Origin of the sequence: Pseudomonas sp. VA159-2 (assembly GCF_024126635.1) — a bacterium.
In the GTDB taxonomy this organism is placed as follows: domain Bacteria; phylum Pseudomonadota; class Gammaproteobacteria; order Pseudomonadales; family Pseudomonadaceae; genus Aquipseudomonas; species Aquipseudomonas muyukensis.
The window spans coordinates 1-55,533 of record NZ_JAMYBV010000031.1; the positions used below are offsets into that span (position 1 = coordinate 1).

Consider the following 55,533-nt stretch of genomic DNA (forward strand, 5'->3'; position numbering starts at 1 on the left):
TGGATAGAGTACTCGGCTACGAACCGAGCGGTCGGAGGTTCGAATCCTCCTGAGTCCGCCACTTTTGAAGTGGCTTTGCCTGCAAGGCTGCTTCAATCAACCAGTGGTAACCTGGTCTAAAACTACCCCACGGACTCATAGCTCAGCTGGATAGAGTACTCGGCTACGAACCGAGCGGTCGGAGGTTCGAATCCTCCTGAGTCCGCCACTTTTGAAGTGGCTTTGCTTGCAAGGCAGCTTCATCCGCCAGTGGTAATCTGGTCTAAAACTACCACCTACGGACTCATAGCTCAGCTGGATAGAGTACTCGGCTACGAACCGAGCGGTCGCAGGTTCGAATCCTGCTGAGTCCGCCATATATCAAGAAGCCCGCTCATTTGAGCGGGCTTTTTGTTTTTCTGGCGTACGGAATTGTCGCAGATGTGCATCTACGCTTTTTGTAGAGGTCTGGCGGTCTGTGGAGCAGCCGGCCTGGCCGGCGAACACCGGCGCAGCCGGTGCCCAACCATCGTGTCGCCTGGTTCGCCAGCAAGGCTGGCTCCTACAGGACGAGGTCGGCGCGAATTGTTCGGGGCACTGAATGCGATGTGCTTTTTCCGCCAGGCCCACCGTCGCACTGGTGGCTTCGAGCGTTGTCATAGCTTTATCGCGCAAACGATTGTTCTGGCCAAAAAATTTAAGCGATCCGACAGCTTACACAGTGTATGATTGCGCCCGTCAGCCCCGCCGGGGCTTGTGGAATCCCACCATGGACTTACCCAGTAGTTACTCCTTAACGCGCTTCATACCGCAAGATCTGACCGATTGATTCTCCCGGCGTGCTCCGCTGCTGGGAGTGGAGTTCGCCTATGACCGAAATCGAAGTAAAGAAAGCTCAGGAAAGCCTGCAGGATCGCCTGGCCCAGGTGATCGAACTGCTGCAGCGCCAGCGGGTCGTCGAGGACCTGACCCACCGTCAGGAAGGTCACCACCATGACCTGGTGGAAAACCTCGTCCATCGCCAGAACCTCGTCGAGTTGCAGCGCAAGCTCGATGACCTGCACCCGGCCGACATCGCCTACATCCTCGAAGCCCTGCCGCTGGAAGACCGCCTGACGGTCTGGCAGCTGGTCCGCTCGGACCGCGACGGCGATATTCTGCTTGAAGTTTCCGACGCCGTTCGCCAGTCCCTGATCGCCGACATGGACGATCACGAGCTGTTGGCCGCCGCCAAGGAAATGGACGCCGACGAACTCGCCGACCTGGCACCGGAGCTGCCGCGCGACGTTGTTCATGAGCTGATGGAAAGCCTCGATGCACAGCAGCGCGAGCGCGTGCGTTCGGCCCTGAGCTATGACGAGGAGCAGGTCGGCGCGCTGATGGACTTCGAGATGGTGACCATCCGTGAGGACGTCAGCCTCGAAGTGGTGTTGCGCTACCTGCGCCGGCTCAAGGAGCTGCCGGGGCATACCGACAAGCTGTTCGTGGTCGACTACGACGGCAAGCTCAAGGGTGTGCTGCCGATCAAGCGATTGCTGGTCAACGACCCGGACAAGAAAGTCGCGGAGGTCATGGCCAATGACCCGGTGACCTTTCACCCCGAGGAAGATGCCTACGATGCCGCCCAGGCGTTCGAGCGTTACGACCTGGTTTCCGCGCCGGTAGTGGACAAGAGCGACCGCCTCATCGGTCGTTTGACCATCGACGAGATGGTCGACCTGATCCGTGAGGAGAGCGAAAGCGAAGTGCTGAACATGGCGGGTCTGCGCGAAGAGGAAGACATCTTCGCCTCGGTCTGGCGTTCGTTGCGCAACCGTTGGGCGTGGCTGGCTATCAACCTGATCACTGCCTTCGTGGCGTCGCGGGTAATCGGCCTGTTCGAAGGTTCCATCGAAAAGCTTGTCGCCCTGGCCGCGCTGATGCCGATCGTGGCGGGTATCGGTGGCAACTCGGGTAACCAGACCATCACCATGATCGTCCGAGCCATGGCCCTGGACCAGGTATCGCCCGGTAATACCAGCCGTCTGATGCGCAAGGAGCTGGCGGTTTCGCTGCTCAATGGCCTGATCTGGGGTGGGGTGATAGGCGCGGTGGCGTTCTGGCTGTATGGCAGTTGGTCGCTGGGCCTGGTGATGACTGCCGCGATGACCCTCAACCTGTTGCTGGCCGCCTTGATGGGGGTGCTGATCCCGATGACCCTGACCCGCCTGGGTCGTGACCCGGCCATGGGTTCCAGCGTGATGATCACTGCGGTGACCGACAGCGGCGGCTTTTTCATCTTCCTGGGGCTGGCCACGGTGTTCCTGCTCTGAGGCTGTTGCCGCAGCCTTTGCAGCAGCAGTACAACGCAGTCTTGAAGACTGTGCGATCCCTGTAGGAGCGGCCTTGTGTCGCGAAAGGGCTGCGCGAGCAGCCCCGGCAGTTCTGCAAGCCCTGGTGCTGCGTAGCAGCCCATTGCGACCGGCCCGGCGCTCCGACAAGGCCGCTGCAGAAGCCAAGGCAGAAGGCAGCACCCACAAAAAAGCCAGCTTGCGCTGGCTTTTTCGTGTGCGGCGGTAAAGCGCGATCAGGACGCGTCGGCGGCCATTTCCACATCGTGAGCGATGAGGGCGACCAGGGCGTTCTGCTGGCGGTGAGACAGTTGGCGGAAGCGCTGCAGCAGCTCGCGTTCATGCAGGCTGAGCTCTGGGCTGTCCAGGCGCATGCTCAGCTCGTCGCCCAGCGCACCTTCCTGGATAAGGCTTTGTTCCAGGCGTGCGATGATCTCGGAGTTCATGCTGCGGTGATGGTTGCGCGCTACCTCGGCAATGCGCTCACGCATCCCGTCTGGCAGGCGAACGACGAACTTGTCAGCGGTGCGGCTCGAATAGATAGCCTGTTTCATTGGGCGCATATAAATTGACCGGTTGTTCTGGTTCAGGGGAAGCGGTTCTCAAATTGGCCGCACGGTGGAAGTACGACCGCGGCGACGACAAAATGTTCAACCGTGATGTGATTTTGGGTGTTCATCTTGCCTCGTGGTCGCCGTTTCCTTGGCGTCAATTCTGTGACAAATAGTGAGCCGGATAAAGGCTTTTTGCCAGTACCAATTATCAGAAATGAGCACTGGTTTGAAAAGTTTCACATACATCCGTGGTCGGCAGTGTCAGACGTTTGTCGTCAAAATCTGGTAATAAGCAACAAACGCCGAGGGAAAAGCTTACAATTTGCGGGTTTCCTTCACATTGAGCATAGTGGCTATGCAATATGACGCAAGCAACGGGATGATCTCAAGGGCACGGGTTATATTGCTCATAGGACCGTCTGGCGCGGGAAAAGATTCCCTGATCGATGCCGCCCGTGAGCCATTGCGCGCGCGTGGGGTAGAAGTGGCCCGCAGGGTCATCACCCGCTCGGCCGAGGCCAAGGGCGAAGACGCCCACGGCGTGAGCGAGGCGCAGTTTCAGGCCATGCACGACGCCGGGGCGTTTGCCCTGGATTGGCAGGCCAATGGCCTGCGCTATGGCATTCCCATCCAGGTCGACCGTTGGCTTGGCACCGGCAAGTCGGTGCTGATCAACGGTTCCCGCGGTCACCTGGCAGCCGCTCGGCGCCGTTATCCCGACCTGCTGGCGGTGGGCCTGGCGGTATCGCCCCAGGTCTTGCGCGAGCGTTTGCTCGCCCGGGGGCGGGAAAGCCTCGAGGATATCGAGCAGCGACTGGCCCGCAACGCCCGCCTGCAAGCTTATGATGCCGACGTCCATGTGCTGGACAATTCGGCTACATTGGCAGAAGCGTTGCGCGCCTTGCTCTGCTTGCTCGACGAGCAGGGGATAATCCGCTTGAGCCTTGCGCAAAAACCGACATGCAATTTGCCCGATTGAGGCATGACAAACGGCGGCATGCTGGTTAACATGCTTGCCGTCCCGCCGTACAGGCTCCGCTGGCGGCTCGCATGTCTCAGTAGCTCAATTGGATAGAGCATCCCCCTCCTAAGGGGAAGGTTGCAGGTTCAAATCCTGCCTGGGACGCCATCTTCAGATTTTCCCCGCCTGTTCATCGCACCGTCGATTGCTCAAAGGGTAGGGGAATAGCGTTTTTCGATGTCCTGCTCGGTCGTCTTGTTCGCCACCTCAGCCACGCTGCCTGGAGCCTGGGCGCGATACTGCTGCTGTGCAAGACGAGCCTGAATCTTCAGCTCGGTGTCTTCCTTGATGCGCAGGGCGATCTGCTTGTCGATCTTAAGCTTCTGCTCCGGCGGCAGGGCATCGTACTCTTGCGCTGTCAGGCCAAGTTCCTGGAGCAATTTCTCCTTGATCTTCTGCGCCGGTGACTTGGCCATGTAGTCGCGGAACTCCTGCAGGGCATCGGGGGCTTCCTGCTTGGCCGTGCGGGCCTGGCTTGTAGCGTCGGCGCGAGGGTTCTGCAGCTTGGCCATCAACTTGGCAAACGCCTCCTTGCCGTTGTCTCCTGCACCTTGTTGCGCTGTGCTGCCTTGGCTGTGCTGCTGTGCGTCGGCCTTGCCGGTCGCGGGGATGCCCTGGAAGGCTGGCTGTTCGCTGCTGCTGTAGTGCTGCTGCACGTTGTGCCAACCCAGGCCGGTTGCATTGATAAGCATGGTTTCCTCCATGGACTTGAAGCAAAGGACCGGACGAAAGTGGCAAAAGCTGTGCCAGTGCGCCATGCGCAATGAAATAGAGCGTTCGGGCTATTCCGGAGGCTGTGTGCACGGAATATGCTTGCCCGCGAGAGGAACAGGATTGCCGCCTGCGGCAATTATCATGAATGTCGGCAGCACCGTGACCGGGGCGCAGTTGCTGGATACCAAGGAGAGCGTCCATGAGTCAGGCAATCAAGCCGATTCCGGCGGAGTTTACCGAACAGCAACTGCACACCTTGTTCGAGCTGATCAGCGATGGCATCTGGGACTGGGATGCCAACAGCGGTTATGTCTACCGCAACCCCGGCTGGTACGCGATGCTGGGCTATGCCAGTCATTCCATGGCCAACTCGGTGCTGACCTGGGAGAGCGTGATCCACCCGCAGGACTATCCGCGGGTGATGGCGCATTTCGAGGCCTACATCAACCAGCGCAACGAGCGCTACCGCATCGAGTATCGATGCCGCTGCCAGGACGGCAGCTACCTGTGGATCGAGGACAGCGGTCATATCATTGCCCGCAACCCGGATGGCTCGGTGGCCCGCATGCTGGGCGCGCACCGCAATATCGATGCCGGCAAGCGCCTGGTGGCGGGCCTGGAACAGCGCAACCAGTCGCTGGAGACCCAGGTCGCCGAGCGCACCCGCGAGCTGTCGTGGGTCAACCAGCAATTGCAGCGGCAGTTGGACGAGAACCGTGAACTTGCCGAACGCGATGCGCTGACCCGCACCGCCAACCGCTATTGTCTGGAAAAGACCTTGCAGCAGGAATGCGAGCGCGCCGGCCGTTTTCGTGAGCCATTGGCCTTGATCGCCATGGACCTGGATGACTTCAAGCCGATCAACGACCGCCATGGCCATGCCCGGGGCGATGCTGCGTTGATCGAGGTGACCGAGCGCATCCGCACCTGCCTGCGGCCTCAGCACTTGTTGGCGCGCTGGGGCGGGGACGAGTTCGCGGTGGTGCTACCGGGTAGCGACCTTGGCGAGGCCCGTGCGCTGGCCGTGGCGATTCGCCAGGCGATGGGGCCGATGGCGGCGATCGGTGATTGCCAGCTGACCATGAGCTATGGCGTGGTGCAATGGCAGGAGGGTGACGACGCCGCGCGCTTGCTCGAACGGGCCGACCAGGCGTTGTACCGGGCCAAGGCCGATGGCAAGAATGCCGTGGCTGAGTGACACGATGAATGGCGCCGGCTTTGCCGGTGTTCGCCGGCAAGGCCGGCTCCTACACGTTTGCGGCGCACCCCGCCCCGTAGGCGCCAGCTTGCTGGCGAACCAGGCGAGGCGATGGACGATGTTAAAAAAAGACCCGCGGCGCCTGGGGCGCCGCGGGCCAAATTGCCGCTTCAAGTGACTCAGATATGCAGTGCGTGCCCCAGGGCCCGCAGTGCCGCTTCCTGTACCGCCTCGCCGAGGGTCGGGTGAGCATGGATGGTGCCGGCGATGTCCTCCAGGCGCGCACCCATCTCCAGTGACTGGGCGAAGGCGCTGGACAGCTCGGACACTGCCACCCCCACGGCTTGCCAGCCAAGGATCAGGTGGTTGTCGCGGCGCGCCACCACCCGCACGAAGCCGGTCTTCGATTCCAGGCTCATGGCCCGGCCGTTGGCGGCGAAGGGGAACTGCGCGACGATGCAGTCCAGGCCCTGCTGGCTGGCTTGCTCCGGGGTCTTGCCGACGACCACGACCTCTGGGTCGGTGAAGCACACCGCAGCGATGGCGCTGGGTTCGAAGCGCCGGGATTTGCCGGCGATGATCTCGGCGACCATCTCGCCCTGGGCCATGGCCCGGTGCGCCAGCATCGGCTCGCCGGCCACGTCGCCGATGGCCCAGACATTGCGCATGCTGGTCTGGCAGCGCTCGTCGATGGCGATGGCCGCGCCGTTCATCTTCAGGTCCAGGCTTTCCAGGCCGAAGCCTTTGGTGCGCGGACGGCGGCCCACGGCCACCAGCACCTGGTCAGCTTCCAGGCGCAGTTGGCCACCCTGGCCGTCGCTGGCCAGCAGGCAGCCGTCGGCATAGCCTTCGACCCTGTGGCCCAGGTACAGGGCGATGCCGAGTTTCTTGATCGAGTCGGCCACCGGCGCGGTGAGTTCCGCGTCGTAGGTCGGCAGGATGCGCTCGCGCGCTTCCACCACGCTGACCTTGGCTCCGAGCTTGCTGTAGGCGATGCCCAGCTCCAGGCCGATGTAGCCGCCGCCGACCACCACCAGGTGCTGGGGCAATGCCTTGGGCGCCAGGGCCTCGGTGGACGAGATGATCGGCCCGCCGATCGGCAGCATCGGCAGTTCGACGCTGCTGGAACCTGTGGCCAGCAGCAGGTGCTCGCACTGGATATGCTGGCCATCGACTTCGACGCGCTTGCCGTCGAGGATCTTCGCCCAGCCGTGGATCACCTTCACGCCATGCTTTTTCAGCAGCGCGGCGACGCCGCTGGTGAGGCGATCGACGATGCCGTCCTTCCACTCGACGCTGCGGCCGATGTCCAGGCGTGGCGACGATACGCTGATGCCCAGTGGCGATGGCTCGGTGTAACGGCTGGCCTGGTGGAACTGCTCGGCGACATGGATCAGCGCCTTGGAGGGGATGCAGCCGATGTTCAGGCAGGTGCCGCCCAGTGCCTGACCTTCGACCAGCACGGTGGGGATGCCCAGTTGCCCGGCGCGGATGGCGGCTACGTAGCCGCCGGGGCCGCCACCGATGATCAGCAGGGTGGTGTCGATGATCGGTTGCATGGTCACTCCACGAACAGGCAGGCAGGTTGTTCCAGCAGGCCGCGCACGGCCTGGATGAACAGGGCGGCGTCCATGCCATCGACCACGCGATGGTCGAACGAGCTGGACAGGTTCATCATCTTGCGCACGACGATCTGGCCGTCGATCACCATGGGCCGCTCGACCATGCGGTTGACACCGACGATCGCCACTTCCGGGGTGTTGACCACTGGCGTGCTGACGATGCCGCCCAGCGCGCCGAGGCTGGTCAGGGTGATGGTCGAGCCGGACAGTTCCTCGCGGCTCGCCTTGTTGTTGCGGGCGGCATGGGCCACCCGGGCGATCTCGCTGGCGTTGCTCCACAGGCTGCCGGCTTCGGCATGGCGCAACACCGGCACCATCAGGCCGTTGTCGCCCTGGGTGGCGATGCCCACGTGCACCGCGCCATGGCGGGTGATGACCTGGGCTTCGTCGTCGTAGGTGGCGTTGATCTGCGGGAAGTCGCGCAAGGCGACGACCATGGCGCGCACCAGGAACGGCAGCAGGGTCAGCTTGCCGCGGCTTTCACCGTGCTTGGCGTTGAGCTGCTGGCGCAGGGCCTCCAGGTTGGTCACGTCGATTTCCTCGACGTAGCTGAAGTGGGCGACGCGGCGCTTGGCGTCCTGCATGCGCTGGGCGATCTTGCGGCGCAGGCCGATCACCGGCACCTGCTCGCTGTCGGTGCGCTTGCCATAGCCGCTCGGGGCCTGGCCGACGCTGCTCTGCGGCTTGCTGATGAAGGCGTCGAGGTCTTCATGCAGAATGCGCCCGGCCGGGCCGCTGCCATGCACGTAGCGCAACTCGACACCGGCATCCAGCGCGCGCTTGCGCACGGCGGGGGAAGCCAGCGGCCTGTCGTGGGCCTCGCGCGGCACGATCGGCGCCGCCGTAGGCTGGGCGCCAGGCTGAGGTTGCGCCTCGAGGCGCGGCGCCGGCTGGCTGGCCACCTGCACCGGCGCGGGTGCCGGCTCCATAGCCTTGGCCTGCGGCGTGTCGACATGGTTGCCGCTGCCTTCGACCTCGATGCGGATCAGCTCGCTGCCGACCGCCATCACTTCACCTGGTTGGCCGCCCAGGGCCAGTACCTTGCCGGCAACCGGCGAGGGGATTTCCACGGTGGCCTTGTCGGTCATGACGTCGGCCACCACCTGGTCCTCGGCGATCAGGTCGCCGACCTTGACGAACCATTCCACCAACTCGACCTGCGCGATGCCTTCGCCAATGTCCGGCATCTTGATGACGTGCGTGCCCATTCAGACCTCCATGACCCGTTTCAATGCCGCGCCTACCCGTGAAGGGCCTGGGAAATACGCCCATTCCTGTGCGTGGGGGTAGGGGGTGTCCCAGCCGGTGACGCGCTCGATCGGCGCCTCGAGGTGATGGAAGCAGTGCTCCTGGACCAGCGACACCAGTTCGGCGCCGAAGCCGCAGGTGCGGGTGGCCTCGTGGACGATCACGCAGCGGCCGGTCTTTTTCACCGACGCGACGATGGTTTCCAGGTCCAGCGGCCAGAGGCTGCGCAAGTCGATGACCTCGGCGTCGACGCCGCTTTCCTCGGCCGCCACTTGCGAGACATACACCGTGGTGCCGTAGGTCAGCACGGTGACGTCGTTGCCCGGACGGGTGATCGCCGCCTTGTCCAGCGGCACGTTGTAGTAGCCGTCCGGCACCGCGCTGTGCGGGTGCTTGGACCACGGCGTCACCGGACGGTCGTGGTGGCCGTCGAACGGGCCGTTGTACAGGCGCTTTGGCTCGAGGAAGATCACCGGGTCATCGCACTCGATCGAGGCGATCAGCAGGCCCTTGGCGTCGTAGGGGTTGGACGGCATCACCGTGCGCAGGCCGCACACCTGGGTGAACATCGCCTCGGGGCTCTGGCTGTGGGTCTGGCCGCCATAGATGCCGCCGCCGCAGGGCATGCGCAGGGTCAGCGGCGAGATGAACTCGCCGGCCGAGCGGTAGCGCAGGCGGGCCATCTCCGAGACGATCTGGTCGGAGGCGGGGTAGAAGTAGTCGGCGAACTGGATCTCGACCACCGGCCGCAGGCCGTAGGCGCCCATGCCCACGGCGGTGCCGACGATGCCGCTCTCGGAGATCGGCGCGTCGAACACGCGCGACTTGCCGTACTTGGTCTGCAAGCCTTCGGTGCAGCGGAACACGCCGCCGAAGTAGCCAACGTCCTGGCCATAGACCACCACGTTGTCATCGCGCTCGAGCATGACATCCATGGCCGAGCGCAGGGCCTGGATCATGGTCATGGTGGTGGTGGACATGGCGTTTTCCAGATGGATGCTGTTGTTGTGATCGTTCATCTCAGACCCCCAGTTCCTGGCGCTGACGGCGCAGGTGATCGGGCATTTCCTTGTACACGTCCTCGAACATCGAGGCGGCGCTGGGGATATGGCCGTTGCTCAGGGTGCCGAACTGCTCGGCGTCCTTCTGCGCCTTGATCACCTCGGCCTCGAGCTCGGCGCTGACCGCCTGGTGCTCGTCCTCGGACCAGTGGCCGGCCTTGATCAGGTGCTGCTTGAGGCGAGCGATCGGGTCGCCCAGCGGGAAGTGGCTCCAGTCGTCGGCCGGGCGGTACTTGGACGGGTCGTCCGAAGTGGAGTGCGGGCCGGCGCGGTAGGTGACCCATTCGATCAGCGTCGGGCCCAGGCCACGGCGGGCGCGTTCGGCGGCCCAGCGCGAGGCGGCATAGACGGCGATGAAATCGTTGCCGTCGACCCGCAGCGAGGCGATGCCGCAGCCCACGCCACGGCCGGCGAAGGTGGTCGACTCGCCCCCAGCGATGGCCTGGAAGGTGGAGATCGCCCACTGGTTGTTGACCACGTTGAGGATCACCGGGGCGCGGTAGACGTGGGCGAAGGTCAGCGCGGTGTGGAAGTCGGACTCGGCGGTGGCGCCGTCGCCGATCCAGGCCGAGGCGATTTTCGTGTCGCCCTTGATCGCCGAGGCCATGGCCCAGCCGACCGCCTGGACGAACTGGGTGGCGAGGTTGCCGCTGATGGTGAAGAAGCCGGCTTCGCGCACCGAGTACATGATCGGCAACTGGCGGCCCTTGAGGGGGTCGCGGGTGTTGGACAGCAGCTGGCAGATCATGTCCACCAGCGACACGTCGCGGGCCATGAGGATGCTCTGCTGGCGGTAGGTGGGGAAGCACATGTCGCTGCGGTTCAGGGCCAGGGCCTGACCGCTGCCGATGGCTTCCTCGCCCAGGCTCTGCATGTAGAAGGACATTTTCTTCTGGCGCTGGGCGACTACCATGCGGCTGTCGAAGATACGTGTCTTGAGCATGGCGCGCATGCCCTGGCGCAGCACCTGCGGGTCGATGCCCTCGGCCCAGGGGCCAACGGCGTCACCGTGCTCGTTGAGCACACGCACGAGGCTGTAGGAGAGGTCCGCGGTATCGGCGGGCTCGACATCGATGGGCGGTTTACGCACAGAACCGGCGTCGTTCAGGCGCAGGTAGGAGAAATCGGTCTGGCAGCCTGGCCGGCCTGTAGGCTCGGGCACATGCAGACGCAGGGGGGCGTACTCGTTCATTGCTTTTTACGCTCGCTCGAATGTTGTTTTTGTGAGCTTTGAAGCGGCCGCCGCTGAGTACCGGCTTGTGACTGGCAAGTCAGCGTCTTTTACATCATAGGGGGATGGCCGGAGAATTTTTCTCTCAAGTTCGTTGCCTTTGCCCGGCGAGGAAGATAAACATTCCGCACAAACACAAAAACCAGGTGAATTTGTCTCATGCGTAAGTTGGATCGTACGGATATCGGCATTCTCAACAGCCTGCAGGAAAACGCCCGCATCACCAACGCGGAGCTGGCGCGCTCGGTCAACCTCTCGCCCACGCCGTGCTTCAATCGGGTCAAGGCCATGGAGGAGCTGGGGGTGATTCGTCAGCAGGTCACCTTGCTGTCGCCCGAGGCATTGGGGCTGGACGTCAATGTGTTCATCCATGTCAGCCTGGAGAAGCAGGTGGAGCAGTCGCTGCATCGCTTCGAGGAAGAGATCGCCGAGCGCCCGGAGGTGATGGAGTGCTACCTGATGACGGGCGACCCGGATTACCTGCTGCGGGTGTTGCTGCCAAGCATCCAGGCCTTGGAGCGGTTTCTCGACTACCTGACGCGCTTGCCGGGGGTGGCCAATATCCGCTCCAGCTTCGCGTTGAAGCAGGTGCGCTACAAGACCGCGTTGCCGTTGCCGGCCAATGGCATGACCTTGCGTGAACCTTGAGGCGCGCAGAAGGCGGCGATGGCGGCTCCGGCACGCTGGGTGCTTGATATTTTAAACACCCACGGCCTATGTTGTGTTCATCGCCACCCCGGCATGCCAACACAACAACAAGGACAGCGTCATGACGACCGCAGGCCCGCATCACCAGGCCCAGCAGCTGCAGGGCATCGATGAAATCGAATGCGTCACCCCCGACCTCAACGGCGTCGCCCGCGGCAAGGTGATGACTGCCGAGGGTTTCCTCGAAGGTCGGCGCTTGCAGATGGCGCGCGGGGTGTTGCTGCAATGCATCATGGGCGGCTATCCGCCGGCGAAGTTCTACGGCAGCGACGACGGCGACCTGGCGCTGGTGGCTGACCCGGCGCAGGTTCACCGCCTGCCCTGGAGCGACGAGCCCCGTGCCCTGGCCATTTGCGATGCGGTCGAGCTCGATGGCCGGCCGTCGGGGTTGTCCAGCCGCGGCCAGCTGAAGGCGGTGCTCGCCCGCTATGCCGAACGCGGCCTGGCGCCGGTGGTGGCCACCGAGCTGGAGTTCTTCGTCTTCGCGCCCAACACCGATCCGACCCAGTCGTTCCAGCCGCCGTTGGGCAAGGATGGGCGCCGGGAAATGGGCCATTCGGCGTTCAGCGTCAGTTCCAACAACGGCCTGCGCCCGTTCTTCAACGAGGTGTACCGCTGCATGGCGGCGCTGGGCCTGCCGCGCGATACCTTCATGCACGAGATGGGCGTCAGCCAGTTCGAGATCAACCTGCTGCACGGCGACCCGCTGCTGTTGGCCGACCAGACCTTCCTGTTCAAGCACTTGCTCAAGGAGGTCGCGCTCAAGCACGGCCTGACCGTGGTATGCATGGCCAAGCCCCTGGCACACACACCCGGCAGCTCGATGCATATTCACCAGAGCCTGGTCGACAGCAGCAGCGGGCGTAACCTGTTCAGCGACGAACACGGCGCCCCGACCGATACCTTTCACCATTTCATCGGCGGCTTGCAGGCTTGCCTGGCCGACTTCACCCTGTTGTTCGCGCCCAACGTCAACTCCTACCAGCGCCTGTGCCACCCGTACGCCTCGCCCAACAACGCCTGCTGGTCAGAGGACAACCGCGCCGCCGGCCTGCGTATCCCCGCCAGCGCGCCGGCGGCGCGACGGGTGGAGAACCGTTTGCCGGGCGCCGATGCCAACCCCTACCTGGCGATCGCCGCGAGCCTGGCTGCCGGCCTGCATGGCATCGAGCGGCAGATCGTGCCGGCCGCGGCCATCCAGGGCGAGTTCGAGGTACCCGAGCACCTGAGCCTGCCCTGCACCCTGCATGCGGCCCTGCAGCGCCTCAAGCACAGTGCCCTGGCCCGGGAACTGTTCGGCCATGAGTTCATCGAAGGCTACATCGCCACCAAGACCCTCGAGCTGGCCGACTTCTTCGACGAAATCACGCCGTGGGAGCGGCGCGTGCTGGCAGCGCAGGCCTGAGCGCGACACAACCTGTAGCGGGCGCGCCGTCAGCGGCGTATTTCGCGGTTTGGGGCCTGCGCGGTCGATGATTTGCTCTTATGCTAGCTCTGCACCCCACGCCACCTGACGAAGGAGCCCGACGGGACGTATGCGCACTATCTGGAAGCCGTTTCAGTCGCTGTATTTCGCTGCCTTGATGATGTTGATCGGCTCAGGCTTGCTCAGTACCTACCTGGCATTGCGCCTGGCCGCCGACCATGTCGACAGCCTGTGGGTGGGTGCGCTGATGGCTGCCAACTACTTTGGCCTGGCCCTGGGCGGCAAGATTGGCCACCGGTTGATTGGCAGGGTGGGGCATATCAGGGCTTACGCCACCTGCGCCGGTATCGTCGGCGCGGCGGTGCTTGGCCACGGCTTGACCAGTTGGCTGCCGGCCTGGGTCGGGCTGCGGATGATCGTTGGCCTGGGCATGATGTGCCAATACATGGTCATCGAGAGCTGGCTCAACGAACAGGCCGATGCCAAGCATCGCGGGGCGGTGTTCAGCGGCTACATGATCGCCTCCTACCTGGGCCTGGTGCTCGGTCAATTGATCCTGGTGGTGCACCCGCAGTTGGGGCCGGAACTGCTGATGCTGGTGGCCATGTGCTTTGCCTTGTGCCTGGTGCCGGTGGCCATGACCCGGCGCATCCACCCCGCGCCCTTGCGCCCGGCGCCGATGGAGCCGAAGTTCTTCATCAAGCGGGTGCCGCAGTCGTTGTCCACGGTGCTGGGTTCGGGCTTGATCGTCGGCTCCTTCTATGGCCTGGCGCCGCTGTATGCAGCCAACCAGGGGCTGTCCACCGAGCAGATCGGCTTGTTCATGGGCAGCTGCATCTTCGCCGGTTTGGTGGTGCAATGGCCGTTGGGTTGGCTCTCCGATCGCTATGATCGCGCGCTGCTGATCCGTAGCGTGGCGAGTGGCCTGGCGCTGGCGTCGGCGCCCTTGGCCATCCTGCCGAGCGTGCCGCTGGCGTTGCTGTTCGGCATCGGCTTTGTCATTTCGTTGTTGCAGTTCTGCCTGTATCCATTGGCGGTGGCGTTCTCCAACGACCATGTGGAGAGCGAGCGGCGGGTGTCGCTGACGGCCATGCTGTTGGTGACCTACGGCGTTGGTGCCTGCATCGGGCCATTGGCTGCCGGTGTGCTGATGAAGCTGTTCGGCGCGCAGATGCTGTATGCCTTCTTCCTGTTCTTTGCGCTGGTGCTGGTGTGGCGAATCCGGCCGAAGGCGGTGACCGGCTTGCACCAGGTCCAGGATGCCCCGCTCGGCCACGTGGCGATGCCGGCGGCAGGCTCGCCGTTGTCGGCGGCGCTCGACCCGCGGGTCGATGAACAGACCGTGCAGGAGGTGATGCAGGCGCCGGTGGCGGCGGAGGATACCGAAGAGGAAGACAAGGGTGTTTCAGGAGCGCCGGCTGGTGCCGAGGAGGTCAGGACTTGAATGCGCTCGCGAAGCCGCAGGCGCTTGCTGGCGAACCAGGCCACACGGTGGATGGCACCGGCTTTGCCGGTGTTCGCCGGCAAGGCCGGCTCCTACACGTTTGCGCAGCACCCCGTCCCGTACAAGCCAGCTTTGCTGGCGAACCGGTGCCGGCGACACCGGCTGCTACACCGATCGCGTCGATCACCTTGAGTGTCGAGCAAGCCCGTTGAGCGAAAACGCCACCCGAGGGTGGCGTTTTTCTTAGTAGTCGTCCTTGTCGAACCGCCGCGCTTCGCGCTGCAGCTGGTAGACGAAACTCTCGATCTTGCGCTGCGCCTGGCCGTTGAGGTTATGGAAGCGGACCCCGGCGAAGGTGGTGTTGATGCGCTCCTCGAAATGCAGGTGGCGCAGCTCGACCATGGTATCGGCCAGCCCCAGCGGGTTGCCGGCCTTGAAACGCTCGTAGACCTGGCCCAGTTGCAGGCGGTCTTCGACGTTGCCTTCGAAGCGCAGCTTGCAGCCGGTGGCGGAGATGTCCAGCAGCTTGCCGCGCAGGGCGCCGTTACCCTTGAGGTGGGTGCCGTCGAGGGTCACGTCGACCAGCTGCGACAGCTTCAGCGCGGCGCGGAAGGCATTGCGCCGCTGATGGTAGGTGACTTCCGTGGGCAGCGGGCCGCGGTAGCAGCGGTGGCCGTCGATCTCGCTGATGGTCAGCGGGATGTCGCTTTCCCAGGCAATGCGCACGCCGTCATGGAAGCCTTCGATGCGAAACGCTTCGCCGTTCTCGATGTACTTTTCGCCGTCACGCGGGATCATCTCGTCCAGCGCCAGTACCCCGGCCTCGCGGTCGACATGCACCACGTAGCTCTGGAAGCGCTGGCTGCGTTCATGGAAGCTGATGATCAGCGGGTCGTGGCTCTCCAGCAGCTGGCGCAGGTTGGCCGCAATCTCCAAAGGAGTGCTCAGCACCTTCGGTGGCTGGGGAGCATCGGATTCGTTGAACACGGGTTTTCAATCTCCAGGCAAAAACGACACACGCAATTAACGGCATTTTGCCAGTATGTTCCGTGCCTTGATACCACTAATCACACTTGGCTGATCGCCCGGGGCTTGGCCATCGGCGAGGTACCGCCACGGCTGTCGTAGAGCGACGGAGAATCGCCGCCCTGAAGGATTCTGACCTGGTTGGCCGTGACGTGCTGCTGCACCTGGATGATCTGGCCGTTGGTCGCGTTGACCTGCTGGCAGGCGTCCATCAATTGGCTCAGCTCGTCGAGCCGGGCGAGGATCGCCTGGCCATTGCTCGACTGGGCCGCGAGGGCTTGCGCGCCGGCGCGATCGGCACTCAGGCCGAGGCTGGCGAGCAGTTGGCTGCGGCGCCGACCCTGCTGCTCGAGCAAGATGATCAACGACTGCTTGCGGGCCAGGATCTGCTCCAGCACCACCATGTCGCGGCCGTGCAGGGCTATCGCTTCGTTTTGCAGAAGCTCGAGCAGTTCCTGCGTGGGCGCGATGTCGTTTTCGATCAGTTGCAGCAGAGTGATGTCGTGCATGGCTAACTCTTGGCGTGTTGCGTCCTTGAAGTCAGCGCGCCTGAAGGTCAGCGCTGGGCTTCGAAATCAAGCAGTTTGCTGGCGACCCGGTCGGCATCGACCTGGTAGCTGCCGTCGGCGATGGCCTGTTTCAACTCGGCCACGCGGGCGCTGTTGACGGTCGGCTGATCGCGCAGCTTGTCGCTGATCTTCTGCAATTGCTGGGCCTCAGGGCTCAGATGTACCGCTTCTCCGCTGGCGCGTTTGGGCGCCTCGCTGGCTTCGCCGGCTTTTTCGGCGGTGCCTGGCGCGGCATTGCCGCGAACGCCGCCGGTAATGGACGGAGAATTATTCAAGCGACTAAAGTCGATGACCATGATCAGAACCCCTGGGTATTAGGACGCATGCCTGGTTTTCGGCCAACCCGAAGAAAACTTTAGCCAGGAAAACCACACTGGCGCAAAGCGCGGCTTGCGCAACCCGATTTCTGACACAGTTTAGGGCCCTCGGTTCCTCACCGCCAGCTTTGCGTCATGGTCTTGCAGCCAGGATTACATGGCCACCTCGACCTGCCCGGGCCCTGTCACCCTGGCCTTGACCACCCGTTTGGAGTTGAGGTTGCGCACCCGGATCTGGGTTTGCAGGCCGCCCTTGTCCAGCGCTTCGCCGGGCATGCGCACGCTCAGGCTGCCGCTGCGGGCGACGATCACAACATGATCGCCCTTGCGCACCACCTCGGCCTGCTCCAGGTGTTGCTGGGTGAGCAACTGGTCGACCACCGTCGGGCGTAGCAATTTCAGGCCCACCGCCTGGTCCAGCTGGGTCAGGTAACCTTGGCCGAGGCTGCCGACATCGCGCTCGCGCAGGGCCACGTCGCCTTCACCGATGACGCTGTCGCGCTTGAGTGGCCGGGTCATGACCACCACGTCGCGCAGCAGGCGCACCTGGGCCGGCACGAATACTGTCCAGGGCGCCGCGCCGTCGCAGCGCACCCTGACCGTCACCCGCCCCAGTGGCGTGGAGCCTTCCAGCGAGGCGTCCAACTGCTGGCTGCACTGCGGCATGCGCAGGCGCGGGTCGAGTTTGTTCACCTGGATCTCGTAGCGACCCTGGGTCTGGGTGGTGGCCAGATAATCCTCCACGGTGAATTCAAGAAACCCTTGAGTGACACCGATAAGCTGTTCAGGCAAGGTAAAAGCGTCCGCCAGCGCCTGGGTGCCGGGTACCATCAGGCACAATGCGGCCAGGGAACCGGTCAGCAGGCGCGTCAGTCGTCGGAAAAATGTCGTTTTCGTGTACATGGCGCTCAAAAAAGCAAAGCCCGTGCCGACTTGGTACATAGGCAATCGTTGAAGGAGTCCGGCATGGCTGGAGTGATGGATTCGGTCAACCAGCGCACGCAGCTGGTGGGGCAGAATCGCCTGGAGCTGCTGTTGTTTCGCCTCAATGGCGACCAGCTCTACGGCATCAATGTGTTCAAGGTCCGCGAGGTGCTGCAGTGCCCGGATTTGACACTGCTGCCCAAGTCCCATCCGGTGGTGCGCGGTGTGGCCAACATTCGCGGGGCGACCATCCCGATCCTCGACCTGTCGATGGCCACCGGCTTGCCGGGCCTGCAGGAAGAGACGCGCAAGAGTTTCGTCATCATCACCGAGTACAACACCAAGACCCAGGGGTTCCTGGTGCACTCGGTGGAGCGCATCGTCAACATGAACTGGGAAGAGATCCATCCGCCACCCAAGGGTACCGGGCGCGATCACTACCTGACCGCGGTCACCCGGGTCGACAACCGCATGGTCGAGATCATCGACGTGGAGAAGGTGCTGGCCGAGGTGGCGCCGTCGTCCGAGTCGGTGTCCGAAGGGGTGATCGATGCCGAGGTGCAGGACAAGGCGGTGCTGTTGCGGGTGCTGACGGTCGATGACTCGTCGGTGGCGCGCAAGCAGGTCAGCCGCTGCCTGCAGACGGTGGGGGTCGAGGTCGTGGCGCTCAACGACGGTCGCCAGGCCCTGGACTACCTGCGCAAGCTGGTGGACGAAGGCAAGCGTCCGGAGGAGGAGTTCCTCATGATGATTTCCGATATTGAAATGCCGGAAATGGACGGCTATACCCTCACGGCGGAGATTCGCAGTGACCCGCGCATGCAAAAACTGCACATCTGCCTGCATACTTCGCTGTCTGGGGTATTCAACCAGGCCATGGTCAAGAAGGTCGGCGCCGACGATTTTCTGGCCAAGTTCAAGCCGGACGACCTTGCCCAGCGCGTGGTCGATCGGATCAAGGCGGCACATTGAAACGGCCGGGGCGTGCCCCGGCGCAAGCGACATATAAAAAGAGGCGGCAGCATTGTCTACGGGTAATTTGGATTTCGAACAGTTCCGGGTCTTCCTGGAGAAAGCCTGTGGCATCCTGCTGGGCGAGAATAAGCAGTACCTGGTCTCCAGCCGTCTCAACAAGCTGATGGAGCAGCAGGGCATCAAGTCGCTGGGCGAACTGGTGCAGCGCATCCAGACCCAGCCACGCGGTGGCCTGCGCGAGCAGGTGGTCGATGCCATGACCACCAACGAGACACTCTGGTTTCGCGACACCTACCCGTTCGAGGTGCTGAAGAACAAGGTGATACCGGAGTTCATCAAGGGCAACCCCGGCCAGCGTCTGCGTATCTGGTCAGCGGCCTGTTCGTCGGGGCAGGAGCCGTATTCCATCTCCATGGCCATCGACGAGTTCGAGCGCAGCAACCTGGGCCAGTTGAAGATGGGTGCGCAGATCGTCGCCACCGACCTCTCCGGCGCCATGCTCAACAACTGCAAGACCGGTGAGTACGACAGCCTGGCCATTGCCCGCGGCCTGTCCCAGGAGCGCTTGCAGCGCTACTTCGACACCAAGGGGCCTGGGCGTTGGGCGGTCAAGCCGCCGATTCGCAGCCGCGTCGAGTTCCGCTCGTACAACCTGCTCGACAGCTACGCGCCGCTGGGCAAGTTCGACATCGTGTTCTGTCGCAATGTACTGATCTACTTCTCGGCCCAGGTCAAGAAGGACATCCTCATGCGCATCCACGGCACGCTCAAGCCCGGCGGCTACCTGTTCCTGGGCGCGTCCGAGGCGCTCAATGGCCTGCCGGACCACTACCAGATGGTGCAGTGCAGTCCGGGGATCATCTACCAGGCCAAGTGAGGCGGGTGGCAAAGGGCAAAGGGAGCCGGTATCGCGAGATGCCGGCTTTTTTATGCCTGTCGATCTCACGTCTTCCACGCATGGGCACCCGCCTTGCTGGCGAGTCAGGTGCAGCATTGCGTCGGTGTGAATGCCGTCAATATTTTGTTTTGCCGCCTCGGTGGCTGCCTGATTGCCGCCTGGCGACTGCAAAGCGGAAGCACTTTGCCGCTTTTCTGGCAGCGACGGCCTGCGGTTTCAGGCCAAAGGCCCGGGTTGACAGGCTTTGTCTTGGTTGGCACAGCCCTTGCTTTAGCGTTAGCCAACGACACTCTGGTCAACCTTCGAAGGTTCCCCGACATGAGCATCAGCTTCGACAAGGCGCTTGGCATCCACGAAAAGGCATTGGGCTTCCGTGCCCAGCGTGCCGAGGTGCTGGCCAACAACATCGCCAACGCCGACACGCCGAACTACAAGGCGCGCGACATGGACTTCTCGTCGGTGCTCGCCGCCGAGTCCGACAAGCAGCAAAAAGGCCGTATCGCCCTGGATCGCACCAACAGCCGCCACATCGAGGCCGAGGGCCTGGCGATGATGGACGACACCTTGAAGTACCGCACGCCGATGCAGCCGTCGATCGACCAGAACACCGTGGACGCGCAGATCGAGCAATCGAACTACACGGAAAACGCCGTTGGCTTCCAGGCCAGCTTCACCCTGCTCAACAGTAAATTCAAAGGGCTGGTATCGGCCCTGCGTGGAGAGTGACCATGTCCCTTGCCAGTGTCTTCAATATCGCCGGTAGCGGCATGAGCGCGCAGAACACGCGCCTGAACACCGTCGCCTCGAACATCGCCAACGCCGAGACCGTCTCCTCGAGCATCGACCAGACCTACCGCGCCCGCCATCCGGTGTTCGCCACCACCTTCCAGCAGGCCCAGGCCGGCGCCGGCCAGTCGCTGTTCGAGGACCAGGGCGAGGCGGGGCAGGGCGTGCAGGTCAAGGGCATCATCGAGGACCAGAGCAACCTCGAGGCGCGTTACGAGCCGAACCATCCGGCGGCGAACAAGGACGGCTACGTCTACTACCCGAACGTCAACGTGGTCGAGGAGATGGCCGACATGATCTCCGCCAGCCGTGCGTTCCAGACCAACGCCGAGCTGATGAACACCGCCAAGAACATGATGCAGAAAGTGCTGACCCTGGGTCAGTAAGCAGGGAGCCGAAATGACTACCACCAATACCGATAACCAGGTCGGCAGCGGCTATCTGGAGTCACTGCAAAAGCCCACCAGCAAGAACAACGGCAGCACCGGCCAGGCCGGCAGCGCGCTGGGCAAGGACGCGTTCCTGCAGTTGCTGGTGACGCAGATGAAGAACCAGAACCCGCTCGATCCCCAGGACAACGGCGAGTTCGTCGCGCAGCTGGCGCAATTCAGCAGCCTCGAAGGCATCCAGTCGCTCAAGGAGTCGGTTGACGGCATCCTCACCGGCATCGGTTCGTCCCAGGCGCTGCAGGCGACCTCGCTGGTCGGCCGTTCGGTGATCGTGCAGACCGACAAGGCCGTGGTCGACACCACCAAGAGCTTCAACGGCCAGGTCGTGGTGCCGTCGAACATCAGCGAAGGCAAGGTCACCATCAAGGACAAGGACGGCAACGTGGTCAAGACCATCGAGCTGGGCGCGCAGAAAGCCGGTACCGCCGACTTCATCTGGGATGGTACCAACGACAAGGGCGAGAAGGTCGATCCGGGCAACTACACCTTCAGCGCCGAGACCAAGGTCGATGGCAAGGCCAAGACGCTGGCCACGCTGCTGCCGGCCAAGGTCAACAGTGTCAGCTTCCAGAATGGCAGCGAGATGATGCTCGACCTGGCCGGCATCGGCAAAGTCGGCATCTCCAAAGTCACCACCATCGGAATTTAACGCCGCAGAATCGGCACAAGGAGCGAGTACATGTCTTTCAATATCGGCCTTAGCGGTCTCTATGCGGCGAACAAATCCCTGAACGTTACCGGCAACAACATTGCCAACGTCGCCACCACCGGTTTCAAATCGTCGCGCGCCGAGTTCGGCGACCAGTATTCGCAATCGATCCGCGGCACTGCCGGCGGCAAGACCCAGGTGGGCAGCGGCGTGAAGACCATGGCGGTCTCGCAGATGTTCAACCCCGGCAACATCAATGGCACTGGCCAGGCGCTGGACATGGCCATCGACGGCAACGGCTTCTTCGCCCTGAACGACAATGGCTCGCGCATCTATACCCGTGCCGGCGCCTTCTACAGCGACAAGGAAGGCTACGTGGTCAACGCCAGCGGCGCCAACCTGCAGGGCTATCCGGTGGATGAAAACGGCAAGGTGATCCCGGGCGTGCTGACCGACCTGAAGATCGACACCTCGAACCTGGCGCCGAAGCCGACCGGGCGCATTTCCGAGACCGTCAACCTGAATTCCAGTGCCACTGCGCCGACGGTTTCGCCGTTCGACCCGACCAATGTCAACAGCTACAACTACACCTTCAACACCCCGGTGTACGACAGCCAGGGTAACGAGCACCAGATGAACCAGTACTTCGTCAAGGATGCCGGCACCAACTCCTGGACCATGTACACCACCATCGATGGTCGTAACCCGGCCGACCCGACCCTGCCTACGCCACTGAAAAACACTTTGCCCTTTACGTCGGCGGGTAAGCTGGATACGGCGGCCATGCCTGTTGGTGCTGTCACAGGTGGTCTGACCATCGCAGCCGACAAGACCTTCAAGCTCGATAACTGGGTGCCTGCCGAGAAGAATGCGGCCGGTGCCTGGGTTGGTAACGGTGCAGTCATGCGTCCTGGTGGTGTTGTCCTGGACATGCTGGCCACCACTCAGTTCAACGCCGCCTCGGCGACCACCGCCAAGGACCAGGATGGCTACGCCACCGGTGAGCTCGCCGGCCTGACCGTCGACCAGAGCGGCAACATGTTCGCCAACTTCACCAACGGCCAGAACAAGGTGATCGGCCAGGTAGTGATTGCCAACTTCGCCAACCTGCAAGGCCTGACCCCGGTCGGCGCCACGGCCTGGAAAGAGTCCTACGCCTCGGGCGTGCCGATCATCGGCGAGCCGGACACCGGCACCCTGGGCCGTATTGCCGGCAGCTCCCTGGAAGACTCCAACGTCGACCTGACCGGCGAGCTGGTCAACTTGATCAAGGCGCAGAGCAACTACCAGGCCAACGCCAAGACCATTTCCACCGAAAGCACCATCATGCAGACCATCATCCAGATGACCTGATGAGCGTGGCGTGATCGAGCCCCTGCTTGCAGGGGCTTTTTCACGTCTGGCAGAGGAGGTTGATGTCATGAACAAGTCGATGCTGGTGGCTGCCGGCGCCTTGTTGCTGGCGCTGTCGCTGCAGGCCGCGCCGGCGCCCTGGTACCAGTGGCAGAGCCTGGCGACCGGGCGCTACATGTGCTCGGCCAACGACCCAGGGGAGGGCTGGAAGCGCCATTCCGGCCCCTACACCAACGGCGCGTGTCGCGCCGACTGACGCGGCAGTTGCCGGCAGCGGCAACGATTCGCCGACAAACTGACGCTTGCGCTGGCGTGTGCCCCTGAAAGCCCCGTGTTAAAGGGCTTTGTCAGTTTGGTTCGATAATTGCTTCATCCTTGCCAACGACAGCGCGGCAAGGTTCGCGTAGAGGAGATGCTGTGGACAAGATGCTTTATGTGGCCATGACCGGCGCCAGCCAGAACGCGTTGGCGCAGAAGGCCCATGCCAACAACCTGGCGAACGTTTCCACCAACGGTTTCCAGCGTGACCTGGAGCAGGCGCGTTCGATGCCGGTGTTCGGCGACAGCTTTCCGGCGCGCGCCTTCGCCATGACCGAGCGTCCGGCCACCGACTTCAGCGAAGGCGCCCTGGTCGAGACCGGCCGTCCGCTGGACGTGGCCGTGGCCGGCAAGGGCTTCATCGCCGTGCAGGCGCCCGATGGCAGCGAAGCCTACGTGCGCACCGGCAGCCTGAACATCGATGCCCTGGGCGTGCTGCGCGCTGGCAACGGCATGCCGGTGATCGGCAATGGCGGCCCGATCGCCATTCCGCCGGAGCAGCAGGTCGAGGTGGGCGACGACGGCACCATCAGCATTCGCGCCATGGGCGAGGATCCGCGGGTGATGGCCGAGGTCGACCGCATCAAGCTGGTCAACCCGGACATCAAGGGCCTGACCAAGGGCCTGGACGGCATGATCCACACCGGCAATGGCCAGCCCGCCGACGCCGACGTCAATGTCCGCGTGGTCTCGGGCTTCCTGGAATCGAGCAACGTCAACGCGGTCGAGGAGATGACCTCGGTGCTGGCGTTGTCCCGTCAGTTCGAACTGCACGTCAAGATGATGAACGCGGCCAAGGAAGGCGATGAAGCCATGGCGCGCGTCTTGCAAATCGGCTAATCACATTTGAACGGGTGCCGAAAAACAGGCGCACGAGGAGAACACTAAATGCTTCCAGCTCTTTGGGTCGCGAAAACCGGCCTGTCCGCCCAGGACACCAACCTGGCGGTCATCTCCAACAACCTGGCGAACGTCTCGACCACCGGCTTCAAGCGCGATCGTGCCGAGTTCCAGGACCTTTTGTACCAGATCAAGCGTCAGCCCGGCGCCCAGTCGACCCAGGACAGCGAACTGCCTTCGGGCCTGCAGGTCGGTACCGGTGTGCGCATCGTCGGCACCCAGAAGAGCTTCATCGCCGGTAGCCTGCAGACCACCGAAAACCCGCTGGACATGGCGGTCAACGGCCGTGGCTTCTTCCAGATCCTGCAGCCGGACGGCACCGTGAGCTTCACCCGTGACGGTACCTTCCACCTGAACTCCGACGGCCAGATCGTCACCGCCAACGGCTTTGCCCTGGAGCCGGCCATCGTCGTGCCGCCTGATGCGCAGACCTTCACCGTCGGCAAGGACGGCACCGTGTCGATCACCACCGTGGGCAACCCGGCGGCGCAGATCATCGGCAACATCCAGACCGCCGACTTCATCAACCCGGCCGGCCTGCAGGCCATCGGCGGCAACCTGTTCCTGGAGACCGCCGCCAGCGGCGCGCCGCAGGTCGGTACCCCGGGCCTGAACGGCTTCGGCACCACCGAGCAGCAGACCCTGGAAGCCTCCAACGTCAGCACCGTCGAAGAGCTGGTGAACATGATCACCACCCAGCGTGCCTACGAGATGAACTCCAAGGTCATCTCCACCGCCGACAAGATGCTGTCGTTCGTCACCCAGCAGCTGTAAGCCCTGGCGGCCCGCCTGGCGCGGGCCGTTGACTCTGCGCTCGTTGTTGCAGCGCCTGTTTCACCGTGAGGTAAGTGTCATGATGCGTTCGTTGTCCGTATTCGCCCTGGGGGGGGTGGTGTTGTTGGCCGGTTGCGTCGCGCCGACGCCCAAGCCCAACGACCCGTACTATGCGCCGGTCCTGCCGCGCACCCCGCTGCCGGCAGCGGCCAACAATGGCTCGATCTACCAGGCCGGTTTCGAGCAGAGCCTGTACACCGATCGCAAGGCGTTCCGGGTCGGCGACATCATCACCATCACCCTCAACGAGCGCACCTCGGCGAGCAAGAACGCCGGCTCGCAGATCCAGAAGAACAGCAAGGCCAACCTTGGCCTGACCTCGCTGTTCGGTACCGTGCCCAACACCAACAACCCGCTGGGCAGCGGCGACCTGAGCCTGGAAGCCGGCTACAGCGGTGACCGCAGCACCAAGGGCGACAGCAAGGCCACCCAGGGCAACACCCTGACCGGCTCGATCACCGTCACCGTGGCCGAGGTGCTGCCCAACGGCATCATCGCCGTGCGCGGCGAGAAGTGGATGACCTTGAACACCGGTGAAGAGCTGGTGCGCATTGCCGGGCTGGTGCGCGCCGACGACATCGCCACCGACAACACCGTGCCGTCCACCCGCGTGGCCGATGCGCGCATCACCTATTCGGGCACCGGCTCGTTCGCCGATGCCAGCCAGCCGGGTTGGCTGGACCGTTTCTTCATCAGCCCGCTCTGGCCTTTCTGAGTACGGATGACCATGTTCAACGCTAGGCGGTTGATTGCCGCGACCCTGCTCCTGTCCTGCGCGTTCGGTGCCCATGCCGAGCGCCTGAAGGATATCGCCAGCATTTCCGGCGTGCGCGCCAACCAGTTGATTGGCTACGGCCTGGTCGTGGGGCTCAACGGCACGGGTGACCAGACCACCCAGACGCCGTTCACCCTGCAGACCTTCAACAACATGCTCTCGCAGTTCGGCATCAAGGTGCCGCCGGGGTCGGGCAACGTGCAGTTGAAGAACGTCGCCGCGGTGTCGGTGCATGCCGACCTGCCGCCGTTCGCCAAGCCTGGGCAGGTGGTCGACATCACCGTGTCGTCCATCGGCAACTCCAAGAGCCTGCGCGGCGGCAGCCTGCTGATGACGCCGCTCAAGGGTATCGACGGCAATGTCTACGCCATCGCCCAGGGCAACCTGGTGGTGGGCGGGTTCGACGCCGAGGGTCGCGACGGCTCGAAGATCACCGTCAACGTCCCGTCGGCCGGGCGGATTCCCGGCGGCGCGTCCGTCGAGCGCGCGGTGCCGAGCGGCTTCAACCAGGGCAACAGCCTGACCCTGAACCTCAATCGCCCGGACTTCACCACCGCCAAGCGCATCGTCGACAAGGTCAACGAGCTGCTCGGCCCGGGTGTCGCCCAGGCGGTCGATGGTGGTTCGGTACGGGTGACCGCACCGATGGATCCGAGCCAGCGTGTCGACTACCTGTCGATCCTGGAGAACCTCGAGATCGATCCGGGCCAGGCAGTGGCCAAAGTCATCATCAACTCGCGCACCGGTACCATCGTCATTGGCCAGAACGTCAAGGTGTCGCCGGCGGCGGTGACCCACGGCAGCCTGACCGTGACCATCACCGAAGACCCGATCGTCAGCCAGCCGGGGCCGTTTTCCAACGGCCAGACCGCGGTGGTGCCGCGCTCGCGGGTGAATGCCGAGCAGGAAGCCAAGCCGATGTTCAAGTTCGGCCCGGGCACCACGTTGGATGAGATCGTCCGTGCGGTGAACCAGGTCGGCGCGGCGCCCAGCGACCTGATGGCGATCCTCGAAGCCCTGAAGCAGGCCGGCGCGTTGCAAGCCGACCTGATCGTGATCTGAGGACGCCTGGGATGAATCCGAAGAGCTTGATTTCCAGCCCGGCCGACAGCGGCGCCTTCACCGACCTCAATCGCCTGAGTTCGCTCAAGCACGGCGATCGCGACAGCGAGGGCAACATCCGCAAGGTGGCCCAGGAGTTCGAGTCCTTGTTCGTCAGCGAGATGCTCAAAGCCTCGCGCAAGGCCAGCGATGTGCTGGCCGACGAAGAAAACCCGATGAACAGCGACACCACCAAGCAGTACCGCGACATGTACGACCAGCAGCTGGCGGTCAGCATGTCCCGCGAGGGTGGTGGTATCGGCCTGCAGGACGTGCTGGTGCGCCAGTTGAGCAAGAACAAGAGTGGTGCGGTCAACAACAGCCCGTTCCCGCGTATCGACGGCCCGGCGCCAGCCTTGTGGGGTGGTGGTCGTGTGGCCCAGCCGGCGCGGGGCGAACAGGTCGCGGCCGGGCGCAACGATGTGGCAGCGCTCAACTCGCGGCGCCTGGCGCTGCCGGGCAAGCTTACCGATCGCCTGCTGGCCGGTATCGTGCCGTCGGCGGCGGGCGCCACTGGCGATGCCGCCTTGCCCCAGCGCAACGGGCCGTCGCTGGCCGGTGTCGCCCGTGGCGACTGGCAGCCGGCGCAGACCTTCGCCGCGCCACGCGAGCGCGAGGGCATGCGTATTCTCGGCCGGGCCGTGGCCCAGCCGCCGCTGGCGCCGAACAAGGCCTTCAGCGACAGCGACGCGTTCGTTGCCACCATGCTGCCGATGGCCGAGCAAGCGGCCAAGCGCATTGGCATCGACCCCCGCTACCTGGTGGCCCAGGCCGCGCTGGAAACCGGTTGGGGCAAGTCGGTGATGCGCAACCCCGATGGCAGCAGCAGCCACAACCTGTTCGGCATCAAGGCCACCGGCAACTGGCAGGGGGGCGAGGCGAGGGCGATCACCAGCGAATTCCGCGGCGGCCAGTTCGTCAAGGAGACGGCGGCGTTCCGTTCCTACGACTCGTACCAGGACAGCTTCCACGACCTGGTCAGCCTGTTGCAGAACAACAGTCGCTATAAAGATGCCGTCGGCTCGGCCGATAAACCGGAACAGTTTGCAAGAGAGCTGCAGAAGGCTGGCTACGCCACCGACCCGGACTATGCCCGCAAGATCATCAGCATTGCCCGGCAACTGCAGCCGACCCAGGAATACGCCATGGCTGGCACTACCACGAATCTATAAGGATTGAACCATGTCTAACCTGATCTCGATCGGGCTGTCGGGCCTGAATGCCAGCCAGACCGCGTTGGCCATCACCGGTAACAACATCGCCAACGCGGCGGTTTCCGGTTATTCGCGGCAGCAAACCATCCAGACCACGGGGCCATCGCACAACATCGGCGCAGGCTTTGTCGGCACAGGCACCACGTTGTCGGATGTGCGTCGCATCTACAACGCCTACCTGGACAACCAGCTGCAGACCGCGACCTCGCTCAATACCGATGCGGCGGCATTCCAGGATCAGATCACGGGTATCGACAAACTGCTGGCCGAAAGCAGCACCGGCATCAGCTCGGTGCTGACCGCCTTTTTCTCGGCCTTGCAGACCGCTTCGGCCAAGCCTAGCGATATCGCCTCCCGGCAGTTGCTGTTGACCCAGGCGCAGACCCTGAGCAACCGGTTCAACTCCATCTCCAGCGAGATGAGCAAGCAGAACAGCAGCATCAACAGCCAGCTCGAGACCCTCTCCGGGCAGGTCAACAAGCTGACCTCGAGCATTGCCGACCTGAACAAGCAGATCACCCAGCTGTCGGCCTCCGGCGCTTCGCCGAACAACCTGCTGGATGCGCGCAGCGAAGCGGTGCGCCAGCTCAACGAGCTGGTTGGCGTCACCGTGCAGGAGCGCGACGGCAACTACGATGTGTACATGGGCAATGGCCAGTCGCTGGTCACCGGCAATCGCGCCAACACCCTGAGCGCCGTGCCAAGCGCCGCCGACAAGAGCCAGTACAGCCTGCAGATCAACTACCCGAACTTCTCCTCGGATGTCACCTCCGTGGCCAGTGGTGGGCAGATCGGCGGCCTGCTGCGCTATCGCAACGACGTGCTCAATCCGTCGATGAACGAGCTGGGGCGTGTCGCCCTGGTGGTGGCCGACAGCATCAACAGCCAGCTGGGGCAGGGCCTGGACGCCAATGGGCAGTTCGGCAGCGCGTTGTTCTCCAGCATCAACAGCGCCGCGGCGATCAGCCAGCGCAGCCTGGCCTCGTCGAACAACAGCGCCGGCTCCGGCAACCTGGACGTGACCATCGCCAACAGCGGTGCGCTGACCACCTACGACTACGAAGTCAAGTTCACTGGCCCCAACCAGTACAGCGTGCGTCGCTCCGACGGCACCGACATGGGCAGCTTCGACCTGACCACCACGCCACCGCCGGTGATCGACGGCTTCACCCTCGCTCTTAACGGCGGTGGCCTGGCGGCCGGCGACAGCTTCAAGGTCAGCCCGGCACGTTCGGCGGCAGGCTCGATCAATACCGTGCTCACCGACGCCAACAAGCTGGCCTTCGCCGGGCCGATCAACGGCGTGGTGGGCAGCGGCAATACCGGCAGCGGCACCATCACCCAGCCGAACCTGGGCGACAAGCTGGATATCTACGGCGGCGCCGATACCGCGCTGATCCAGGATTCGATCAAGCACTCGATGCCGGTGCGCATGGTGTTCCAGGCCGCCAGCGGCGGTACCCAGGGCTATACCCTGTACGACGCCAAGGGCAACTCCATCGGCACCGGCACCATCGTCCCGGGCCAGGACAACAAACTGACCATCAACGTGCCGATGCTTGATGCCACGGGGGCGCCGATCCTCGATGGCAGCGGCAATCCGCGTACCTTCAGCGTCGAGACCACCGTGGGCGGCAGCCCGGCCACCAACGACAGCTTCACCTTCGGTTTCAATGCCGACGGCAAGTCGGACAACCGTAACGCCCAGGCGCTGCTCGGGCTGCAGACCAAGTCCACGGTCGGCCTGAACTCCGGTACCGGTTCCAGCTTCACCTCGTCCTATGCCTCGCTGGTCGAGCGGGTCGGGGCCAAGGCCAACCAGGCCAAAATCGATACCGTCGCGACCAAGGCCGTGCTCGACTCGGCCAAGGAGAGCCGCAACGGGGTTTCCGGTGTCAACCTGGACGATGAGGCGGCCAACCTGATCAAGTTCCAGCACTACTACACCGCATCGTCGCAGATCATCAAGGCGGCGCAAGAAACCTTCAGCATCCTGATCAACGCTTTGTAAGGAGTAGCCATCGTGCGTATTTCCACCGCTCAGTTCTATGAGGCGAGCGCCAGTAGCTACACCAAGAACTTCGCCGACCTGATGAAGAGCAAGACCCAGATCGACAGCGGCGTGCGGATCCAGACCGCCGCCGACGATCCGGTCGGCGCCGCGCGCCTGCTGCTGCTGCAGCAGCAACAGGCGCTGCTCAAGCAGTACGACGGCAACATGACCACGGTGAACAACTCGCTGCTGCAGGAAGAGAGCGTGCTGGCCACCATCAACGACGCCATGCAGCGCGCCAGCGAGCTGGCCCTGCGTGCCGGTGGCGCCGGGGTGACCGATGCCGACCGCGTGTCCATCAGCAGCGAGCTGAAGGAAATCGAAGCCAACATCTTCGGCCTGCTCAATTCACGCGATGCCAACGGCGACTACATGTTCGGCGGTACCAAGACCTCGTCGCCGCCCTATGTGCGCAATGCCGATGGCACCTACAGCTACCAGGGCGACCAGACCCAGCTGAGCCTGCAGGTGTCCGACACCTTGAGCCTGGCCACCAACGACACAGGTTTCAGTATCTTCGATTCGGCCAAGAACAAGAGCCGTACCGAGTCCAGCCTGGTGGCGCCGCCGGTTGACGACGGCAAGGTCGCGCTCTCGCCGGGCCTGCTGACTTCCAACAACAGCTTCAACAGCGGCTTCACCGCGGGCCAGCCCTACAAGATCACCTTCACCAGTGCTACCCAGTACAAGGTGACCGATGCCCTGGGCAATGACATCACCGCCGAGACCCCGACCAACGGCACCTTCGACAGCAAGGCCGAGGGAGGCAACCGCATCGCCCTGCGCGGTGTCGAGTTCGAGGTCACGGTTTCGTTGGAGGAGGGCGAGGACGCCAATGCCATCGTGGCGGGTCGTGAGTTCAGCGTGCAGGCGCGCCCCGACTCGCTGACCACCGTGCGCGGTGCCGGCAACCCGTCCAGCGCCCAGGTCACCAGCAGCGCCGTGACCGACCAGGCGGCGTACCGCAGTACCTTCCCGAGCAACGGTGCGGTGATCAAGTTCACCGGTGCCAACACCTACGAGTTCTACGCCCAGCCCTTGACCGCCGACAGCAAGCCGGTGGCCAGCGGCACCTTCACCGCGCCAGCGTTGACGGTGGCCGGCGTGACCTACCAGGTGTCCGGTGCGCCGCAGGCCGGTGACCAGTTCGCCGTCAATGCCAACAACCACCAGAACCAGAGCGTGCTGGAGACCCTCAGCCAGCTGCGCGCGGCACTGGATGCGCCGCCCGGCACCGCGGGTGACAATATCGCGATCAAGAACGCCGTCGCCTCGGCAGTGGCCAACTTCGCCAGCGCCCGCGAACAGGTCGATATCACCCGAGGCTCGATCGGTGCCCGTGGCAACTCGCTGGATATCCAGCGCCAGGAAAACACCAGTCTGAGCACGGCCAACAAGATCACCCAGGACGCCATCGGCAATACCGACATGGCTGAAGCGTCGATCATGCTGACCTTGCAGCAGGCCATGCTCGAGGCCTCGCAACTGGCGTTCTCGCGGATCTCCCAGCTGAGCCTGTTCAACAAGCTCTGATTGCGCCTGCGCTAAAAAAGCCCCGGCCAGCTTCGTGCTGCTGGGGCTTTTTCGTGTCTGTGACGCGGCGGTGCCGGGCTTTTCGCGATAAATGAGTGTGACCAATGAGTCAAATCGCGCATCTTCCCTGTATCCTATGCGGCAGTAGCTGCAGCATTTTGTTACCGGTGTGCGAGCGACGGCCTGGTTTCGGTCTGTCTCGGGCTGCAGCGGTTTCGACCCGGTATTGGCGCCCTCAATTCATCGAGTGGTGGTCTTTGGCTGTTTTCATTGGGAAGCCAGAATGATTGGCATCAAAAGCATTGCGAGTTATGTGCCTACCGCTGGCCTGGACAACTATGTCCAGGGTGCGAAGTTCGGCAAGGACGAAGCGTTCATGTTCGGCAAGATCGGCGCCTCCTTCCTGCCGCGCAAGGCCGCTGAGCAGGAAACCTCCGACCTGTGCGTCGAAGCCGCGCGGGCACTGTTCGCCAACAATCCCGAGCTCGATCCGCAGGCGATCGACGTGCTGATCGTGGTCACCCAGAACGGTGACGAAGAAGGGCTGCCGCACACCGCGGCGATCGTTCAGGACAAGCTGGGCCTGTCCACCCGGGTGGCGGCGTTCGACGTGTCGCTGGGGTGCTCCGGCTATGTCTACGGTTTGTACGCCATCAAGGGCTTCATGCAGGCGGCGGGGCTGAAGAACGGCCTGCTGATCACCGCCGACCCGTATTCGAAGATCGTCGACCCCGAAGACCGCAACACCACCATGCTGTTCGGTGATGCCGCCACCGCCACCTGGATGGGCGAAAACGCCGTCTGGCAGCTGGGCGAGGCGCGCTTCGGTACCGATGGCTCGGGTGCCGAGCACTTGAAAGTCAGCGATGGCACCTTCTTCATGAACGGTCGCCAGGTGTTCAACTTCGCCCTGGTCAAGGTGCCGGCGCACCTGCATGAGTTGCTCGAGGCCAGTGGCCTGCAGTCGGCGGACATCGACGCGTTCTGCATCCACCAGGGCAGTGCCGCCATCGTCGATGCCGTGGCGCGTCGCTTCGAGGAACAGCACCCGGAGAAGTTCGTCAAGGACATGCTCGAGACCGGCAACACCGTGTCCTCCAGCGTGCCGCTGCTGCTGCAGAAACACATGCTCGACAGCAGTTGGAAGCGCGTGGCCATCAGTGGCTTTGGCGTGGGCTTGTCGTGGGGTTCGGCGATCCTGTATCGGGATTGACCTGTGGCCTGATCAAAAAAACGCCTGGCGCATCCCGCCAGGCGTTTTTTTATGCGTTCGCCTAGTGCGCGAACGTGTAGGCGCCAGCCTTGCTGGCGAACCAGGCGGTGCGGTGTCTGGCACCGGCTGTGCCGGTGTTCGCCGGCAAGCCGGCTCCTACGGCGATTTTGCCAGAAGCCCCTTCCAGCCATGCGCAGGTCGCTTGCCCCAAGCCCGCTGGTCGCCCCGATCTTCCTTAACCCCCTGATTTTGTAGGGGTGGCGGGGTGATGGCATTTTTTTTTTGAAAATGCCCTCAAGCAACCCACGCAGACGACGATAACCATTACGAAGGTTCTCTAGGCCATACCCGGCGGATGCCAGGGCCGGAAGCCGCAGTACCCATCCAACGAGGATTTCGTCATGGCTTTAACTGTAAACACCAACATTGCTTCGGTTACTACTCAGGTTAACCTGAACAAGGCCAGCACCGCACAGACCACTTCGATGCAGCGCCTGTCTTCCGGCCTGCGCATCAACAGCGCCAAAGACGACGCTGCCGGCCTGCAGATCGCCAACCGCCTGACCAGCCAGATCAACGGCCTGGGCCAGGCAGTCAAGAACGCCAACGACGGTATCTCGATCGCCCAGACCGCCGAAGGCGCGATGCAGGCTTCGACCGACATCCTGCAGAAGATGCGTACCCTGGCTCTGTCCTCGGCCACTGGCTCCCTGAGCCCCGACGACCGTAAGTCGAACAACGACGAATACCAGGCTCTGACCGCCGAGCTGAACCGTATTTCCGCTACCACCACCTTCGGTGGCCAGAAGCTGCTGGACGGTTCGTACGGCACCAAGGCCATCCAGGTCGGCGCCAACGCCAACGAAACCATCAACCTGACTCTGGATAACGTTTCGGCTAAGAGCATTGGTTCGCAGCAGCTCAAAACTGGCAATATCGCTATCACTAAAGATGGTCTCGCTGCAGGTGAGTTGGCTGTAACCGGTAATGGTCAAACCAAAACTGTAAACTACGGCCTCGGTGCTTCGGCTAAGGATGTTGCGGCTCAACTGAATGGCGCTATTGGCGGGTTGACCGCTACTGCCAGTACTGAAGTGAAGTTGGATGCGAGTGGTGCGACTGCTGCCGCTCCAGCTAACTTTGATTTGACCGTTGGCGGCTCTACCGTTAGCTTCGTCGGTGTCACTGATAACGCCAGCCTGGCGGATCAGTTGAAGTCGAACGCTGCGAAGTTGGGAATTAGCGTCAACTATGACGAGTCGACCAAGAATCTCGAAATCAAGTCTGATACTGGCGAAAACATCACCTTCGCACCAAAAGCCGGTGCGCCCGGTGTACAAATTGCAGCAAAAAATGGCAGTGGCACTTACGCTACTCTCGCACCTCTGAATGCTGCTGGTGGTGATAACTCGGTTGTGACTGGCCAGATTTCGCTGGACTCGGCCAAAGGCTACTCGATTGCAGATGGTGCTGGTGCAAATGGAGCTGGCAGCACTGTTGCCCTGTTTGGTGGTGCTGCTACTTCGGTTTCCTCGAAAAAAACCAACGTTTCCGATACTGATGTTACAAGCGCGACCAATGCACAGAACGCTGTTGCGGTAATTGACAAGGCCATCGGTTCGATCGACAGCGTCCGTTCGGGCCTGGGTGCTACCCAGAACCGTCTGACCACCACCGTCGACAACCTGCAGAACATCCAGAAGAACTCCACCGCTGCTCGCTCCACCGTGCAGGACGTGGACTTCGCTTCGGAAACTGCAGAGCTGACCAAGCAGCAGACCCTGCAGCAGGCTTCGACTGCGATCCTGTCGCAGGCTAACCAGCTGCCTTCCTCGGTCCTGAAACTGCTTCAGTAATTCAGGCGCCTGAGTAAGAGGTGGGAGGGCGCGTTTACGTGCCCTTTCGCCTTTTTGACATGAGGAGTTCGAAGCATGGACATGAGTGTCAAGCTGAGCCAGGTGTATCCTGCGGTGCCGCCCCAGCCGGTGACTGCTGTAAAGGAGCCACTGGCGCCTGCCAAAGTGCAGGAGGCAGCGGCCGCGGCCGACAAGCCGCATACCCGCGAGGACCTGGAGAAGGCGGTTGGCGAAATTCGTGATTTCGTTCAGTCGAGCCAGCGCAAGCTGGATTTTTCCATTGATGATTCCACCGGCCGGGTCGTGGTCAAGGTGATCGCCACCGAATCGGGTGACGTGATCCGCCAACTCCCGTCGGAAACCGCGCTGAAGCTGGCACAAAGCCTCAGCGAAGCTGGCAGCCTGCTGTTCGACGGCAAGGCATAGGCTGGCATGATTTTTGTTGCTGTCGATCTTTTGAGGGATTTTTCCGCCAAGGATCCGGCAGCCACCGTACAAGGAGAGCAATGATGGCAGGTTCAACAATCAGCGGTATCGGTTCGGGCATCGATACCCAGGCGATTGTGAAGTCCCTGGTGGACGCGCAAAAGGCGCCGAAGCAGGCACAGATCAATACCCAGACACTGAAGGCAACCACCACATTGTCCTCGATCGGCAAGATCCAGGCCGCCCTGGATGCCTTCCGTGGCGCGTTGACCAGCATGACCAACGACAACAGCTTCGGTGGTCTGGCGCTGAAGTCTTCGGACGAGAAGGTTGCCACCATCACCGCGGGTGCGGGCGCGGCCAATGGCTCGTTCAGCCTGCAGGTAGAGCAGCTGGCCTCGGCGTCCAAGGTGTCCACCAAGGTTTACGCCGGTGGCGCGAACAGCGTGGTCAATCCCGGGACCACCGCCACCAAGCTGACGATCACCCAGAATGGCAAGGATCACGACGTCAGCATCCCGCCGGGTGCCACGTTGCAACAGGTGCGCGAGGCGATCAACAGCCAGTTCGGGACTGCCGGCCTGAGTGCCAACGTGTTGACCGATGCCTCGGGTTCGCGCCTGGTGATTACTTCCAACAAGATGGGGGTGGGTTCCGATATCACCCTGTCTGGGAACTCCGGTCTTGATACTGGCTACACCGTGGTGGATGAACCCAAGAATGCCAAGTACATGCTCGATGGCATCTCCATGGAGTCCAAGAGCAACGATATCAGCGATGCGGTGAGCGGGCTGAATATCAAGCTGGTCGGCGTTTCTGCCCAGGACAAGGACACCAAAGCGTTCCTCAAAACTACGCTGTCGCTGACCACCAGCAGCACCGCGTTGAAGTCCGGCCTGAAAGGGTTCATCGACAGCTATAACGCCTTGATGAGGGTCATCAATGCGGAAACCCGCGTGACCAAGAACGCCGATGGCACCATGACGCCGGCAGCGCTGACCGGTGATGCCTCGATGCGCGCCTTGATGTCCTCGATCCGCGAAGAAATGAACGCGCTGTCCGGCAATGGCACCATGAAGTCGCTGGCCGCGTTCGGCGTTACCTCGTCCCAGGACGGTGGCCTGCTGAGCCTGGACGACAAGAAGTGGGATAAGGCCGCGGCCACCAACGCCGCCGACCTGACCAGCATCTTCAATGGCAAGGATGGCATGCTCGCGCGTCTGCAGAAGGTCACCGAGCCTTATGCCAAGGCCAGCACCGGTACCCTCGCTGAGCGTTCTAAAACGCTGTCCGAGAGCCTGACCAAGCTCAAGACCGAGCAGGACACCCTCGATACACGTATGGAAGCCCTGCGGGTCAGCTTGCAGGACAAGTACAACAACATGGATAGCCTGGTCTCGCAGTTGCGCCAGCAGCAGCAGAACGTTCTGGGTACGCTGAATGCGCTGAACAACGCCAAGAACGACAAATAATCCGTGAACGTCGCATGAAGTCCGGGCATGATGCCCGGCTTCATGTCATCGGCTGGTAAAGTTTTTCGCCGCCGGCCCGATACAGGGACTATCGAACCTACCGTTTTTGCCCGTCACGAGGTCGCAAGATGAATCCCATGAGAGCCCTTCGTCAGTACCAGAAGGTCAATTCCCATGCCCAGATTTCCGAAGCAACGCCCCATCGCCTGGTGCAGATGCTGATGGAGGGTGGGCTTGATCGCATGGCCCAGGCCAAAGGTGCGCTGGCCCGTGGCGACATTGCTGAAAAAGGCCTGATGCTGGGCAAGGCGATCGACATCATCATCGGTTTGAACGATGGCCTCGATGCGCAGAAAAGCCATGATCCGGCCTACATCGAGCAGCTGTCGAGCCTGTACGCCTACATGACCAATCGCCTGATGCAGGCTAACATCGACAACGACCCGGCGATCATCGACGAGGTCGCGCAACTGCTGATCACCGTCAAGAGCGGCTGGGATGCGATTGCCGATGCACAGCCGGTCGGCTGAGGAGGCAGGATGAGCAGCGAGCTGCAACGTTTCGAAGCAACCCAGGACGCCTTGCGCGATGCCTTGGCCGCGCGTGACTGGGAAGCCATCCGCACGCTCGACGAGAACTGCCGCACCTGCATCGATGACATGCTCAGTGCGCCGAGCCTCGACGAAGCGCTGGTCAAGGAACGGCTGGAAGGCTTGCTGGAGGTCTATCGCGACCTGCTCGACGCCACGATCGGTGAACGCCAGGCGATCGCCGATGAGATGACCCAGATCAAGCAAGCAAAGAATGCTTCGAAGGTTTACCATTTATTCAGTTAAGATGCAGCGAACTGAGTAAGAGGCGCCATAAATTTGACTGTTACAGTCTTTTTGACTTTACTAGTGGCTGTTTTCGAAATTCAGACGTCCGAACACTGACCATTCAGTCGGAATGATGTCGTGCACGCCTTCGGGCGCCGATATGACTAGGGAAGTTGCTATTGCATGTGGCGTGAAACCAAGATTCTCCTGATCGATGACGACAGCGAACGCCGCCGCGATCTGGCGGTGGTCCTGAATTTTCTCGGCGAAGAAAACCTTTCTTGCTCCAGCCAGGACTGGCAGCAGGTGGTCGAAGGTTTGTCTTCCAGCCGTGAAGTGCTGTGTGTCCTGATCGGGACCGTAAATGCGCCAGCCAGCGTGCTGGGGCTCCTTAAGACAGTGGCGGGGTGGGATGAGTTCCTTCCGGTGCTGCTTTTGGGTGAAATTTCTTCTGCGGAGTTCCCCGAGGACCTGCGCCGTCGCGTGCTCTCCAACCTGGAGATGCCGCCCAGCTATAGCCAGCTGCTCGATTCGCTGCACCGTGCCCAGGTCTATCGCGAGATGTACGACCAGGCCCGCGAGCGCGGTCGCCAGCGCGAGCCTAATCTGTTCCGCAGCCTGGTCGGCACCAGCCGTGCCATCCAGCATGTGCGGCAGATGATGCAGCAGGTGGCCGACACCGACGCCAGCGTGTTGATTCTCGGCGAGTCCGGTACCGGCAAGGAGGTGGTGGCGCGCAACCTGCACTACCACTCCAAGCGTCGCGAAGCGCCGTTCGTGCCGGTCAACTGCGGGGCGATCCCGGCGGAGCTGCTCGAGAGCGAGCTGTTCGGTCACGAGAAGGGCGCCTTCACCGGGGCGATCACCAGCCGCGCCGGGCGTTTCGAGCTGGCCAACGGCGGTACCCTGTTCCTCGACGAGATCGGCGACATGCCGCTGCCGATGCAGGTCAAGCTGCTGCGGGTGTTGCAGGAGCGTACTTTCGAGCGCGTGGGCAGCAACAAGACCCAGAGCATCGACGTGCGCATCATCGCCGCGACGCACAAGAACCTCGAGACCATGATCGAGGACGGCACCTTCCGCGAAGATTTGTATTACCGGCTGAACGTGTTCCCCATCGAGATGGCGCCGCTGCGCGAGCGCGTGGAAGACATCCCGCTGCTGATGAACGAGCTGATCTCGCGCATGGAGCACGAGAAGCGTGGGTCGATCCGCTTCAACTCTGCCTCGATCATGTCGCTGTGCCGTCACGGCTGGCCGGGCAATGTGCGCGAGCTGGCCAACCTGGTGGAGCGCATGGCGATCATGCATCCCTACGGGGTTATCGGGGTTGCCGAGCTGCCGAAGAAGTTTCGTTATGTCGACGACGAGGACGAGCAGCTGGTCGACAGCCTGCGTTCCGACCTCGAGGAGCGCGTGGCGATCAACGGGCATGCGCCGAACTTCGCCAACCATGCGATGCTGCCGCCCGAAGGGCTGGACCTCAAGGACTACCTTGGCAGCCTGGAGCAGGGCTTGATCCAGCAGGCGCTGGATGATGCCAACGGCATCGTTGCGCGCGCCGCCGAGCGCTTGCGCATCCGTCGCACCACGCTGGTGGAGAAGATGCGCAAGTACGGCATGAGCCGCCAGGGTGGCGAGGAGCAGGCCGACGAGTGATGGGCTGCCGACTGCGCAGGTTTGCGCGTACCTGGTAGGAGCGGCCTTGTGTCGCGAAAAGCTCGCGCAGCGGCCCCGGCGGCATCGGCTCGGCGCTGTAATCAGGGGTCACTGCGCGGCCCCTGGGTTACTCGCACAGAAACCAGGCCGGCTCAAGCCCATGCCCCTTGAGCCTGATCAACAACCCGCCCGACAACTTTGCTTTATCCCCATCTCCGGCACGGCTATTGCTACATCGCAGGCAACATACCGTTTTTATGACGGTCAGCCATGCGAGAGAGCACGATGCCCCAGGCCGCCCACCGTTCCCCAGCCCCCGATCCGCGCGGGCATACCCCGCTCGAGCAGGAAAGCCGGCAGGGGCTTGAGCAGGCGTTCGCCCTGTTCGATCAGGTTTCCAGCCAGCTGAGCCAGTCCTACAACCTGCTCGAGGCCCGGGTCAGTGAGCTCAAGGGCGAGCTGGCGGTGGTCAGCGGCCAGCGCATGGCCGAGCTGGATGAGAAGGAGCGCCTGGCCAATCGCCTGCAGAACCTGCTCGACCTGCTGCCTGGCGGGGTGATCGTGATCGATGGCGATGGCTATGTGCGCGAGGCCAACCCGGCGGCCTGCGAGTTGCTCGGCGAGCCGTTGCTCGGCGTGCTCTGGCGGCAGGTGATCGCCCGCAGCTTCGCGCCGCGCGAGGACGATGGCCACGAGGTTTCCCTGCGCGACGGGCGCCGCCTGTCGATCGCCACGCGCTCGCTGGATGCCGAGCCCGGCCAGTTGGTGCTGCTCAACGACCTGACCGAAACCCGTCGCCTGCAAGACCAGCTGGCGCGCCATCAGCGCCTGTCGTCGCTGGGGCGCATGGTGGCTTCGCTGGCCCACCAGATCCGCACGCCGCTGTCGGCCGCGATGCTCTACGCCAGCCACCTGGCTGACCCGGCGCAGGAGCTGCCGGGGGAAACCCGCCAGCGCTTCGCCGGCAACCTCAAGGAGCGCCTGCACGAGCTCGAGCACCAGGTGCGCGACATGCTGGTGTTCGCCCGCGGCGAGCTGCCGCTCAATGACCGGATCAGCCCCAAGGCATTGTTCCAGGCCTTGCAGCAGGCGGCGCAAGCCCATGTCCAGGGGCATGCGGTGCGTTGGCAGTGCGATACCCACCTGGGTGAGCTGCTGTGCAATCGCGATACCTTGGTCGGCGCCATGCTCAACCTCATCGAGAATGCCTTGCAGGCCAGCGCCGAGCCGGCGCGGCTGAAGGTGCACCTGATGCGCCGCGAGAGCGCCTTGCACCTGTGTGTCAGCGATGCCGGCAGCGGTATCGATGCGCAGTTGCTGGAGCGTCTGGGCGAGCCCTTCCTGACCACCAAGGCCACCGGCACCGGCTTGGGCCTGGCGGTGGTCCAGGCCGTGGTCCGCGCCCATCGCGGCGAGTTGCGCCTGCGTTCGAAGCTTGGCCGCGGTACCTGTGTGACGGTGGTGCTGCCGTTGTTCGAGGCGCGTGAGGAGAGGGGGTGATGAGTATCAAGGTACTGCTGGTCGAGGATGATCGCGTGTTGCGTCAGGCCCTGGCCGATACCCTGGAGATCGGCGGGTTCGCCCACCGTGCCGTCGGCAGCGCCGAAGAGGCCTTGCGGGTGGTGGGTGAAGAGGCCTTCGCCCTGGTGGTCAGCGATGTCAACATGCCGGGCATGGACGGCCATCAGTTGCTGGCGCAATTGCGCCGCCAGCAGCCGCAGTTGCCGGTGTTGCTGATGACTGCCCATGCCGCGGTGGAGCGGGCGGTCGATGCCATGCGCCAAGGCGCCGCCGATTACCTGGTCAAGCCATTCGAGCCCAAGGCCCTGCTCAGCCTGGTGGCGCGGCATGCCGTGGGCGCTGCCGAAGAGGAGGGGCCGGTGGCCTGCGAGCCGGCCAGTCGGCAATTGCTGGAGCTGGCCGTGCGCGTTGCGCGCAGCGATTCCACGGTGCTGATTTCCGGTGAGTCGGGCACGGGCAAGGAAGTGCTCGCCCGCTATATCCACCAGCAGTCGCCGCGCGCGGGCCAGGCCTTCGTCGCGATCAATTGCGCGGCGATCCCCGACAACATGCTCGAGGCCACACTGTTCGGCCACGAGAAGGGCGCGTTCACCGGCGCCATCGCTGCCCAGGCGGGCAAGTTCGAGCAGGCCGATGGCGGCACCTTGCTGCTGGACGAGATTTCCGAAATGCCGCTGGGCTTGCAGGCCAAGCTGCTGCGTGTGTTGCAGGAGCGCGAGGTCGAGCGGGTTGGTGGGCGCAAGCCGATCGTGCTGGATATCCGGGTGCTGGCCACCACCAACCGCGACCTGGCCGCAGAGGTCGCGGCTGGGCGTTTCCGTGAAGACCTCTACTATCGCCTGTCGGTGTTCCCCATGGCCTGGCGGGCATTGCGCGAGCGGCCTGCCGATATCCTGCCGTTGGCCGAGCGCCTGCTGGCCCGGCATGTGGCGAAGATGCGCCATGCCCGGGTAACGCTGTCTGCCGATGCGCGTGCCTGCCTGCAAGCCTACGCCTGGCCGGGCAACGTGCGTGAACTGGACAACGCCCTGCAGCGGGCGTTGATCCTGCAGCAGGGCGGCGTCATAGAGGCGGCGGATTTCTGTCTGGCTGGCGCCATTCCATTGTCGTCGCCGAAAGTGGCTACTATTTCGCCATTATGTGTCGATATGGCTGCCGGGTCGGGGGCTGAGGTGGGCGGCTTGGGGGACGACATGCGTCGTCACGAGTTCCAGATGATCATCGACACCCTGCGCGCCGAACGCGGGCGCCGCAAGGAAGCTGCCGAGCGCCTGGGGATCAGCCCGCGCACGCTGCGTTACAAGCTGGCGCAGATGCGTGACGCTGGCTTCGATGTCGAGGCCAGCCTGTTCGGCTGAAGCACTGTTTTGAATAGTCCCAGGGCTGGCTGGCACTCCTCTTGCTAGTTCCAGCTCATTCGCTGCATGAGTGTCAAAAAAATGCGGCCGCCGGAGAGAGAAGTCCATGACCCAAGGTGTTGAATTCAATCGTCTGATGTTGGACATGCGTGCCATGCAGGCCGATGCCATGTCCCTGCCCAAGGCCGCTGTCGCGCCCGAGCTGGCGCCAGGGCAGAGCAGCTTTGCCGACATGCTCGGCCAGGCCATTGGCAAGGTGCATGAGACGCAGCAGGCGTCCACCCAGCTGGCCAACGCCTTCGAGATCGGCAAGAGCGGGGTCGACCTGACCGACGTGATGATCGCCTCGCAGAAAGCCTCCGTGTCGTTCCAGGCCCTGACTCAGGTGCGCAACAAGCTGGTACAGGCGTACCAGGACATCATGCAGATGCCGGTATAAGGGCGAGAGTGAGTCATGGCCGAAGCAGTCGTCGATAACGCCCCCGCCAAGAGTGGCCCGCCAGCAGCCAAGCCGCCGCTGTTCGGCATGTCGTTCCTGGAAAACATCTCGCAGATGCCTATGCTGCGTCAGGTTGGCCTGCTGGTCGGCCTGGCCGCGAGCGTGGCCATCGGCTTTGCCGTGGTGCTCTGGTCGCAGCAGCCCGATTACCGGCCGCTGTACGGCAGCCTGGCAGGCATGGACACCAAGCAGGTGATCGATACCCTGGCCTCGGCCGACATTCCCTACCGCGTGGAGCCCAACTCCGGCGCGCTGCTGGTCAAGGCCGACGACCTCTCCCGTGCGCGCCTGAAACTCGCCGCTGCCGGCGTGGCCCCCAGCGACGGCAACGTCGGCTTCGAGCTGCTCGACAAGGACCAGGGGCTGGGTACCAGCCAGTTCATGGAAGCCACCCGCTACCGCCGTGGCCTGGAAGGCGAGCTGGCACGTACCGTTTCGAGCTTGAACAATGTCAAGGCCGCCCGTGTGCACCTGGCGATTCCGAAAAGCTCGGTGTTCGTCCGTGACGAACGCAAGCCGAGCGCCTCGGTGCTGGTCGAGCTGTACCCGGGCCGCGCCCTGGAGGCCGGCCAGGTGATGGCCATCGTCAATCTGGTGGCGACCAGCGTGCCGGAATTGGACAAGTCCCAGGTGACCGTGGTCGACCAGAAGGGCAATCTGCTCTCCGACCAGCTGCAAGACACCGCCCTGACCATGGCCGGCAAGCAGTTCGACTACAGCCGACGCATGGAAGGCCTGCTGACCCAGCGCGTGCACAACATCCTGCAGCCGGTACTGGGCAACGACCGCTACAAGGCCGAGGTGTCGGCCGACGTCGACTTCAGCGCCGTCGAGTCCACCTCCGAGCAGTTCAACCCGGATCAACCGGCCCTGCGCAGCGAGCAGTCGGTCAACGAGCAGCGCGCCAGCAGCCAGGGCCCGCAGGGTGTGCCGGGCGCGTTGAGCAACCAGCCGCCGGCCGGCGCCTCCGCGCCCGAGAATGCCAAGGCCGCCGCGACCCCGGCCGGTGCCATCCAGCCTGGTCAGCCGCTGGTGGACGCCAACGGCCAGCAGATCATGGACCCGGCCACCGGCCAGCCAATGCTGGCGCCGTACCCGAGCGACAAGCGCCAGCAAAGCACCAAGAACTTCGAGCTGGACCGCTCCATCAGCCACACTCGCCAGCAGCAGGGTCGTCTGACCCGCCTGTCGGTGGCGGTGGTGGTGGACGACCAGGTCAAGCTGGACGCCACCAGCGGCGAAGCCACCCGCACCCCGTGGGGTGCCGAGGACCTGGCGCGCTTCACCCGCCTGGTGCAGGACGCGGTGGGCTTCGATGCCAGTCGCGGCGACAGCGTCACCGTGATCAACGTGCCCTTCGCCGCCGACCGTGGCGACGAGCTGGGCGACATTCCGTTCTACTCGCAGCCGTGGTTCTGGGACATCGTCAAGCAAGTGCTGGGCGTGCTGTTCATCCTGGTGCTGGTGTTCGGCGTGCTGCGTCCGGTGCTCAACAACATCACAGGTGGCGGCAAGCAGGCGGCCACGGACAGCGACATGGAACTGGGCGGCATGATCGGTCTGGATGGCGAACTGGCCAACGACCGCGTCAGCCTGGGTGGCCCGACAAGCATTCTGTTGCCAAGCCCCAGCGAGGGTTACGAGGCACAGCTCAACGCAATCAAGGGCCTGGTGGCCGAAGACCCGGGTCGCGTGGCCCAGGTCGTGAAAGAGTGGATCAACGCCGATGAGTGACAATCGAGCCATTACCGCCAAGCTGAGCCGCGTCGACAAGGCGGCCATTCTCCTGCTCTCGCTCGGCGAGACCGATGCCGCGCAGGTGCTGCGCCACATGGGGCCCAAGGAAGTGCAGCGGGTCGGTGTGGCCATGGCGCAGATGGGCAACGTGCATCGCGAGCAGGTCGAGCAGGTGATGAGCGAGTTCGTCGAGATCGTCGGCGACCAGACCAGCCTGGGCGTCGGCTCCGACGGCTACATCCGCAAGATGCTCAACCAGGCGTTGGGCGAGGACAAGGCCAACGGCCTGATCGACCGCATCCTGCTCGGTGGCAACACCAGCGGCCTGGACAGCCTCAAGTGGATGGAGCCGCGCGCGGTGGCCGACGTCATCCGCTACGAGCACCCGCAAATCCAGGCCATTGTGGTCGCCTACCTCGACCCCGACCAGGCCGGTGAGGTGCTGAGCAACTTCGACCACAAGGTGCGCCTGGACATCGTCTTGCGCGTGTCGTCGCTCAATACCGTGCAGCCGGCGGCGCTCAAGGAACTGAACCAGATCCTCGAAAAGCAGTTCTCGGGCAACTCCAACGCCGCGCGTACCACCCTGGGTGGCATCAAGCGCGCCGCCGACATCATGAACTTCCTCGACAGCTCGGTGGAAGGTGCGCTGATGGACGCGATCCGCGAGATCGACAGCGACCTGTCGGAGCAGATCGAAGACCTGATGTTCGTCTTCAACAACCTGGCCGATGTCGACGACCGCGGTATCCAGGCGCTGCTGCGCGAAGTGTCCTCGGACGTGCTGGTGGTGTCGCTCAAGGGCGCCGACGAACGGGTCAAGGACAAGATCTTCAAGAACATGTCCAAGCGTGCCTCCGAACTGCTGCGCGACGACCTGGAGGCCAAGGGGCCGGTGCGGGTCAGCGACGTGGAAACGGCGCAGAAGGAAATCCTCACCATCGCCCGCCGTATGGCCGAGGCCGGCGAGATCGTGCTTGGCGGCAAGGGCGCCGAGGAAATGATCTGATCTGCAGGGCGATACGGTCCCTTGTAGGAGCGGCCTTGTGTCGCGAAAGGGCAGCAAGGCTGTCCCGACAATTTTGCGGTGACATCGAGATCGTGGGGCTGCTGTGCAGCCCTTTCGCGACACAAGGCCGCTCCTACAGGGGCGCGTTGCTTGCAGATGGCTTTTGAGTACCTGAAAACATGTCCACCACCGAACACCCCAGCGACCTGATCCGCGCCCGCGACCTCGAGGGCGTCGACGTGTGGGCGTTGCCCAGCTTCGACCCGCAGCCGGAGCCTGAGCCAGAACCCGAGCCGGAAGTCATCGAGGAAGAAGTCGAAGAGGTGCCGCTGGAGGAAGTCCAGCCACTGACCCTCGAGGAGCTCGAGGCCATCCGCCAGGAGGCCTACAACGAAGGCTTCGCCACCGGTGAGCGGGAGGGCTTCCACAGCACCCAGCTGAAGGTGCGCCAGGAGGCGGAAGTGGCCCTGGCGGCCAAGCTGGCCAGCCTCGAGCAGGTCATGGGCCACTTGCTCGAGCCGATCGCCGAGCAAGACACCCAGATCGAAAAGGCGCTGGTGCAACTGGTGGCGGGCATGACCCGCCAGGTCATCGGCCGCGAGCTGCGTGGCGACTCCAGCCAGATCACCCATGTCCTGCGTGAAGCGCTGAAACTGTTGCCGATGGGTGCCGACAATATCCGCATCCACCTCAACCCTCAGGACTTCGAGCTGGCCAAGGCCCTGCGCGAGCGTCACGAGGAAAACTGGAAGCTGCTCGAGGACGAGGCGCTGCTGCCAGGGGGTTGTCGCATCGAAACCGCCCATAGCCGCATCGACGCGACCATGGAAACGCGGATCGACAAGGCCATCGCGCAATTGTTCGACCAATCCCATGACCAGGCGCTGCACCCGGCGGCGCCGGACATTTCGGTCGAGCTGGATGCCGACCAGGATCAAACCGATGCGCCTTGATCGCACCAGTTTCGGCAAGCGCCTGGAAGGTTACGCCGACGCGGTGAAGCTGCCCGAGCAGCCGATCGTCGAAGGTCGCCTGCTGCGCATGGTCGGCCTTACCCTCGAGGCCGAGGGCTTGCGCGCGGCGGTGGGCAGCCGCTGCCTGGTGATCAACGACGACAGCTACCACCCGGTGCAGGTCGAGGCCGAGGTGATGGGCTTTGCCGGCAGCAAGGTGTTCCTCATGCCGGTCGGCAGTATCGTCGGCCTGGCGCCGGGTGCGCGAGTGGTGCCGCTGGACGACAGCGGACGCCTGCCCATGGGCATGAGCATGCTTGGCCGGGTGCTCGATGGCGCCGGGCGTGCGCTGGACGGCAAGGGCGGCATGAAGGCCGAGGACTGGGTGCCGATGGACGGGCCGATCATCAACCCGCTCAACCGCGACCCGATCAGCCAGCCGCTGGACGTGGGCATTCGCAGCATCAACGGCCTGCTCACCGTTGGCCGTGGCCAGCGCCTGGGCCTGTTCGCCGGTACCGGTGTCGGTAAGTCGGTGCTGCTGGGCATGATGACCCGCTTTACCGAGGCCGAGATCATCGTGGTTGGGCTGATCGGTGAGCGGGGTCGCGAGGTCAAGGAGTTCATCGAGCACATCCTTGGCGAGGAGGGGCTCAAGCGTTCGGTGGTGGTGGCTTCGCCCGCCGACGACGCGCCGCTGATGCGCTTGCGCGCGGCCATGTATTGCACGCGTATCGCCGAGTATTTCCGCGACAAGGGCAAGAATGTCCTGTTGCTGATGGATTCGCTGACACGTTTCGCCCAGGCCCAGCGCGAGATCGCCCTGGCCATCGGCGAGCCGCCGGCCACCCGTGGTTACCCGCCTTCGGTGTTCGCCAAGCTGCCCAAGCTGGTGGAGCGTGCCGGCAACGGCGAGCCCGGCGGTGGTTCGATCACGGCCTTCTATACGGTGCTGTCCGAAGGCGACGACCAGCAGGACCCGATCGCCGACTCGGCGCGGGGTGTGCTCGATGGTCACTTCGTGCTGTCTCGGCGCCTGGCCGAGGAGGGGCATTACCCCGCCATCGACATCGAGGCCTCGATCAGCCGGGTCATGCCCCAGGTGGTCGATCCGGACCATCTGCGCCAGGCGCAGAAGTTCAAGCAGTTGTGGTCGCGCCTGTCGCAGAGCCGTGACCTGATCAGCGTCGGTGCCTATGTGGCCGGTGGCGATCCGGAAACCGACCTGGCCATCGCCCTGCAGCCCAAGCTGGTGGACTTCCTGCGCCAGCGCCTGGACGAAAACGTCGGCATGGCGCAGAGCCGTGCAGAGCTGGCCGCGGTGTTCGCGCCGCCGGCGGGTTGATAGGCCATGGCCCAGCCCAGCCGAGCCGCGCGCCTGGCGCCGGTGGTGGAGATGGCCGAGGAGGCTGAGCGCAAGGCTGCCCAGCGCCTGGGGCACTTCCAGAAGCTGCTCGGTGACGCCCAGGCCAAGCTGGCCGAGCTTGAGAGTTTTCGCGAGGCCTACCAGCAGCAGTGGATCAACCGTGGCTCGCAAGGGGTCGACGGTAACTGGCTGGTCAACTACCAGCGCTTCCTCGGACAGCTGGAAACAGCGATGACCCAGCAGCGTCAAAGCATGGCCTGGCATCAGACCAACCTCAATAACGCGCGCAATACCTGGCAGCAGACCTATGCCCGGGTCGAAGGGCTGCGCAAGCTGGTGCAGCGGTACATGGACGAAGCGCGCCGGGCCGAGGACAAGCGCGAACAGAAATTGCTCGATGAGCTGTCCCAGCGCCTGCCCCGGCAAAATCCCCACTGAGCCGGCCGCGCGTTGCGCTGGATGGCACCGGCTGTGCCGGTGTTCGCGGCTAAAGCCGCTCCTGCAGGGGCTGTATGGCTTTCAGGCTTGGCCGGTACAGGCCGGCCAAGGCGATTGCGCCCACAGGGCAAGCTTGCAGCCCCGGGTGCGCACTGCTAAACCTTCAGGAGTCGCATTCGCCATCATCGAAGGAATCGCTGGCATGGCAGTCGAAGCTGATTTTTCACAGGAAGGGAAAAAGCTGACGATCAAGGTCAAGGGTCGTTTCGATTTCGGCAAGCATCAGGAGTTTCGCGAGGCCTACGAGCGCCAGCGGCCCAAGCCGGACTCGGTGGTGGTCGACCTGAAGGAGGCCACTTACCTCGACAGCTCGGCGCTGGGCATGTTGCTGCTGTTGCGCGACCATGTCGGCGGCGATGAGGCAGATATTCGCGTGGTCCACGCCAGCCCGGATGTGCGCAAGATCCTGGCTATTTCCAACTTCGAAAAGCTGTTCGACATCAGTTGAGTGTGGTCATGCCGACCGCGCAGGCGTTGACCGTGCTGGTGGCCGAAGACGGCGCCGCCGATCGCCTGTTGCTGGCGCAGATCGTCCGGCGCCAGGGCCACGAGGTGCTCACCGCGGAAAACGGCGAGCAGGCGGTTGCGCTGTTTGCCCGGCACCGTCCGCAACTGGTGTTGCTGGATGCCCTGATGCCGGTGATGGACGGTTTTGAGGCGGCGCGGCAGATCAAGGCGCTGGCCGGCGAGGCGCTGGTGCCGATTATCTTTCTCACCTCGCTCAACGAGGAGCAGGCGCTGGTGCGTTGTCTCGAGGCCGGGGGCGACGATTTCATGGCCAAGCCCTACAGTGCGGTGATCCTCGGCGCCAAGATCCGCGCCATGGACCGCTTGCGCCGGCTGCAGGCCACGGTGCTCGAGCAGCGCGACCAGATTACCCGGCACCACCATCATCTGCTCAACGAGCAGCGGGTGGCCAAGGCGGTGTTCGACAAGGTTGCCCATGCCGGTTGCCTGAATGCCTCGAACATCCGCTACCTGCAATCGCCCTATGCGCTGTTCAATGGCGACCTGCTGCTGGCTGCGTTCACGCCGTCTGGCGACATGCATGTGCTGCTCGGCGACTTCACCGGCCACGGCCTGCCCGCCGCGGTGGGCGCCATGCCGCTGGCCGAGGTGTTCTATGGCATGACCGCCAAGGGCTACGGCCTGGTCGAGACATTGCGCGAGATGAACGCCAAGCTCAAGCGCATCCTGCCCGTGGACATGTTCTGTTGCGCGCTGTTGCTCAACCTGAGCTTCCAGCGCGCCACGGTCGAGGTATGGAATGGCGGGATGCCCGATGGCTACCGCTTGTCCGCTGCGGGCGAGGTGCTGGCGGTGTTGCCATCGCGGCATCTGCCGCTGGGTATCCTGAGTGCCGAGCAGTTCGACGACAGCACCGAGGTCATGCCGCTGGCGGCTGGCGAGCGGCTGTTCCTGTTGTCCGATGGCGTGGTCGATAGCGCTGATGCCCAAGAGCGCCTGTTCGGCGTGCAGCGCTTGCGTGAGGTGTTGGCGAGCAATCGCCAGCCGGCCTGCCTGTTCGACGAGGTCATGCAGGCGCTGGCGCGTTTCGGCGGGCAGACGCGCGATGACATCAGCCTGTGCGACATCCGCATGCTCGGGCCTGGGCAGGTGGCTGCACCGGCGGTGGTCTACTCCGACAGCGGGCGCTCCAGCCCGCTGGACTGGTCGCTGCGTTTCGAGTTGCGCGGGGAAAGCCTGCGGCGTTTCAACCCCGTGCCTTACCTGGTGCAACTGCTGCAGGAGATCCATGGCCTGCGGCCCAGCAGCGGTCGCCTGCACAGTGTGCTCAGCGAGTTGTACTCCAATGCCCTGGAGCACGGTGTGCTTGGGCTGAATTCACGGCTCAAGCAAGACGCCCAGGGGTTCGCGGAGTACTATCGTCAGCGTGCCGAGCGCTTGGCGGGGCAGGTCGGGGGCTTTGTCTGCATTGGCCTGCGGGTGGAACCGCAAGGAGCTGGCGGGCGTCTGATGATTGAAGTTCGCGACAGTGGCGAGGGCTTCGATGTCGCACAGGTGCTGGCCGATGGCCCGGCCGCGCAGGGCTTCAGTGGTCGTGGGCTGAGCCTGGTGCGAAGCCTGGGGTTGCGTGCCCGCTGGCTGGAGGGTGGGCGGGTGGCGCAGGTGGATTTCGAATGGTGAGCGACATGGGTTGGGAAGGTGCCGGCCCTGGCGCAATCAGGCTTGATCAGGGAGTGAGCAAGTGGACATGCATATTGATCACAAGGTGCTGAATGACCTGCGAGAGGTCATGGAAGATGGCTACCTGCAGTTGCTGGAAACCTTTTTGGAGGATTCCGAGCGGCGCCTGAGCCAGCTGCATGAGGCCAAGGATGCTGGCGAGCTCGGGATGGCGGCGCACAGCTTCAAAGGCAGCAGCAGCAACATGGGCGCCATGGGATTGGCGTCTCTGTGCCAGCAGCTCGAGGAGCGTGTGCGGCAACAGCCACTGTATGGCATCGAAGACCTGATCAATCGCATCGATCAGGAATACCTCGAAGTCCAGCGGTTCTACCGAGGTGAGCGGCAACGAATTTCCGCGCCGTAGCGCAAACTTGGCGCGAGTCTTGCTTTTCCTGCCCCAGATATGATTTTTCAGTTTCTGGCGCGGAGACCTTTCAATGCCTGTCGCACCCAATCCATTGTTGCAAGCCGGCCTGTTGAGCAAGGCTCCGCGTTCGCCTGTCGGCACGGCGGACAAGCCGCAGCAGGCGGCGCCCGAGCAGGGGGGCGGCTTCGACAAGGTCATGGCCAATCAGGGGCGTGACAGTGTGCCGGCGCGTGACGACAAGGTGGCGCCTGGCAAGGGTCGTGACGCGGCGGAGCCTGCCGCCGGCGGCAAGGCGGGCGGCAGCAGTGCGCCGACGGTTGCCGATGACGGCAAGCGCTTGCCATCGACTATCAGGCCGCTGCCCGCCAGCGACAGCGATGACAGCAGCGACAGCGAAGCGACCGCGCCGCTCGACGCCAGCCTGGTGGCCGGGCAGGTAACCGATGCCCAGCCGGGCGCGCAGTTGCTCCAGGCCCAGGCCGAGGCGGTGGCGCCGGTATTGCAGGCGGCGGTGCAGCCGCCATTGCAGCCGGCGCCTGCGCCGGTACCGGCGACGCTCGGCGCGGTGGACGAGGCGACCAAGGCCGCATTCGACCCTGAAGCCGACCCGTTGGCCGACATGCCGACCCTGCGCCTGGCGCTCGAGCAGGACGCCCAGGCCAAGGGCACGACTTCGGCCCATGCGGTAAGCCCACGCAGTGACACCAGTCAGCAACCCGCCGACCCCGCCAGCGTTGCCGTCAATACCTTGGCGAATCTTGCCGGCAAGGGCGAGCCAGAGGCGGGGCATGCCGAGCACGGCGACAAGGCTTTCGCCGGCCTGCTCGACGACGGTCTCAAGGATATCAAGGGCGCCAGCAGCGATACGCGGGTCGATGACTTCGCCAATCGCCTGGCCAACCTGACCCAGGCGGTGACCGCGAAGGTCGCCAATGCCGTGCCTGCGACCCCGAGCCCGCTGCAGCAGCCGTTGGCGATGAACCAGGGGGCCTGGACCGAGGGTCTGGTCAACCGGGTGATGTACCTGTCTAGCCAGAACCTCAAGTCGGCGGATATCCAGCTTGAGCCTGCTGAATTGGGGCGCCTGGACATTCGCGTCAATGTCGCGGCGGACCAGTCGACACAGATTCACTTCGTCAGCGGTCATGCCGGTGTGCGTGATGCGCTCGACAGCCAGGTGCATCGCCTGCGCGAGTTGTTCACCCAGCAGGGTCTGGCCCAGCCGGATGTCAGCGTCGCCGACCAGTCTCGCGGCCAGCAGCAACAGCAGGCGCAGCAGGGTGGTTCGAGCAGCCTGTCGGGCGTCGCCGCACGCCGTGCCGAGGCGGGCGCCGAGGGCGGCGAGCAGGCCGATGCCGCGCGCCCGGTGGAGCAGCAGATGGTGGTGGGTGACAGCGCGGTCGACTACTACGCCTGAGCCGGCGTCCAGGCGGGATGCAGCATTGTAGGAGCCGGCTTGCCGTCCATCGCGGCGCTTGCTTCGCCAGCAAGGCTGGCTCCTACAGGGTTCAGGTGGGTCGCGGCATCGTAGGAGCCGGCTTGCCGGCGAACACCGGCACAGCCGGTGCCATCCATCGCGATGGGCTGGCGAACACAATCTGCGCAACTGACAAATCTGGCATAACACTTGCTCAAGCCACGTCATCCTTCTTTGAAACCGCGATGGACGACGGATTATTGGCATGGCGAAGAGCGACGCAGTGAAAGACCCCGCCACTAAAGGCAAACTCAAGCTGATCCTGCTGCTGGTGCTGGCCCTGCTCCTGGCGGTCGGCCTGTCCGTGGGCGCAACCTGGTTCTTCATGCACAAGAGCGAGTCGGCGCCCGCGGCGGATGCGGCCCAGAGCAACGTCAAGGCAGCGGCGATCTACGAGCCCCTGGCGCCGGCTTTCGTGGTCAACTTCAACCAGAATGGCCGTCAGCGCTACATGCAGGTGAGCATCACCATGCAGGGGCGCAGCCAGGCTGACCTTGAAGCGCTGAAAGTGCACATGCCGGTGATCCGCAACAACCTGGTGATGATGTTCTCCGGCCAGGGCTTCGATACTCTCGCCAGCAGCCCGGTCGGCCAGGAGATGCTGCGCCAGAAAGCCACCGCGGTGGTGCAGGAAGTGGCGCAGAAAGAAGTCGGCAGGCCGGTCGTCGACCAGCTGCTGTTCACCAATTTCGTATTGCAGTAGGAGCACATAGATGGCCGTGCAGGACCTGCTGTCCCAGGATGAGATCGATGCCCTGTTGCATGGGGTGGACGATGGGCTGGTACAAACCGAAAGTGCCGCCGAACCCGGCAGCATCAAGAGCTACGACCTGACCAGTCAGGACCGTATCGTCCGGGGGCGCATGCCGACCCTGGAAATGATCAACGAGCGTTTCGCCCGTTATACGCGCATCAGCATGTTCAACCTGCTGCGGCGCTCCGCCGACGTGGCGGTGGGCGGCGTGCAGGTGATGAAGTTCGGTGAGTACGTGCACTCGCTGTACGTGCCGACCAGCCTGAACCTGGTCAAGATCAAGCCGCTGCGCGGCACGTCGCTGTTCATTCTCGACGCCAAGCTGGTGTTCAAGCTGGTGGACAACTTCTTCGGCGGCGACGGGCGGCATGCCAAGATCGAGGGCCGTGAGTTCACCCCGACCGAGCTGCGCGTGGTGCGGATGGTCCTGGACCAGTGCTTCGTCGACCTCAAGGAAGCCTGGCAGGCGATCATGCCGGTCAACTTCGAGTACATCAACTCCGAGGTCAACCCGGCCATGGCCAACATCGTCGGCCCCAGCGAGGCGGTGGTGGTTTCGACCTTCCATATCGAGCTGGACGGCGGCGGCGGCGACCTGCACGTGACCATGCCCTACTCGATGATCGAGCCGGTGCGCGAAATGCTCGATGCCGGCTTCCAGTCCGACCTGGACGACCAGGACGAGCGTTGGGTCAAGGCCCTGCGCGAGGACGTGCTGGACGTCAATGTGCCGGTCTCGGCCACGGTTGCCCGGCGCCAGCTCAAGCTGCGCGACATCCTGCACATGCAGCCGGGCGACGTGATCCCGGTGGAGCTCCCCGAGCACCTGGTGCTGCGCGCCAACGGGGTGCCGTCGTTCAAGGCGCGGCTGGGTTCGCACAAGGGCACCCTGTCGCTGCAGATCATCGACCCGATCGAACGCCGCTGACGGCGTGCCGGTCGCTCTAACGTATTGAATGCCTGTCGAGGAAATCATGGCTAACGAAAACGAGATCACTTCTCCCGAGGAACAGGCCCTGGCCGATGAGTGGGCCGCGGCCCTGGAAGAGACCGGCGATGCCGGTCAGTCCGACATCGACGCGCTGCTGGCTGCCGACGCCTCGGGTACCGGCCGCCTGCCGATGGAAGAGTTCGCCAGCTCGCCCAAGCCCAACGAGAACGTCAGCCTCGAAGGCCCGAACCTGGACGTGATCCTGGACATCCCGGTGAGCATCTCCATGGAAGTGGGCAGCACCGAGATCAGCATCCGCAACCTGCTGCAGCTCAACCAGGGTTCGGTGATCGAGCTCGATCGCCTGGCTGGCGAGCCGCTGGACGTGCTGGTCAACGGCACCTTGATCGCCCACGGCGAAGTGGTAGTGGTCAACGAGAAGTTCGGCATTCGCCTGACCGACGTGATCAGCCCCAGCGAACGTATCAAGAAGCTGCGCTGAGTGAAGGGCATGGTGCGGGCCGTCACGGCCCTGGGCGCATTGCTGGCGAGCGAGGCGGCGATGGCCGCCGAGGTGGCCGCGGTGCCGGCTGCGGCGCCCGCGCCCGGCGGGCTGGGCGGGCAACTGGCGCAGATGGTCTTCGGCCTGTTGCTGGTGGTCGGCCTGATCTTCTTCCTGGCCTGGCTGCTGCGGCGCATGCAGGGCTCGGTGCAGCGAGGCGCCCAGGTGATCGAGATCGTCGGCAGCCGCGCCATCGGCCCGCGTGATCGCTTGCTGCTGGTACAGGTGGGCAAGGAACAGATCCTCATCGGCCACACCCCAGGCAGTATCGAGGCCTTGCATGTGCTGGCCGAGCCTGTCGAAGTGCCCGCCGGCACCCGCCAGGCCGCGCCGGAATTCGCCCAGCGGCTGCTCGAGCTGATGGGCAAGGACCAGAAGGACAAGAAGTGATGAGCGGCGCACTGCGCGTGTTGTTGACCCTGGCGCTGCTGCTGGCTGCGCCGTTGGCCCTGGCCGCCGACCCGCTGTCGATTCCGGCCATCACCTTGTCCAATGGCGCGGACGGGCAGCAGGAGTATTCGGTCAGCCTGCAGATCCTGCTGATCATGACGGCGCTGAGCTTCATTCCGGCGTTCGTCATCCTGATGACCAGCTTCACCCGCATCATCATCGTCTTCTCCATCTTGCGTCAGGCCCTGGGCCTGCAGCAGACGCCGTCGAACCAGGTGCTCACCGGCATGGCGCTGTTCCTCACCATGTTCATCATGGCGCCGGTGTTCGAGCGGGTGAACAAGGATGCGCTGCAGCCATACCTGGCCGAGCAGATGACCGCCCAGCAGGCCATCGACAAGGCCCAGGGGCCGCTGAAGGAGTTCATGCTGACGCAGACCCGGCAAAGCGACCTGGACATGTTCATGCGCCTGTCCAAGCGCACCGACATCGCCGGACCCGAGCAGGTGCCGCTGACCATCCTGGTGCCGGCGTTCGTCACCTCGGAGCTAAAGACCGCGTTCCAGATCGGTTTCATGATCTTCATCCCGTTCCTGATCATCGACATGGTGGTCGCCAGCGTGCTGATGGCCATGGGTATGATGATGCTGTCGCCGTTGATCATCTCGTTGCCGTTCAAGATCATGTTGTTCGTCCTGGTCGATGGCTGGGCGCTGATCATGGGTACCCTGGCCGGCAGTTTCGGCGGTGTCTGACGCCGTCAAGGAGAGCTTCGCATGACACCTGAAGTTGCCGTCGACCTGTTCCGCGACGCCTTGTGGCTGACCACCCTGATGGTGGCCGTGCTGGTGGTGCCGAGCCTGCTGATCGGCCTGGTGGTGGCGATGTTCCAGGCGGCCACGCAGATCAACGAACAGACCTTGAGCTTCCTGCCGCGCCTGCTGGTAATGCTGATCACCCTGATCGTCGCCGGGCCCTGGCTGGTGCAGAAGTTCATGGAGTACTTCATCGGCCTGTACACCAGCATTCCGCAGCTGATCGGTTGATGCCGCCATGCTGGAGCTGACCGACACGCAGATCGGCACCTGGGTCGCCACCTTCATCCTGCCGCTGTTCCGGGTGATGGCGGTGTTGATGACCATGCCGATCTTCGGCACCAAGATGCTGCCGGCGCGGGTGCGCCTGTATGCCGCCGTGGCGATCACCGTGGTGATCGTGCCTGGCTTGCCGCCGTTGCCTGAAGTCGACCCGCTGAGCCTGCGTGGCA

56 protein-coding genes and 3 tRNA genes (1 of these 59 only partly in view) are annotated in these 55,533 nt (G+C 63.6%); 49 read left to right on the forward strand and 10 right to left on the reverse strand.

Annotated elements, in window-relative coordinates; all coding sequences use genetic code 11:
• The first annotated feature begins 131 nt into the window (after positions 1–131).
• From NJG22_RS21700 to mgtE, 3 genes are all read left to right on the forward strand, one after another.
• Positions 132–208, forward strand: a tRNA-Arg gene (locus tag NJG22_RS21700).
• Between the two features lie 71 nt (positions 209–279).
• Positions 280–356: transfer RNA gene (locus tag NJG22_RS21705), tRNA-Arg, on the forward strand.
• A gap of 492 nt (positions 357–848) precedes the next feature.
• Positions 849–2,291: a magnesium transporter gene (gene mgtE, locus NJG22_RS21710; protein WP_253097679.1), complete on the forward strand. Its 1,443-nt coding sequence runs from the start codon at positions 849–851 to the stop codon at positions 2,289–2,291.
• A gap of 254 nt (positions 2,292–2,545) precedes the next feature.
• Here the strand turns inward: mgtE and NJG22_RS21715 are convergent, their stop codons facing one another.
• Positions 2,546–2,872 (reverse strand): Arc family DNA-binding protein, encoded by a 327-nt coding sequence (locus tag NJG22_RS21715; protein WP_003254499.1) that lies wholly within the window; start codon positions 2,870–2,872, stop codon positions 2,546–2,548.
• A gap of 346 nt (positions 2,873–3,218) precedes the next feature.
• Here NJG22_RS21715 and phnN point away from each other — a divergent pair, with 346 nt between their 5' ends.
• Both phnN and NJG22_RS21725 read left to right on the forward strand, forming a co-directional pair.
• The gene (gene phnN, locus NJG22_RS21720; protein WP_253097712.1) at positions 3,219–3,842 is read left to right on the forward strand and encodes a phosphonate metabolism protein/1,5-bisphosphokinase (PRPP-forming) PhnN; all 624 of its coding nucleotides are present in this window, start codon (positions 3,219–3,221) and stop codon (positions 3,840–3,842) included.
• Positions 3,843–3,915: 73 nt separating this feature from the next.
• Positions 3,916–3,992, forward strand: a tRNA-Arg gene (locus NJG22_RS21725).
• A gap of 41 nt (positions 3,993–4,033) precedes the next feature.
• On the opposite strand, the gene NJG22_RS21730 is transcribed toward NJG22_RS21725, so the two are convergent.
• Positions 4,034–4,576, reverse strand: coding sequence for a hypothetical protein (locus tag NJG22_RS21730; protein WP_253097680.1), 543 nt, complete (start codon positions 4,574–4,576; stop codon positions 4,034–4,036).
• 221 nt (positions 4,577–4,797) lie between these two features.
• Between NJG22_RS21730 and NJG22_RS21735 the strand changes: the two genes are divergently transcribed.
• Positions 4,798–5,796 carry a sensor domain-containing diguanylate cyclase gene (locus tag NJG22_RS21735; RefSeq protein ID WP_253097681.1) on the forward strand — a complete coding sequence of 333 codons (999 nt, stop codon included), beginning with the start codon at positions 4,798–4,800 and terminating at the stop codon, positions 5,794–5,796.
• 179 nt (positions 5,797–5,975) lie between these two features.
• On the opposite strand, the gene lpdA is transcribed toward NJG22_RS21735, so the two are convergent.
• The 4 genes from lpdA to NJG22_RS21755 are packed head-to-tail and all read right to left on the reverse strand — an operon-like array spanning position 5,976 to position 10,919.
• Positions 5,976–7,355 (reverse strand): dihydrolipoyl dehydrogenase, encoded by a 1,380-nt coding sequence (gene lpdA / locus NJG22_RS21740; RefSeq protein ID WP_253097682.1) that lies wholly within the window; start codon positions 7,353–7,355, stop codon positions 5,976–5,978.
• Between the two features lie 2 nt (positions 7,356–7,357).
• Positions 7,358–8,626 carry a dihydrolipoamide acetyltransferase family protein gene (locus tag NJG22_RS21745; RefSeq protein ID WP_253097683.1) on the reverse strand — a complete coding sequence of 423 codons (1,269 nt, stop codon included), beginning with the start codon at positions 8,624–8,626 and terminating at the stop codon, positions 7,358–7,360.
• Positions 8,627–9,685, reverse strand: a complete 1,059-nt coding sequence (locus NJG22_RS21750; RefSeq protein WP_217849067.1) for an alpha-ketoacid dehydrogenase subunit beta — start codon at positions 9,683–9,685, stop codon at positions 8,627–8,629.
• 1 nt (position 9,686) lies between these two features.
• Complete coding sequence (locus NJG22_RS21755) at positions 9,687–10,919, reverse strand: 3-methyl-2-oxobutanoate dehydrogenase (2-methylpropanoyl-transferring) subunit alpha (protein WP_253097684.1); 1,233 nt, start codon at positions 10,917–10,919, stop codon at positions 9,687–9,689.
• A gap of 198 nt (positions 10,920–11,117) precedes the next feature.
• On the opposite strand from NJG22_RS21755, the gene bkdR reads away from it, so the two are divergent.
• From bkdR to NJG22_RS21770, 3 genes are all read left to right on the forward strand, one after another.
• The gene (bkdR, locus tag NJG22_RS21760; protein WP_217849063.1) at positions 11,118–11,606 is read left to right on the forward strand and encodes a Bkd operon transcriptional regulator BkdR; all 489 of its coding nucleotides are present in this window, start codon (positions 11,118–11,120) and stop codon (positions 11,604–11,606) included.
• Between the two features lie 223 nt (positions 11,607–11,829).
• The gene (locus tag NJG22_RS21765; RefSeq protein WP_253097713.1) at positions 11,830–13,071 is read left to right on the forward strand and encodes a glutamine synthetase family protein; all 1,242 of its coding nucleotides are present in this window, start codon (positions 11,830–11,832) and stop codon (positions 13,069–13,071) included.
• Positions 13,072–13,201: 130 nt separating this feature from the next.
• Positions 13,202–14,536, forward strand: a complete 1,335-nt coding sequence (locus tag NJG22_RS21770; protein ID WP_253097685.1) for an MFS transporter — start codon at positions 13,202–13,204, stop codon at positions 14,534–14,536.
• 243 nt (positions 14,537–14,779) lie between these two features.
• Here the strand turns inward: NJG22_RS21770 and NJG22_RS21775 are convergent, their stop codons facing one another.
• The 4 genes from NJG22_RS21775 to flgA form a co-directional block, all read right to left on the reverse strand.
• A complete protein-coding gene (locus tag NJG22_RS21775; protein ID WP_253097686.1) occupies positions 14,780–15,523 on the reverse strand; it encodes a flagellar brake protein in 744 nt (247 codons plus the stop codon).
• An 80-nt stretch (positions 15,524–15,603) separates the two neighbouring features.
• Entirely contained in the window at positions 15,604–16,071 is a 468-nt protein-coding gene (locus tag NJG22_RS21780; RefSeq protein ID WP_217849055.1) for a flagella synthesis protein FlgN, read from the reverse strand.
• A gap of 47 nt (positions 16,072–16,118) precedes the next feature.
• Complete coding sequence (gene flgM / locus NJG22_RS21785; protein ID WP_253097687.1) at positions 16,119–16,427, reverse strand: flagellar biosynthesis anti-sigma factor FlgM; 309 nt, start codon at positions 16,425–16,427, stop codon at positions 16,119–16,121.
• A 174-nt stretch (positions 16,428–16,601) separates the two neighbouring features.
• On the reverse strand, positions 16,602–17,351 hold the full coding sequence (flgA, locus tag NJG22_RS21790; protein WP_104445060.1) for a flagellar basal body P-ring formation chaperone FlgA: 750 nt from the start codon (positions 17,349–17,351) through the stop codon (positions 16,602–16,604).
• Positions 17,352–17,414: 63 nt separating this feature from the next.
• Between flgA and NJG22_RS21795 the strand changes: the two genes are divergently transcribed.
• The 40 genes from NJG22_RS21795 to fliR form a co-directional block, all read left to right on the forward strand.
• Positions 17,415–18,344: a chemotaxis protein CheV gene (locus tag NJG22_RS21795; RefSeq protein ID WP_104445061.1), complete on the forward strand. Its 930-nt coding sequence runs from the start codon at positions 17,415–17,417 to the stop codon at positions 18,342–18,344.
• 52 nt (positions 18,345–18,396) lie between these two features.
• Positions 18,397–19,224 carry a protein-glutamate O-methyltransferase CheR gene (gene cheR, locus NJG22_RS21800; protein WP_217849049.1) on the forward strand — a complete coding sequence of 276 codons (828 nt, stop codon included), beginning with the start codon at positions 18,397–18,399 and terminating at the stop codon, positions 19,222–19,224.
• Positions 19,225–19,563: 339 nt separating this feature from the next.
• Positions 19,564–19,971 (forward strand): flagellar basal body rod protein FlgB, encoded by a 408-nt coding sequence (gene flgB / locus NJG22_RS21805; protein WP_253097688.1) that lies wholly within the window; start codon positions 19,564–19,566, stop codon positions 19,969–19,971.
• Between the two features lie 2 nt (positions 19,972–19,973).
• Positions 19,974–20,417, forward strand: a complete 444-nt coding sequence (gene flgC / locus NJG22_RS21810) for a flagellar basal body rod protein FlgC (RefSeq protein WP_104445064.1) — start codon at positions 19,974–19,976, stop codon at positions 20,415–20,417.
• 13 nt (positions 20,418–20,430) lie between these two features.
• Complete coding sequence (flgD, locus tag NJG22_RS21815) at positions 20,431–21,129, forward strand: flagellar hook assembly protein FlgD (RefSeq protein ID WP_253097689.1); 699 nt, start codon at positions 20,431–20,433, stop codon at positions 21,127–21,129.
• Between the two features lie 30 nt (positions 21,130–21,159).
• Entirely contained in the window at positions 21,160–22,482 is a 1,323-nt protein-coding gene (gene flgE / locus NJG22_RS21820; protein WP_253097690.1) for a flagellar hook protein FlgE, read from the forward strand.
• A gap of 67 nt (positions 22,483–22,549) precedes the next feature.
• Positions 22,550–22,738 (forward strand): hypothetical protein, encoded by a 189-nt coding sequence (locus tag NJG22_RS21825; protein WP_134690853.1) that lies wholly within the window; start codon positions 22,550–22,552, stop codon positions 22,736–22,738.
• A gap of 161 nt (positions 22,739–22,899) precedes the next feature.
• Positions 22,900–23,640, forward strand: a complete 741-nt coding sequence (locus NJG22_RS21830; protein ID WP_217849043.1) for a flagellar basal body rod protein FlgF — start codon at positions 22,900–22,902, stop codon at positions 23,638–23,640.
• Positions 23,641–23,688: 48 nt separating this feature from the next.
• Positions 23,689–24,474: a flagellar basal-body rod protein FlgG gene (gene flgG / locus NJG22_RS21835; RefSeq protein WP_253097691.1), complete on the forward strand. Its 786-nt coding sequence runs from the start codon at positions 23,689–23,691 to the stop codon at positions 24,472–24,474.
• 79 nt (positions 24,475–24,553) lie between these two features.
• Positions 24,554–25,249 (forward strand): flagellar basal body L-ring protein FlgH, encoded by a 696-nt coding sequence (flgH, locus tag NJG22_RS21840; RefSeq protein WP_253097692.1) that lies wholly within the window; start codon positions 24,554–24,556, stop codon positions 25,247–25,249.
• A gap of 6 nt (positions 25,250–25,255) precedes the next feature.
• Positions 25,256–26,371, forward strand: a complete 1,116-nt coding sequence (locus NJG22_RS21845; protein WP_253097693.1) for a flagellar basal body P-ring protein FlgI — start codon at positions 25,256–25,258, stop codon at positions 26,369–26,371.
• Positions 26,372–26,382: 11 nt separating this feature from the next.
• A complete protein-coding gene (flgJ, locus tag NJG22_RS21850) occupies positions 26,383–27,582 on the forward strand; it encodes a flagellar assembly peptidoglycan hydrolase FlgJ (RefSeq protein WP_253097694.1) in 1,200 nt (399 codons plus the stop codon).
• A gap of 10 nt (positions 27,583–27,592) precedes the next feature.
• A complete protein-coding gene (gene flgK, locus NJG22_RS21855) occupies positions 27,593–29,635 on the forward strand; it encodes a flagellar hook-associated protein FlgK (protein ID WP_253097695.1) in 2,043 nt (680 codons plus the stop codon).
• Positions 29,636–29,647: 12 nt separating this feature from the next.
• A complete protein-coding gene (locus NJG22_RS21860) occupies positions 29,648–31,210 on the forward strand; it encodes a flagellar hook-associated protein 3 (RefSeq protein ID WP_253097696.1) in 1,563 nt (520 codons plus the stop codon).
• 283 nt (positions 31,211–31,493) lie between these two features.
• Positions 31,494–32,423 carry a ketoacyl-ACP synthase III gene (locus NJG22_RS21865; protein ID WP_217849030.1) on the forward strand — a complete coding sequence of 310 codons (930 nt, stop codon included), beginning with the start codon at positions 31,494–31,496 and terminating at the stop codon, positions 32,421–32,423.
• A 401-nt stretch (positions 32,424–32,824) separates the two neighbouring features.
• Positions 32,825–34,279 (forward strand): flagellin, encoded by a 1,455-nt coding sequence (locus NJG22_RS21870; protein ID WP_253097697.1) that lies wholly within the window; start codon positions 32,825–32,827, stop codon positions 34,277–34,279.
• Positions 34,280–34,354: 75 nt separating this feature from the next.
• Positions 34,355–34,705 (forward strand): flagellar protein FlaG, encoded by a 351-nt coding sequence (locus tag NJG22_RS21875; RefSeq protein ID WP_253097698.1) that lies wholly within the window; start codon positions 34,355–34,357, stop codon positions 34,703–34,705.
• Between the two features lie 83 nt (positions 34,706–34,788).
• Positions 34,789–36,177 (forward strand): flagellar filament capping protein FliD, encoded by a 1,389-nt coding sequence (gene fliD / locus NJG22_RS21880; protein ID WP_253097699.1) that lies wholly within the window; start codon positions 34,789–34,791, stop codon positions 36,175–36,177.
• Between the two features lie 128 nt (positions 36,178–36,305).
• On the forward strand, positions 36,306–36,707 hold the full coding sequence (gene fliS, locus NJG22_RS21885) for a flagellar export chaperone FliS (RefSeq protein ID WP_217849025.1): 402 nt from the start codon (positions 36,306–36,308) through the stop codon (positions 36,705–36,707).
• A 9-nt stretch (positions 36,708–36,716) separates the two neighbouring features.
• Positions 36,717–37,013 (forward strand): flagellar protein FliT, encoded by a 297-nt coding sequence (locus tag NJG22_RS21890; RefSeq protein WP_253097700.1) that lies wholly within the window; start codon positions 36,717–36,719, stop codon positions 37,011–37,013.
• Between the two features lie 165 nt (positions 37,014–37,178).
• Positions 37,179–38,654, forward strand: a complete 1,476-nt coding sequence (fleQ, locus tag NJG22_RS21895) for a transcriptional regulator FleQ (RefSeq protein WP_217849021.1) — start codon at positions 37,179–37,181, stop codon at positions 38,652–38,654.
• Between the two features lie 285 nt (positions 38,655–38,939).
• Positions 38,940–40,154 (forward strand): ATP-binding protein, encoded by a 1,215-nt coding sequence (locus NJG22_RS21900; RefSeq protein ID WP_253097701.1) that lies wholly within the window; start codon positions 38,940–38,942, stop codon positions 40,152–40,154.
• Positions 40,154–41,533, forward strand: a complete 1,380-nt coding sequence (locus NJG22_RS21905) for a sigma-54 dependent transcriptional regulator (RefSeq protein ID WP_253097702.1) — start codon at positions 40,154–40,156, stop codon at positions 41,531–41,533. The genes NJG22_RS21900 and NJG22_RS21905 overlap by 1 nt, the downstream gene beginning before the upstream one ends.
• 106 nt (positions 41,534–41,639) lie before the next feature.
• Positions 41,640–41,972, forward strand: coding sequence for a flagellar hook-basal body complex protein FliE (gene fliE / locus NJG22_RS21910; RefSeq protein WP_253097703.1), 333 nt, complete (start codon positions 41,640–41,642; stop codon positions 41,970–41,972).
• Between the two features lie 15 nt (positions 41,973–41,987).
• Positions 41,988–43,766 carry a flagellar basal-body MS-ring/collar protein FliF gene (gene fliF / locus NJG22_RS21915; RefSeq protein WP_253097704.1) on the forward strand — a complete coding sequence of 593 codons (1,779 nt, stop codon included), beginning with the start codon at positions 41,988–41,990 and terminating at the stop codon, positions 43,764–43,766.
• Positions 43,759–44,778, forward strand: coding sequence for a flagellar motor switch protein FliG (gene fliG, locus NJG22_RS21920; RefSeq protein ID WP_028692791.1), 1,020 nt, complete (start codon positions 43,759–43,761; stop codon positions 44,776–44,778). The genes fliF and fliG overlap by 8 nt, the downstream gene beginning before the upstream one ends.
• A 179-nt stretch (positions 44,779–44,957) precedes the next feature.
• The gene (gene fliH, locus NJG22_RS21925) at positions 44,958–45,731 is read left to right on the forward strand and encodes a flagellar assembly protein FliH (RefSeq protein WP_253097705.1); all 774 of its coding nucleotides are present in this window, start codon (positions 44,958–44,960) and stop codon (positions 45,729–45,731) included.
• Complete coding sequence (gene fliI / locus NJG22_RS21930; protein WP_217849011.1) at positions 45,721–47,076, forward strand: flagellar protein export ATPase FliI; 1,356 nt, start codon at positions 45,721–45,723, stop codon at positions 47,074–47,076. Before fliH ends, fliI begins: the two co-directional genes overlap by 11 nt.
• Positions 47,077–47,082: 6 nt before the next feature.
• A complete protein-coding gene (fliJ, locus tag NJG22_RS21935; RefSeq protein ID WP_217849009.1) occupies positions 47,083–47,535 on the forward strand; it encodes a flagellar export protein FliJ in 453 nt (150 codons plus the stop codon).
• 202 nt (positions 47,536–47,737) lie between these two features.
• Positions 47,738–48,043 carry an STAS domain-containing protein gene (locus NJG22_RS21940; RefSeq protein WP_253097706.1) on the forward strand — a complete coding sequence of 102 codons (306 nt, stop codon included), beginning with the start codon at positions 47,738–47,740 and terminating at the stop codon, positions 48,041–48,043.
• 8 nt (positions 48,044–48,051) lie between these two features.
• Positions 48,052–49,743: a fused response regulator/phosphatase gene (locus NJG22_RS21945; RefSeq protein ID WP_253097707.1), complete on the forward strand. Its 1,692-nt coding sequence runs from the start codon at positions 48,052–48,054 to the stop codon at positions 49,741–49,743.
• Between the two features lie 67 nt (positions 49,744–49,810).
• The gene (locus NJG22_RS21950) at positions 49,811–50,149 is read left to right on the forward strand and encodes an Hpt domain-containing protein (protein WP_253097708.1); all 339 of its coding nucleotides are present in this window, start codon (positions 49,811–49,813) and stop codon (positions 50,147–50,149) included.
• 73 nt (positions 50,150–50,222) lie between these two features.
• Positions 50,223–51,569 carry a flagellar hook-length control protein FliK gene (locus tag NJG22_RS21955; RefSeq protein WP_253097709.1) on the forward strand — a complete coding sequence of 449 codons (1,347 nt, stop codon included), beginning with the start codon at positions 50,223–50,225 and terminating at the stop codon, positions 51,567–51,569.
• A gap of 265 nt (positions 51,570–51,834) precedes the next feature.
• Positions 51,835–52,332: a flagellar basal body-associated protein FliL gene (fliL, locus tag NJG22_RS21960; RefSeq protein WP_217848999.1), complete on the forward strand. Its 498-nt coding sequence runs from the start codon at positions 51,835–51,837 to the stop codon at positions 52,330–52,332.
• A gap of 10 nt (positions 52,333–52,342) precedes the next feature.
• Positions 52,343–53,311, forward strand: a complete 969-nt coding sequence (gene fliM, locus NJG22_RS21965; RefSeq protein ID WP_134690822.1) for a flagellar motor switch protein FliM — start codon at positions 52,343–52,345, stop codon at positions 53,309–53,311.
• Between the two features lie 46 nt (positions 53,312–53,357).
• Positions 53,358–53,816 carry a flagellar motor switch protein FliN gene (gene fliN / locus NJG22_RS21970; RefSeq protein ID WP_134690820.1) on the forward strand — a complete coding sequence of 153 codons (459 nt, stop codon included), beginning with the start codon at positions 53,358–53,360 and terminating at the stop codon, positions 53,814–53,816.
• Positions 53,817–54,266, forward strand: coding sequence for a flagellar biosynthetic protein FliO (gene fliO, locus NJG22_RS21975; RefSeq protein WP_253097710.1), 450 nt, complete (start codon positions 53,817–53,819; stop codon positions 54,264–54,266).
• Complete coding sequence (gene fliP, locus NJG22_RS21980; RefSeq protein WP_217848996.1) at positions 54,266–55,021, forward strand: flagellar type III secretion system pore protein FliP; 756 nt, start codon at positions 54,266–54,268, stop codon at positions 55,019–55,021. Before fliO ends, fliP begins: the two co-directional genes overlap by 1 nt.
• A 21-nt stretch (positions 55,022–55,042) precedes the next feature.
• Positions 55,043–55,312 carry a flagellar biosynthesis protein FliQ gene (gene fliQ / locus NJG22_RS21985; RefSeq protein WP_023630488.1) on the forward strand — a complete coding sequence of 90 codons (270 nt, stop codon included), beginning with the start codon at positions 55,043–55,045 and terminating at the stop codon, positions 55,310–55,312.
• A gap of 7 nt (positions 55,313–55,319) precedes the next feature.
• Positions 55,320–55,533, forward strand: partial view of a flagellar biosynthetic protein FliR gene (fliR, locus tag NJG22_RS21990; protein ID WP_217848994.1) — the beginning only. 563 nt of this gene lie beyond the right edge of the window; 214 of the gene's 777 nt are visible here — the first part of the coding sequence; the start codon lies at positions 55,320–55,322; its stop codon lies off the right edge, out of view.

Coding starts and splice junctions, on each gene's coding strand:
- mgtE (WP_253097679.1), top strand. CDS start 849: ATGACCGAAATCGAAGTAAAGAAAGCTCAGGAAAGCCTGCAGGATCGC.
- NJG22_RS21715 (WP_003254499.1), bottom strand. CDS start 2,872: ATGCGCCCAATGAAACAGGCTATCTATTCGAGCCGCACCGCTGACAAG.
- phnN (WP_253097712.1), top strand. CDS start 3,219: ATGCAATATGACGCAAGCAACGGGATGATCTCAAGGGCACGGGTTATA.
- NJG22_RS21730 (WP_253097680.1), bottom strand. CDS start 4,576: ATGCTTATCAATGCAACCGGCCTGGGTTGGCACAACGTGCAGCAGCAC.
- NJG22_RS21735 (WP_253097681.1), top strand. CDS start 4,798: ATGAGTCAGGCAATCAAGCCGATTCCGGCGGAGTTTACCGAACAGCAA.
- lpdA (WP_253097682.1), bottom strand. CDS start 7,355: ATGCAACCGATCATCGACACCACCCTGCTGATCATCGGTGGCGGCCCC.
- NJG22_RS21745 (WP_253097683.1), bottom strand. CDS start 8,626: ATGGGCACGCACGTCATCAAGATGCCGGACATTGGCGAAGGCATCGCG.
- NJG22_RS21750 (WP_217849067.1), bottom strand. CDS start 9,685: ATGAACGATCACAACAACAGCATCCATCTGGAAAACGCCATGTCCACC.
- NJG22_RS21755 (WP_253097684.1), bottom strand. CDS start 10,919: ATGAACGAGTACGCCCCCCTGCGTCTGCATGTGCCCGAGCCTACAGGC.
- bkdR (WP_217849063.1), top strand. CDS start 11,118: ATGCGTAAGTTGGATCGTACGGATATCGGCATTCTCAACAGCCTGCAG.
- NJG22_RS21765 (WP_253097713.1), top strand. CDS start 11,830: ATGACTGCCGAGGGTTTCCTCGAAGGTCGGCGCTTGCAGATGGCGCGC.
- NJG22_RS21770 (WP_253097685.1), top strand. CDS start 13,202: ATGCGCACTATCTGGAAGCCGTTTCAGTCGCTGTATTTCGCTGCCTTG.
- NJG22_RS21780 (WP_217849055.1), bottom strand. CDS start 16,071: ATGCACGACATCACTCTGCTGCAACTGATCGAAAACGACATCGCGCCC.
- flgM (WP_253097687.1), bottom strand. CDS start 16,427: ATGGTCATCGACTTTAGTCGCTTGAATAATTCTCCGTCCATTACCGGC.
- flgA (WP_104445060.1), bottom strand. CDS start 17,351: ATGTACACGAAAACGACATTTTTCCGACGACTGACGCGCCTGCTGACC.
- NJG22_RS21795 (WP_104445061.1), top strand. CDS start 17,415: ATGGCTGGAGTGATGGATTCGGTCAACCAGCGCACGCAGCTGGTGGGG.
- flgB (WP_253097688.1), top strand. CDS start 19,564: ATGAGCATCAGCTTCGACAAGGCGCTTGGCATCCACGAAAAGGCATTG.
- flgC (WP_104445064.1), top strand. CDS start 19,974: ATGTCCCTTGCCAGTGTCTTCAATATCGCCGGTAGCGGCATGAGCGCG.
- flgD (WP_253097689.1), top strand. CDS start 20,431: ATGACTACCACCAATACCGATAACCAGGTCGGCAGCGGCTATCTGGAG.
- flgE (WP_253097690.1), top strand. CDS start 21,160: ATGTCTTTCAATATCGGCCTTAGCGGTCTCTATGCGGCGAACAAATCC.
- NJG22_RS21825 (WP_134690853.1), top strand. CDS start 22,550: ATGAACAAGTCGATGCTGGTGGCTGCCGGCGCCTTGTTGCTGGCGCTG.
- flgG (WP_253097691.1), top strand. CDS start 23,689: ATGCTTCCAGCTCTTTGGGTCGCGAAAACCGGCCTGTCCGCCCAGGAC.
- flgH (WP_253097692.1), top strand. CDS start 24,554: ATGATGCGTTCGTTGTCCGTATTCGCCCTGGGGGGGGTGGTGTTGTTG.
- NJG22_RS21845 (WP_253097693.1), top strand. CDS start 25,256: ATGACCATGTTCAACGCTAGGCGGTTGATTGCCGCGACCCTGCTCCTG.
- flgJ (WP_253097694.1), top strand. CDS start 26,383: ATGAATCCGAAGAGCTTGATTTCCAGCCCGGCCGACAGCGGCGCCTTC.
- flgK (WP_253097695.1), top strand. CDS start 27,593: ATGTCTAACCTGATCTCGATCGGGCTGTCGGGCCTGAATGCCAGCCAG.
- NJG22_RS21865 (WP_217849030.1), top strand. CDS start 31,494: ATGATTGGCATCAAAAGCATTGCGAGTTATGTGCCTACCGCTGGCCTG.
- NJG22_RS21870 (WP_253097697.1), top strand. CDS start 32,825: ATGGCTTTAACTGTAAACACCAACATTGCTTCGGTTACTACTCAGGTT.
- NJG22_RS21875 (WP_253097698.1), top strand. CDS start 34,355: ATGGACATGAGTGTCAAGCTGAGCCAGGTGTATCCTGCGGTGCCGCCC.
- fliD (WP_253097699.1), top strand. CDS start 34,789: ATGGCAGGTTCAACAATCAGCGGTATCGGTTCGGGCATCGATACCCAG.
- fliS (WP_217849025.1), top strand. CDS start 36,306: ATGAATCCCATGAGAGCCCTTCGTCAGTACCAGAAGGTCAATTCCCAT.
- NJG22_RS21890 (WP_253097700.1), top strand. CDS start 36,717: ATGAGCAGCGAGCTGCAACGTTTCGAAGCAACCCAGGACGCCTTGCGC.
- fleQ (WP_217849021.1), top strand. CDS start 37,179: ATGTGGCGTGAAACCAAGATTCTCCTGATCGATGACGACAGCGAACGC.
- NJG22_RS21900 (WP_253097701.1), top strand. CDS start 38,940: ATGCCCCAGGCCGCCCACCGTTCCCCAGCCCCCGATCCGCGCGGGCAT.
- NJG22_RS21905 (WP_253097702.1), top strand. CDS start 40,154: ATGAGTATCAAGGTACTGCTGGTCGAGGATGATCGCGTGTTGCGTCAG.
- fliE (WP_253097703.1), top strand. CDS start 41,640: ATGACCCAAGGTGTTGAATTCAATCGTCTGATGTTGGACATGCGTGCC.
- fliF (WP_253097704.1), top strand. CDS start 41,988: ATGGCCGAAGCAGTCGTCGATAACGCCCCCGCCAAGAGTGGCCCGCCA.
- fliG (WP_028692791.1), top strand. CDS start 43,759: ATGAGTGACAATCGAGCCATTACCGCCAAGCTGAGCCGCGTCGACAAG.
- fliH (WP_253097705.1), top strand. CDS start 44,958: ATGTCCACCACCGAACACCCCAGCGACCTGATCCGCGCCCGCGACCTC.
- fliI (WP_217849011.1), top strand. CDS start 45,721: ATGCGCCTTGATCGCACCAGTTTCGGCAAGCGCCTGGAAGGTTACGCC.
- fliJ (WP_217849009.1), top strand. CDS start 47,083: ATGGCCCAGCCCAGCCGAGCCGCGCGCCTGGCGCCGGTGGTGGAGATG.
- NJG22_RS21940 (WP_253097706.1), top strand. CDS start 47,738: ATGGCAGTCGAAGCTGATTTTTCACAGGAAGGGAAAAAGCTGACGATC.
- NJG22_RS21945 (WP_253097707.1), top strand. CDS start 48,052: ATGCCGACCGCGCAGGCGTTGACCGTGCTGGTGGCCGAAGACGGCGCC.
- NJG22_RS21950 (WP_253097708.1), top strand. CDS start 49,811: ATGCATATTGATCACAAGGTGCTGAATGACCTGCGAGAGGTCATGGAA.
- NJG22_RS21955 (WP_253097709.1), top strand. CDS start 50,223: ATGCCTGTCGCACCCAATCCATTGTTGCAAGCCGGCCTGTTGAGCAAG.
- fliL (WP_217848999.1), top strand. CDS start 51,835: ATGGCGAAGAGCGACGCAGTGAAAGACCCCGCCACTAAAGGCAAACTC.
- fliM (WP_134690822.1), top strand. CDS start 52,343: ATGGCCGTGCAGGACCTGCTGTCCCAGGATGAGATCGATGCCCTGTTG.
- fliN (WP_134690820.1), top strand. CDS start 53,358: ATGGCTAACGAAAACGAGATCACTTCTCCCGAGGAACAGGCCCTGGCC.
- fliP (WP_217848996.1), top strand. CDS start 54,266: ATGAGCGGCGCACTGCGCGTGTTGTTGACCCTGGCGCTGCTGCTGGCT.
- fliQ (WP_023630488.1), top strand. CDS start 55,043: ATGACACCTGAAGTTGCCGTCGACCTGTTCCGCGACGCCTTGTGGCTG.